Below are 57,671 nucleotides of genomic sequence, written 5' to 3' on the forward strand. Positions count from 1 at the left end.
AGCGGAGAAACCGAACTATACGGACCATCCCCACACCCGTCAACACCTTCCTGCAATATTTCCTCTTCTTCTGCATCAAATCCCTGATTCAAAAGCAATCTTTTGTGACAGAAAAATGTCCGGACAGATTTTCCCGCTTTTAACCCCCGTGTTTACACCCTTTTAGCGCCCTCTGGCCGATGGCTTGCACCACATTGGCACATCTCTCTAGCCGCCCTGGCGCTATATATCTATCTGAATGCACATGATCAGCCACGACTGATGACCTGATGTCCTGGCTGGAACGGCGTTTGCTTTTACAAGATTCATCCAACGGGCGAGGAGCCAGTCATGGCCGGGCAATATTCGTGGGAATCTATCGACGTGCATTTGCTGCGTGTACTGCACGCATTGCTGACCGAGTGCAGCGTGTCAAATGCTGCACGCCGGCTTAATCAATCCCAGCCCGCGGTGAGCACTGCCTTGCGGCGCCTGCGCGACATGCTGGGTGATCAGTTACTGGTGCGTAGCCGCAATGGCATGACGCCGACCGAGCGGGGCAAAGCATTACTGGAGCCGGTGAAGATAGCCCTGCAGCAGATCGAGACGATTGCCATGCAGCAGGTGAATTTTGATGCAGCGCTCTCCCGCCGCATCTTTAATATTGCGACGCCGGATTATCTGAACGCCACGCTCATTGGTGAAATCGTGGCCCGCTTGCGCAAGCTGGCACCGCAATCGCAAGTGGCCTTCCATTCACTGGGGCAGGATTACGATTATGTGCGCGCTCTGGAGAACGGCGATCTGGATGCGGTTATTGGCAACTGGCCCCAACCGCCAGAACACCTGCGCATGCTGCCTTTGTTTGAAGATGAAGTGGTTTGTCTGATGCGAGAGGGCCACCCACTGGCAGGCCGCAAGCTCACCATCGCCGAATATGCCGAAGCCGAGCATCTGGTGCCCAACCCGTATTCGGTGGGTCAACGGGGGGTGATTGATCTGCACCTTGCGCGTGAACGGCTCAAGCGCAACGTGGTCGCCTACGTGCCTTACTTCAATCTGGTGCCTTATCTATTAATGCAAACGGAGATGATTTTCTCCGGGCCACGCATGTTCGCAGAATACTTCTGTAATCACATGCCGCTGGCCATGTCGCAAGCCCCCATCGAATTCCCCCGCATGCAGTTCTATATGTTGTGGCACGACCGTAGTCACCATGGCGACGAGTGCCGCTGGTTCCGTGAGCAGGTTGCCACCGTGGCGCGCAACTATGGCGCCACCATGCTTGAGGCGCGGGCAAAGCAATTGGCCGCGTAATTCATCTATTCACCGGAAAGGCGCTGAGCCAGACGCAAAGCTGCAATGCGGTCAATCTGGTTCAGTGCCTCTGCCTGTTCTGTCGGTGCATCGTGCGTCAGTCGTTCCTGCATGCGGGAAATGATGGCCGTACGGTCAAGTCCGCGTACAGCGATCACGAACGGAAAACCAAATTTCTGCTGCCACGCCGTATTGAGCAACTGGATCTGCGCAAACTCTTGCGGCGAGCACTGATCCAGTCCGGCGCCGGTTTGTTCTGATCTGGAGTCTTGCGTTAGCTCACCTCGCACTGCAGCCCGACCGGCCAGTTCCGGATGGGCGCGGATCAGTGCCAGTTGTTGATCTACACCGGCCGAACGCATGCAATAACTCATCGCTGCCAAAAGGGCATCCGTGGTTGCAAATGGCCGCGCTGACCATGCGCCTTGGGCCACCCAGGGTGAGTGTTCGTATAAATCCCCCAATGCGGCCACAAAGTCTGACTGCGACATGGCAGATAACGCTGTCAGTGAGTAAATGACTGCCATACAAACTCCGGGTGTGCGGGGTGCTTCAACTGTATGTGCCGGCCAGCCCCGACAACAAGGCGATGTGCTTTATATAGCTCTTGCGCCTGGCCATATGAACGCGCCCGGCCGTGGCTCCCACAGCTATCTGGGGTACGGCATAGTCGTTATGCCGCACAGCCTGTCGGGCACCGGCCCATGTGGCTTCTATAATCGACTACGTCTTCCCACAATCTGGCAGGCATATGGGCAAGCTCTCGGTTCATGTTCTGGATACAGCACACGGGCAGCCTGCGGGTGGCATGCGCTTGCGATTATTGCGCATCACATCCGCCGGCCCGCAAAGCGTGTTTGAGGGTCACACCAACACAGATGGCCGCCTTGATCAGCCACTGCTAAGCGGAGATCTGCTCACCGCCGGCGTGTATGAACTGCAGTTTGATGTTGCCGCCTATTTCCGGCACCGGCAGGTATCCTTGCCTGACCCACCGTTTCTGGATGTTGTAGTCCTGCGCTTTGGCATTGCCAATCCGGCGGAGAGCTACCACGTACCGCTGTTGGTCTCGCCGTGGAGTTACTCCACCTACCGGGGGAGCTAGGCGCCAATGGATGCCAGTTACCTGATCGAATGCGCCTCTTTGCTGCTGCGCTGGATGCACGTGATCTTTGCCATTGCCTGGGTGGGGTCTTCTTTTTATTTCATCTGGCTGGATAACAGCCTCAAGCCACCGGTTGACCCTGCGCTCATCGAGAAAGGGGTGGGTGGCGAATTGTGGGCCGTCCATGGCGGCGGCTTTTACAACCCGCAGAAATATCTGCTGGCACCGAAAAAACTGCCCGATGAATTGCACTGGTTCAAGTGGGAATCTTATTCCACCTGGCTCTCGGGCTTTTTTTTGATGGGCGTACTGTATTACTCGCAAGCCGCGGTTTACATGATCGATGCCGGCAGCGTGATCCAGACACCCGGTGCGGCAGTCATGACGGGGATCGCCACGCTGGTCATCGGCTGGCTGGTGTACGACGGGTTGTGCCGTTTGTTGTTCAATCGTAGCCCCTTGTTGTTTGGCGCGATCTACTACGGCTTTGTGGTCATCGTGGGGTTGGTGCTGTGCCATCTGTTATCGGGTCGCGCCGCTTTTTTGCACGTCGGCGCGATGATCGCTACGACAATGAGCGCCAACGTGTTTTTCTGGATTATTCCTGGCCAGAAGAAAATGGTGGCGGCCATGCGCGCCGGCCAGACGCCGGAACCGATCCATGGCAAACGCGGCAAGCAGCGCAGTGTCCATAACAACTATCTGGTGTTGCCGGTCATCTTTTGCATGCTGAGCAATCACTACGCTTTTATATATAGCGGCCCACAAGCCGGCCTCACTCTGGCGGTGATTTTGCTGGCCGCAGCGTTAACCCGGCATTTCTTCAATCTGCGGCACAAAGGGATATATAAGTGGCAATACCCGGCAGCCGGGCTGGTTTTGCTCATGATCGTGTTTGTGGCCCACGCCCCCAGCGCGCCACAAGCCGCCGCTCAAGTGCCGCATACCACGACGCTGGGCGACATCCGCCCGATCATCACCAACCGTTGCCTGGCCTGTCATTCAGAGAAACCGACCAAAATGCCTGCGGCACCCAACGGCATCAAATTTGATACTGACGAAGCGGTACTGGCCAATGCACCCAAAATCTATCAACAAGTCGTTCAGATGAGAGCCATGCCGCTTGGCAATTTAACTGGCATGACCGATGACGAACGTGTGCAAATTGGCCGGTGGTTTAAGGATGGGGCGAAATAATCGTCCAGATCAAAACAGTGCGCCCAGAATCATGACCAGCCCCAACATCGAAACGACCCACGCCAGCGAACGTACCCAGCGCACGCCAAAGGCATACAACGGCAGATAGATCACGCGGGACCAGAAATAAAGCTGGCACCCCAATGCGGTCTGCGCAGACTCCCGCGCCATCACATGCGCCAGCAAAACGGCTACCGCAAAGAATGGCCAGGTTTCCATATAGTTACGCTGCGCACGCGCCAACCGTCCGGCAAGCCCGTATTGCGGCTGACCTTCGTCACGCGGGCCGGCAGTCCACATCACGCCCTCTGTTTTGAGGATCACGCAGGCATAGGCCATCAGGTGAACGAGCCCCAACGCGATACTCCAGACGAGCCACTGCAATTCCAGATTCATGTGAGTTCCTTGTTCATTGGCGCACCGTCAGACATCTCTGGCAGGGCAACCATCGTTGCGCCGGGCCGCAAAACATGGATCGACGCGCCATACTGCACTTTAGCGCGGCGCCTGCCGCATCCTGAAAAGGAATGCACCATGTTGCTTGAAGGTTCCTGCCAGTGTGGCGCGGTCAGTTTTACTGTCGAATGCCCTCACCCCTTACCCTATCAACGGTGTTATTGCAGTATTTGCCGCAAAACCCAAGGGGGTGGCGGCTATGCCATTAACCTGGGCGCGCTGGCCGATACACTCAATATTCATGGGCGCGAACACATCCGGATGTACCACGCCCGCGTGAAAAATCCGGAAGACGCGCACGCCCATATCAGCAGCGGTGAACGTCATTTTTGCGGCGAATGCGGCACAGCGCTGTGGGTGTATGACGCGGAATGGCCTGAGCTGATCCACCCGTTTGCTTCCGCCATTGATACGCCATTACCCAAAACGCCAGAAACCGTGCACATGATGCTGGAGTTCAAACCGGGCTGGGTAGACGTGAACTTCAAACAACAAGACCAGAAGTTCCAGCGTTATTCCAGAGAGTCGATTGCCGAATTCCACGAGCGCGTGGGCGGCGTATCGCCACCATCAGGCGAGGCCGAACGTGGTGACTGAGCGGGTTATTTGCGAATCCAGCCCACAGACAATACATAGCGACTGCCACCCTCGACGCGCGTAACACTGTGCTCGCAAGCGTCCGGGCGAAACAACTTGATGCGGCGCGTCGCGTAAATCGGCGTGGCACATACGAACTCGCCGCCAGCCTGGGGTGACTTGAGAATGATGTTCAAGCGGTAATGGCGCCCGTCCTGAACAGGATCGGTATGTGGCGGAATATACGCGCCGTCCGGATAGCGGATCAGGTAGCTATCAAACGGAATGGGCCAGCGCGCTGTGAACAACAACATCTTGTCATAGCCAGAACCCTGGCGGCCGCGCTGCCAGCGAAACGCAGTGGACAGATAACCACGCCAGCGCGCGGTACGCGTTGTAGCGAAGCTCAATGCGCGCGTTGTCCCAAGATGTAGGTCGCTACTACGCAGCGCTCATCGCCCAGCGTGGTCATCGCAAACAAACGTTCGGCCAGGGTGTGGGCACGTTCCATCCGGAAAGCCAGTTCTGGTGTGGCATCCAGCTTGAGGACGATAAAGTCCCCCTCCCGCCCCGAGGCGAAATTACCGATGAATTGATCCAGATACAGCGCCCGCGCGCCACCCAGTGTTGCCAGATACCAGCCACGCATGGGCGAAAGCGGATGATGCCGCGCCTGCGACACTTTGTAGGCCTCTGCCAGCGTGCGGATCATGCTCAAAGACGTACCGCCGCCGACATCCGTCGCCAACCCGACGCGCACCCCAGCGCCAGCGACACTTTGGTAGTCGAACATGCCACTACCCAGAAACAGGTTGGACGTCGGACAGAATGCGGCAGCCGTCCCGGTTGCTGCCATGGCGGCCTGTTCACGCCCGGTCAGATGAATACAGTGGCCATAGATAGTGCGCGGGCCGGTCAGGCCGAAGTGCTCGTAGACGTCGAGATAATCACGCTGTTGCGGGAACAACTCGGCCACCCAAGCGACTTCTTTGTCGTTTTCCGCCAGATGCGACTGCACATGCAAATCCGGCTTTGAACGATACAACTCACCGGCAATGGTGAGCTGTTCTGGCGTCGACGTGGGTGCAAAACGCGGCGTGACGGTATAGCGCAACCGACCCTTCCCGTGCCACCGGCTGATCAGGTCAGCACTGTCACGACCGGATTGCTCTGCGGTGTCACGCACTTCGGGCGGGCAGTATCTATCCATCATGGCCTTGCCGCAGAGCATGCGCAGACCACGGCGATCTGCTTCGGCCATAAAAGCATCAACGGATTGCGGATGCACACTACCAAACACAGACGCCGTGGTAGTGCCGTGAGCCAGCAGGCGATCAATCACAAATTTTGCCGTTACCCGGGCGACCTCCGGATCTGCAAACGCGGCTTCGGCGGGGAAGGTGTAATCGTTCAGCCAGTCCAGCAGGCGGCAGCCAAAAGAGCCGATCATGCCAGCCTGAACGTAATGCATATGGGTATCGATCAGGCCAGGCAGAATCAGGTGGCCGCTGTGATCCGCCCAGGTGGCATGGTCCCGCGCAGCGGCCGGAATATCCCCCAGTTGCTGCCAGTGCCCCGTGCCTTGCACAAAGCCGTCTGCCAGCCAGAGATAGCCATCATCCAGATACTCGAATGCCTCCGCATCCGGGTACTGCGCGGGGTCCTGCAAGAAATGCAGGATGCTGCCACGGACGATGAAATGAGCGGGAGATGCCATATAGATATGATAAATGGATTCAAGTCACAGTGGGCGCAATCCAGGCCGCAAGATGGCTGGACATGCTCAGAGGCGCTCTGGGGAAAGGCTCGAGGGCGGATCGACCAGTGAGTGATCGTTAGAAGTGTGCGCCAGCCGGCGGCCCAGCACCTGCCGCCGCTCCCGGACTTGCAACAGTTGCGCAGCCACGGCGATGGCAATGGCGGCGGGTTCTTTGGCGGTAATGCCGGACACACCGATCGGACAGATCATGTCTTTGAAACGTTCCGGCGACACGCCGCGATCCCGCAGGCGGTGTTCGAAGGTGGCGCGTTTGCTATGCGAACCAATCATGCCAAAGTAATCAAAGTCATCGCGCTTGAGGATGGCCTGGCACAGCTCAAAATCCAGCGAGTGGTTATGCGTCATCAGCAGAAAACAACTGCCGGGCGCGGCTGCGGCGATCTCGGACTCAGGCGTGTCAGTCGCCATGCACTGCACATTATCCGGCCAGGCACTCTGGTCGCCAAACAGGTCTTCCCGCTCATCAATCCAGAACAGTTTGATGCCCAATGGTGCCAGCACATGAACCAGCGCGGCACCCACATGCCCGGCGCCGACCAACATCACGGTGAAAGGGAATGGCAGCCAGGTTTGCGTCAGCGACCACATTTTGAGATCGCCCTCCAGTTGTGTGGTGGCAACGTGCCCGGCAGCGGGCGCGCATTGCCAATCTGAACCGTGACTGGGGCTTTGTAACTGCCGCGTGACGACAAGACCCTCACGCAGCGCCAGTGCCCGTTGTTGCCACGCCGGGGCGTCAGCAACGAGGATGCGTTCCAGCACCAGCCAGACCACACCGCCGCAGCACTGACCCAGTTTCGCGCCCAGGCTAAACCGCAGCAACGCTTGTGGCGAGCCACCCGCCAGCAACACACGCGCCATGGCAATGGCTTCCCATTCCAGATGACCACCGCCAATGGTGTCATGCGTGTCGTCCACCCCAACCAGCATCACCGTGCCGGCATCACGCGGGGTAGAGCCCTCGGCGCGGGCCACCGTCACCAGCACCTGATCCTTTCCCTCGGCCAATCGCTGCGCAAGTTGCTGCATCCAGTGGCTCATGCGGCCTCCCGCCCTTGTTTCAGGGCGCGCAAGATGCTCTCCGGCGTGGCAGGCGCAATCAATGGTGGCCGGCTGCCCGAGCCACACCCGGCGGCGATGGCATCACGCACAGCAAAGAAAACAGACAACGCCAGCATCAGTGGCGGCTCACCGACGGCTTTGGAACGATAGATGGATTCCTCCACGTTCTCGCCGTCGTACAAGGCGACGTTAAAGACGTCCGGGACATCGAAACCCGTAGGGATCTTATAAGTGGAGGGCGCATGACTATTCAGCCTCCCGCGATGCGCGCCCGCCTGTTGCCAACATAACTCCTCAGACGTCAGCCAGCCCATGCCCTGAATGAAGCCCCCCTCGATCTGGCCGGTATCCAGCGCCGGATTAATGGAGCGTCCCACATCGTGCAGGATATCCGCGCGCAGTAGCTTCATTTCACCGGTCAGCGTATCTATCGCCACTTCGCTCACTGCCGCACCATAAGCAAAGTAATAAAACGGCCGCCCCGTACGGGTGGCGGCATCCCAATGAATTTTTGGGGTCCGGTAATAGCCATCGCTCCACAACTGGACGCGCGCGGCATAGGCACGGCGGGCGATATCGGCAAAGTCTTCTGAGAACCCGGGCGCGTAAACGCAGCCATCAGCAAAGCGGACTTCATCCGCCTGGCAATTGCACATTTGTGCCACCAACGCCGCAAGGCGGCCACGAACGGTCACGGCGGCAGCATAGACCGCTTGACCATTGATATCCGTGCCACTTGATGCAGCAGTGGCCGAGGTGTTGGGCACACGGGATGTATCTGTCGCGGTAAAACGGATATCTGTCGGCGGCAACCCGAACACTTCTGCCACGATCTGGCGGATTTTGGTGTACAGCCCCTGTCCCATTTCGGTCCCGCCGTGCGTCACCAGGACGGTGCCATCGGCATACACCATGACGACGGCGCCGGCTTGATTGAACAGCGTGGCATTGAATGAGATACCAAACTTCACCGGCGTCAGCGCCAGCCCGCGTTTAATAACCGGGCTATTGGTGTTGAACGTCGTAATGGCTTTGCGTCGCGCGTGGTAATCACTGGATTCAATCAATTGCGCGAGCAACTGCGGCAGAATGTTGTCTTCCACTTTCATGCCGTAGTGGGTCAGGTTGCGCTCGCTCCCCGTGCTCGGGCCATAGAGATTGCGCTGACGGACCACGACCGGGTCAAGCCCAAGGTGGCGAGCCACATCGTCCATGATGCTTTCAATCATGAACATGCCCTGAGGACCACCGAAACCTCTGAATGCCGTGGCAGAGACGGTGTTCGTTTTGCAACGCAGACTACGGATGGCCACTGCGTCCAGGTAATACGCGTTATCCAGGTGACACAAGGCACGATCGTTCACGGGGCCTGACAAATCCGCCGAGAACCCGCAGTTGGAGGCCAGTTCAATTTTGACGCCCAACAGCATGCCGTCATCTTCAAAACCCGCCTCCCAGTGGCACAGGAAAGGATGGCGCTTGCCGGTGATGGAGATGTCATCATCCCGATCCAGCCGCAGTTTGACCGGATGCCCCGTCTGCCAGGCCAGGAGCGCCGCCAGACAAGCCCACTGGCCCGATTGCGACTCTTTGCCGCCAAAGCCGCCACCCAGTCGCCGGCACTCCACGCTCACCTGATGCGAACGCCAGCCCAATGCATGTGCCACCAGGTGCTGCATCTCCGTCGGATGCTGAGTCGAACAATAGACGTGCAGGGTGTCATCGGGCCTGGGCACGGCAAACGCCACCTGCCCTTCCAGATAAAAATGCTCCTGGCCGCCCACTTTGGCAGACCCTGTCAGCCGGTGGGTTGCCGTGGCCAGCGCGTTGGTCACGTCACCACGTGCCATATCAGCGGGCGGCAGTACCCAGGATTGCGCGGCGATGGCTTCATCCATGTCCAGAATGGCGGGCAGCGACTCATATTCAATCTTCGCCAGCCGCGCCGCGCGGCGGGCAATATCGTGCGAGCGCGCCGCAACCGCAAACAGCGGCTGACCATAAAACTGGATATCGTGATCCGCCAGGATAGGCTCATCATGAACGACCACACCGCAATTATTGGCCCCAGGAATATCACTGGCCATGATGACTGCCTGCACGCCTGGATACGCCCGCACCGCATCCAGTTCCATCCGGATTACCCGGCCATGGGCAATGGTTGAGAGGCCCAGCGCGGCGTGCAATGTGCCGGTCAGTTCTGGCAGATCATCGGTGTAAGTGGCCGTGCCGGTGACATGAAGCGCAGCGCTCTCATGCGGCAATGATTTACCCACGCTTTGTTGGGTGGCCACAGGCGGGCCGGGATCGCGCTGGATGTTCATGCGCTAACCTCATGAATCTGGCCAATCCGGGTCATTGCCACACCAGCACCGGTTTCCAGCCAGAAACGCCGCAACAGATTAGCGGCAACCTCTTTACGGTAGTCCGCGCTGGCGCGTAGATCGCTCAGAGGCTGATAGTCATCAGCCAGCGCAAGGACGGCCGCTTCGGCAGTGTCGATGTTCCAGCGCTGGCCAATCAGCGCCATCTCGGCATTGGGCGCTCGCTTGGGCGTGGCGGCCATCCCGCCAAACGCAATGCGGGCATCCATGATTTGCCCATGCAGATCAACTTGCAGCATGAAGGCACCACATACAGCAGAGATATCCTGCTCGAAGCGTTTGGAGACTTTCCATGTGCGGAACAACCGTCCACGTGACGGGGCATCGGGGACGCAGATTTTTTCGAGTATCTCGCCGGGTGCCAGCGCATTCTGTTGATACCCCAGATAAAACGCCTCGATCGGCATCTCCCGGCGGTAGTCTCCGCCCCACAACACCAGCCGGGCACCCAGCACCATCAGCGCCGGCATGCTGTCGCCGATCGGCGAGCCATTCACAATATTGCCGCCCAGCGTACCCGCGTTACGTACCGGCACGGAGGCAAAGCGCCGCGCCAGTTCCAGCCATTGCGGCTCCTGCTGGATCAATGCAGTGAAGGCATCGGCCAACGCCACACCGGCGCCAATCTCCAGTCCTTTATCGACGGTTTCGATGCGCTTGAGTTCGGGAATCTGCCCGAGATAAATCACGTCGCCCAGGTCACGCAATTGTTTGGTTACCCACAAACCGACATCGGTTGATCCAGCCAGCAACCGGGCTTGCGGGTGTTCCGCGCGGATCAGCAGGAGCTCACTCAGGCGACGTGGGGCAAAAAAGTGATACCCGTGCGATTGATAGTGCAAGGGGGGCAGCAGCGCCAGCCGGGCCAATGCCGCCAGCACAGGCGTGGTGTCGAGCGCTTTGCGCGGCAGCGCGTAGGCCGCTGTGGCCGCCTCCAGAATCGGACGGTATCCGGTGCATCGACACAAATTGCCAGAAATCGCATCAATGACAGCCTCACGCCCCGGACAGGTCGGTGCGTTCTGATACATGGCCCACAGGCTCATCACAAAACCAGGCGTGCAGAACCCGCATTGCGAACCATGACACGTCACCATGGCTTGTTGCACCGGATGCATATGCGCGGGTGTACCGACGTCTTCGACGGTAAACAGCGCTTTACCATCCAGGGTTGGCAAGAACTGAATGCAACTGTTCACCGCACGCAACCGCAATTCGCCATCCACCGTTTCACCCAGCACGACGGTGCAGGCGCCGCAATCACCCTCTGCACATCCCTCTTTGGTGCCTGAGCAATGCATGTCCTCCCGCAGGTGCTGCAGCACTGTACGTGTGGGCGTGGCGTTGTCCACTTTGTGGATCTGGCCGCGATACCAGAACTGGATGGCGCGAGTGCTCATGAAACGGGCTCCGCCCTTTGGTTGAGGGAAAGGATGATTTCAATCTATCACTTCACAACACAATGGCTGCCCCGCCTGGGCGTATAACCGTTATTCGGTTGCGACCATGTCCCGACTGGGCATGGCATTCCCGACGAGAGTATCGGCATCGGACCAGGCCTGGATCGATGCGGGAAATCACAGCGCGGGCGGCCTGACCGGGGCGTGACCTGCGCATTGGTCCGCCGCGAAAGCGCTCGCCGTTTTGTTCATTGCACGACACACGTCGGTGCCAACAGGACGATTTTTGCACACGCGTCAATCCGCCGTTGCCACAATGACGCATGCATAACCATTACATAAAATATACGTTGACCAATCAGGCCGGCAGCTAAAGCCGGAACAAAGCATGACGAGCCCCGCCTTTCTGATCGCTGTAACGGCATTGCTCAATTTCATGATGCTGCTGGTGCTGCTGTCGCTGCGTCGCAGCGGCCTGCCCGGCGTCCGTGAATGGTTGTGGGCTAACGTCCTGGAGCTGGCTGCACTGGGTTGCTACCTGGCCACACCGCTCGGTATGCCTGTTATTCCCATCATTCTGGGCAACGCACTGCTGGGCGCAGCGATCTGCGGTTTTTATGCGGGTTGCCGCCGCTTCTTGCAGTTGAGTGTGCCCGTTCGCCCATTGTTGATCAGTCTCGTTGTTTACATGATCATCCTGGGCTTCCTGCGCTTTTATGTCGACTACCTCCATCTGCGGGTGGTGCTGACTTCCATTTACCACGGCACGCTGGATGCGCTGATCGGCTACACCATTCTGCGTCATCATCCTAAAACCCGCGCCACCCACGGACATGACTTCACCGGGGGGTTCGCGGTATTGCTGGCGTTTGGCTATCTGGTGCGCGGCATACTCTACCTGCAGCACCCGGAGTTGAAATACTGGTTCAACGATAGCTCCGCCCTTAATTTGACTTTCCTGGCACTGGGGGCTGTGGTGATCCCGGGGCTGACCATGGGCGCGGTCGTCATGGCGCACGACGCCATTCTGACGGCATCTGAAGAAGTCGCCAGCCGGGATTTTCTGACCAATGCGCTCTCACGCAAGGCGTTTATTGAGCAAGCAACACGCCAGATGGCGACGGCAGCGCGCACCGGGCGACCGGTCTCTTTGTTGTTGCTGGACATTGATCACTTCAAATCCATTAATGATCGCTTCGGGCATGCCGTGGGTGATGAAGTCCTGCGTGATTTCACCCTGATCATGCACAGCGCTTTGCGCGCGGCAGACTGCCTGGGCCGACTAGGCGGTGAAGAGTTCGGTCTGTTGCTTTATGGGGCCAGCCCCGCCGAAGCCCGCTCGATCTCCGAGCGCCTGCGCGCGCTGGTTGAGGCCAACACGGTCCGCATTGGCGACAATCTGACGGCTTACACCATGAGTGGCGGACTGGCACACTGGTCGGCGGAAGAAAGTCTGCAAGAACTCACCCTGCGGGCAGACACCGCGCTGTATCAAGCCAAAGACGCCGGCCGCAACTGTATTGTGATCTCGCAACCCATGTCTCCAACGTCTCCGCCCGAGCACGCGCACTAAGCCGGCCTGTCTAGACAACCGCATGCTATATTGCGGCGTCACCCCGTCTGAGTCTGCCATGCCTGTCCAACGCCCCGCGCCTGCCTATGCCCGCATCAAGGACTACGTGCGGCGGCAGATCGAAACCGGTACCTGGCCCGCCGGCAGCGTGATCCCTTCCGAGCATGATCTGGTCAGGCAATTTGGCGTTTCCCGCATGACCGTGCACCGGGCATTGCGTGAACTGACCGCAGACCATGTGCTTCATCGCGTGCAGGGCGCGGGCACGTTTGTGAACCCCAAACGTTACCAATCAACTCTGATCGAAATCCGTAGCATTGCAGCAGAGATTGAAAGCCGCGGCGACATCCACACCAGCCAGGTTTTGCTGCTGGAACGTACCACAGACGTGACCGCCCTGACCGCCTTGGGCCTCGCTGCCACAGACTACGCCTACCACTCCTGTATGGTGCATTTCGAGAACAACGAGCCCATCCAGGTCGAAGATCGCTACGTCAACCCGCACCTGTACCCGCGTTATCTGGAGCAAGATTTCGAGCATCTCACGCCCAGTGACTACATGACGCGGGAGGCGCCGCTGCAACGCGCCGAATACGTCATCACCGCGCGCCTGCCCGATGCCGTCATCCGCCAGCACCTGCGCATGCCAGCGGGTGATCCGTGTCTTGTCTTGCAGCGGCGCACCTGGGCGCATGAGCAAATCGCTACCGATGTCACCCTGTGGCACCCCGGTGCACGGTTTCAGTTCTCTGGTTCTTTCTAGCGCAGCAACACCATTTACCAGATCGCCGCGACCGTCTTGGGCAACCCCGGTAAAATGCCTCACTCCGCCCGCAATACCCTGATTATCAAAGCCCATGAATCTTGACCACCTGAACCCGCCGCAACGCGCCGCAGTGAAATACCTGGACGGCCCCTGCCTTGTGCTGGCGGGCGCGGGATCGGGCAAGACGCGGGTGATTACGCAAAAAATCGCCTACCTGATTACCGCCGCGCAGATGGACGCGCGCAATATCGCCGCCATCACGTTTACCAACAAAGCCGCGCGCGAAATGAACGAACGCGTCGCCACCTTGTTGCCGCCGGACAAACTACGCGGGCTGACGGTGAGCACGTTTCACTCGCTGGGCATGCGGATCTTGCGGGAAGAAGCAAAGCATCTGGGCTACAAACCCCAGTTCTCGATCCTGGATAGTGGCGATCAGTGGAAAATCATTTCTGACATTCTCACCACCACCGACAAACAACTGATCCGCACCACGGTCTCGCGCATTTCGATGCTCAAAGCAGACCGGGTATCGCCAGATAAAGCCTTGCTGGGCGCAGATTCTGAGGGCGAGTTGCATCTGGCCAAGGTCTACCGCCAGTATCAAGACACCTTGCAAGCCTACCAGGCCGTGGACTTTGATGACCTGATCCGCTTGCCGGTGGACTTGTTTGCCCAGGAAGCAGAGGTCTGCGCCAAGTGGCAACAGCGCCTGCGTTATCTGTTGATTGATGAATACCAGGACACCAACAACACCCAATACGAGCTGCTCAAGCAGTTGACGGGGGCCGCCGGCAAATTTACTGCGGTGGGCGATGACGACCAGTCGATTTATGCCTGGCGAGGTGCCAATGTAGAAAACCTGGCGCTGCTCAAGACGGACTTTCCGAGTCTGGAACTGATCAAGCTGGAGCAAAACTACCGTTCTGTCGCACGCATTCTGAAGTGTGCCAACGCCGTGATCAGCAACAACCCCAAGCTATTTGAGAAAACACTCTGGTCTGATCTGGGGATTGGCGACCCCATTCAGGTGATCGAGGCCAAGAGCGAAGAAGCCGAGGCTGAGATGGTTGCCATGAACATGCTCAACCACAAGTTTCTGAACAACACCAAGTTCAGTGACTACGCCGTGCTGTACCGCGGCAACCACCAGGCGCGGATTATCGAAACGCAACTGCGTGAACACCGCATTCCCTACGTCATGGCGGGCGGCCAGTCATTTTTTGATCGCGCCGAAATCAAGGATGTCTTGTCTTACCTGCGCCTGATTGCCAACGAGGACGATGATCCGGCGTTCATCCGCGCCATTACCACGCCCAAACGCGGCGTCGGCAATGTCACGCTGGAACGCTTGGGCGCCTACGCCAACCAGCGCCAGATCTCGTTATTCACGGCGGCATTTGAGGAAGGCTTTGTTCATCAGGTACAGCCGCAGCAATACGAGCCGCTGCACACCTTCTGCGACTTCATCAACCGCATGCAGCCGCGCGCCGCGCGCGAAGACGCTGGCTCGGTATTGGCAGAGCTCTTACAGTCTATTGATTACGAAACCTGGCTTTACGACAGTGATGACCCCAAACCTGCCGAGGCGAAGTGGAAGAACGTGCAGGACTTTGTTGGCTGGGTCAAAAAACACGGCGAAGACAAGGGCAAGAACCTCATTGAGGTGACACAGACCATTGCCCTGATCACCATGCTGGAAGGCCGTAACGAAGAAGAAGTCGATGCCGTACGCATGTCTACGCTGCATGCGTCCAAGGGTCTGGAATACCCGCATGTGTTCTTGATTGGCTGCGAGGAAGACATCTTGCCGCACGCCAACTCCATTGAGTCCGGCATGGTGGAGGAAGAACGCCGCTTGATGTACGTGGGCATCACCCGTGCGCAGCGCTCACTGACGATCAGTTATTGCGGTAAACGCCGCCGTGCGGGTGAGTGGCAGATCGTGGAACCATCACGCTTTTTGCGCGAACTACCGCCAGATGAAATCCGCGTTATTGGCCGATTGGCGCCCGACAAAGGCCAGAATCAGGTCACCAAAACCGAAGGCCGCGCCACGCTAGCCGGATTGATGAACAAGCTGGGCAGCATGTAAAACCACCGGCAAATGTGCAAGAATATCGCAACAGCATAAGTGTTGATTCAGATACAAAGCTGTAAAAGCGCTACTTAGCTGTTACATTAAAAGCATAGATGCAGCCTATTTGAAGCCGTCAGCGGACCCGCCCATGAACTCTATTGTTTCCAGCGCCCTTGTCGCCTACGCACCCAGTCTTGTGACGAGCGTAGGTTCACTGCCTGTGCGGGCAGTCGCAGAAACCGTCGGCGCTGCCGCCACGGTGGTGGGCACGGCGGTGTCGGCGATTGGCAGCGGCGTTTCTGCCGTGGGTAGTGGTATCAGCACGATCGGGCGGGCGATTGATACCTACGTTTGAACCTTGGCGACAAGGGATATAAAAAAACCGGCTATTGCCGGTTTTTTTATATCCCTGCCGCACATCCTCACAAACATGAATGCAGTGCAGACACTCGAAATGAACAAGAAATCTCTCACCGGCTTTTATCTCTTTGCGGCGCTCTTCATGGTGTTCTCTTTGCCTGGGCCAGACATCACATTGCGAGTGCCTCCGCTGATTTCGCTTTTGCTATTCCTGACCTTTTTTTTGATCCCTGCAAATACCCTGATATTCATCATCAAAAAGTCTGCCAGGGAGCACACGGGCGCTCTGGCCATCCTGTTTGGACGGGATATAGTCCAGTTTCTATTACGGTTTCTGACACTGTGCCTTGTCGCCCTATTTGGTGTCGCTTTTTATGCCGTGATCTCTACCGGACACGCAGTTCATCCAGCAAATACGGATTACAGACTCTTTGACCTGCTGCGAATGTCCGTTTTCGCCGTTGCCATGTGTGGGGCGCTCATTTACCAGCTGTTTTTCTGGAAAACACCTGCGGCGCAACAGGTTGGATAGCTGCCGCATGGGTGTTGCAAACCCGATACCCGATTGATCAAAAACAGGAAGGGAAATGGGGCAAACGTTAGGTAGTCAGGCGTTCGGTGTCTGGTATGACATCATTGGGTGGTTCATTGGCGCGGCATTTTTCTTTTATTACGCGGTAGCCGTCAAGAACATGCCGCCAGCGAGAAAAGAGAAACTGCCCAACTTTCTTCACAAGCCCGGTGTGTGTGTCGCACTCGGGCTGTTTCTGGCTGCGCTCGGCGCAGGAAAATGGCTTGGCTGGTTTTGAAGTTCCATGCAAAAAATGCCCCGTTTCTTTCGCAACGGGGCATTTTTTGATACTGACTTCAAATAGGGACTGCGGGGCCCTTAATCCTTCTCAAACAGCGCCATCGACTCCACATGCCCCGTATGCGGGAACATGTTCACCACGCCAGCGGATTTGAGCTTGTAGCCCTTCACGTTGACCAGCACGTTGGCATCACGCGCCAGGGTAGACGGGCTACAGGACACATACACAATGCGCTTGGGGCCGTGCTCGGCGCTGATGGATTTAACCAGCTCCATGGCGCCATCGCGCGGCGGGTCGATCAACATTTTGTCGAAATGACCGAGTTTATCCAGCCATTCTTCGGTCATTTCAAACAGATTGGCCACCTTGAAATCGGTCAGGTGTTCCAGCTTGTTGAAACGAGCGCCTTCAAAGGCGCGATCGACCAATTGTTGCAGGCCTTCCATGCCCAGCACTTTGGCACCACGGCGGGCGATCGGCAGCGTGAAATTGCCAAGACCACAGAACATGTCGGCGATGACTTCACCGGGTTGCGGGTCAAGCAAACGCATGGCGCGATCCACCATCACGCGGTTGACCGCGTGGTTGACCTGGGTGAACTCGGTCGGCTTGAATGGCATGGTGATGCCGTACTCTGGCAGCTCGTAAGTCAGCGCGGGAGCGTCTTTAGGGTACAGCGGGTACGCGGTATCCGGGCCCTTGGGTTGCAGCCAGATCTGGACATTCCATTGATCGGCGTAGGCTTTGAAGTGGGCTTCGTCAGCCTCGGTGATCGCATCCATATTGCGGAACACGAAAACGGTCACGTTCTCGCCGATGGCCAGTTCAATCTGCGGCATCCGGTTAAAGATAGAAAGCTTGCCAACCAGTTCACGCAGCGGCACCAGCTGATCCGAGATGAACTTGGGCAGCACATGGCATTCGGTCATGTCCGCAATGAAAGACGAGCGCTTTTCGTGAAAGCCGACCAGCACGCCACCTTTTTTGGCGACGTCACGCACAGAGAGTCGCGCGCGATGGCGGTACCCCCACTGCGGGCCGTAAATGGCCGGCAAGAGGGTTTCGGTCTTCACGTTGCCGATGCGTTCGAGATTATCTTCCAGCACGCGTTGCTTGGCCGCGACCTGTGCGGTGAACTCCATATGCTGCAAGGAACAGCCACCACACACTCCAAAGTGCGGGCACTTGGGCCTGGTGCGCATAAAGCTTTCAGTGTGAATCTGCATCGCCTGCGCGTTTTCGAAGTTAGGCTTTTTGCGATACGTGTTGTAGGTGACGGTCTCAAACGGCAACGCGCCATCGACAAAAATGGTCTTGCCTTCAACACGGGCAACACCGTGACCTTCGTGGTCCAGCGATTCAATTCGGGCTTGCGGCATGGTGGTATCTGGAAACAGCCTGACAAAACAGACGATTATACCGTGACCGGCCGCCTTGTCTTTACAGAACATGCCCTGCCGCGCGTATAAAAAAACCGGCGCCGCAGCGCCGGTTTTTTTTCGGTGTCCGTCCCTGCGCCTCAGAAGCGCAGGTTTTTGGGCAACCAGTCGTCACGCGGGGGCATATCGCCAGACTTGCTGAATGCAATGCCATCGGGCTTCACCGGCAGATAAATCCGCCCGGTCAGCTTGTAGGTCGGTGCCTCATCGCCCTTGAGTGCGCGCAGTTGTTTGACCAGTTGCGCAATATTGCTCACCACTTCGATATGGAGCGTCACTTCACCCAGCGCCGGAATGGTGACTTGTTCGTTGGAAACCCCCTGCGCCATTTCAATGCCATTGACCGACAAACGCGCGTCAAGACCCGACACAGCGACAGAGATATTGTTGGGGTTTTGCACCGTCAGAGCCAATACAAAGCGCTGCTGGAAGAACGTGGCATCTTTGAGCGTGAAACCCGCCAGGGAAATCCGCGGTTTTTCCCAGCTCATGGGCAAACCGCTGCAACCGGCCAGCGTGAACATCAACAGCGCCAGCACAACGGAGATCACACGGCGCATGTTGGTCACTCCCCGGCCAACAATTTGAAGCGTTCAGCGATATCGCCTTCCATGGGCAGTGCGCCTTGCACATCCGCATGAATCACCGCGACGGTGACATCTGCCTCCGCCACGACCTTGCCGTTATCTGCGCGGACAATGCGCTGTTCCACAATCACGTGGCGCTCACCCATCGGACCTGAGCGGGTTTCAACGACCAGCAGATCACCCATGCTGGCCGGGCGCTTGTAGCGGATATCAATGCGGCTGACGACCAGCGCATACTGGCGCTGCATGAACCATTCCAGATCGCCGTGAGACTCCATCATTGCCCACCGTGCTTCTTCCAGAAACTCAAGGTATCGCGCGTTGTTCACGTGGCCATACAGGTCGAGGTGATACCCACGGACCTTGATCTCGGTACGAAACGGCATTGCAACTCCGGACAAAATTGTTATGTGTTGGATGTGAACGTCAGCACATCTGAGCGCGGGAACCAATCCATAGAGCATCTGCTCTTTGCTTAATCCTGGCCTGTTAGGGATAATCCCAAGACCATCGGCAACCCATACTTACACAAAAACCAGCATCGCTCCAGATGGACCTGCGTCACTCCCGACCTTTCCGACTAGTGCTTTTGCTGATTGCGGCATTGATTGCCGTGATTGGCATTGTCCCCTGGTTCGTCCAGGCAGACTTCGCCCAGGCGGCCCTGGCAGCACAAATGTCGCATGATACCCAGCGTGCACTTTCTGTGCAGGGGCGGACGCGTCTTGTGATTTTGCCACGCCCGGCACTGCTGCTGGACAAGGTCACCCTGAGTGAACCACGCCACCCGGACCAGATTTTTGCCCAGGCCGACCACGTGCGGGTTGAACTCTCGATGTGGCCACTTGTGCGTTCGCGCTCCGTCGTCGTACACCGGCTTGATCTGGATCATCCACAAGTCCGTATCGAGCGTCAGCCGGATGGCACCTACAACTTTGATGATCTGCTGCAAAAGCGCGATACCGGCGCCGGTATCCATTTCGATATCGATCGGGTGGCCTTTAACGATGGCGATCTGGTCTATCGTGACAACGGTCTTAATGAGTACTTCCGCCTTGCCCGCTTGCAATGGCACATGGATAAGCTGGGTGATCCGAAAAACGGCGAATTATCCCTTGAAGGTGACTTGCAGATCGGGCCTTCGCAAGCCATGCAATGGCGTGGTCGCATCAAGGGCACCGCTGCCATGCGTTACCACGCGCAAGAGCGGCGCCTGCTGGTGGCGGACCTCAAGCTGAATCTGATGCAACAGGGCGAAAGCGCACCGGCATTACGGATCTCTGATGCTGAAGTCAGCGTCGCTGGTAACCTGGTCTACGGTTGGCAGCCGCTGCGGCTCAATGGCGGGGATCTGCACGTGTCGGCTTCCGGCAAGCGTGCAGACCAGCACTGGACAGGCGAGCTTGATCTGCCGGAGATCGGGGTCGCACGCAATGTATTGTCGCTGGACAAGCTCAAGCTTCAAGTCGACATGAAAAGCCCTGGCAATCATCTTTTAGCCAGCATGAAGGTACCGCGACTAGCTGGCCTGCAAGGTGGTTTGTTACGTGCAGACAATGCAAGCATTGATGTGGCCGTCGACAGCCCTGGCCAGAAATTCACCGCCCAGTTTGTCAGCCCGCTGGAAATGCAGGGTGGCGCGCGGTTCTCTCTTCCCGCCTACAAACTGACTGGTAGCTATAGCAACGCCGCCCTGCCGCGCGGCGAGATCGGGCTGCAACTGACCGGCACCAGCACACTGGATTTGCGTTCTGAATTTTTGCATCTGGCCAGTCATGGGCAGCTGGACCACGAGCCGGTGTCGATGAGCCTGGGTGTGAACGATTTTGTACAGCCGGAATATCAATTCGATTTCAATATCAGCCGGCTTGACCTGACCCCGTACCTGCCCGTGGTCAGCGAAGGCGCACGCCAGGTTGATCAAAGCAAGGACATTGATTTCACCTGGCTGCAGCATGCCCGTGCACAAGGTCAGGTACGGATTGGCGAACTGGTCGTCAAGAACCTGCATGTCGATGACATCGCCATGAACTTCAGTGCCCGTGATCGCAAGCTGACAATGGACCCGCTGCAAGCCACGCTGTACGAAGGCCACCTTTCGGGCAACATGCAGATCGATACGACGGGTGATATCCCGCTGTTCCATGCCCGCCAGCGCCTGAGCGACACCAATATCAATACCTTGCTGGTTGATGTGCTGGACACCAGCCGCTTTGAAGGGCGTGGTCAGGTTGACCTGGATATTTCCGCCAAGGGTACTTCACTGGAAGACTTGCGTCGCACCACGAACGGTAGCGCCCATTTGCAGCTGAAAGAAGGGGCCATCCGCGGCATTGATGTGGAAGCACTGCTTCGCAATACCAGCAAGCAACTGGCGCTCCTGGGTACCGAAGTCACCCAACCGTCAGACAGCGATGCGCGTACCCGTTTCACGCAATTGCAGGCCAGCCTGCAGATCAAAGACGGTGTAGCACGCAATAACGATCTGGCCGTTGGCACGGGTGTGGTCAAACTGACTGGTAGCGGCGCCATTAACCTGGGTCAGGGGTATATCGACTATCAAATGCAGGCCTCCACCAGTTCGCGTCTACCAGAACTGGCCAGCCTGGCGGGGCTGACGCTGCCCATTACGTTGTCCGGTCCGCTGGCCTCACCGGACTATCATGTCGACTATGCCAGCGTGAAAGAGCAATTTATTGCCCGCCAGAAGGCGGCCGCAGAAAAAGCCGCCGCAGCCAGGGCCGCAGCCGCGAAAGCGGCTCAGAAGCAGAAAGGCAAGCCCGCCGCCACCGCGCCCACGCCCACGCCACTCAAAAAGAAATAATCCGTGACTGATTCGTTTGCCGAACGCCTGCTTGCCTGGCATGCCAGCCATGGTCGCCATGATCTCCCCTGGCAAGTCAGCGATCCCTATCGTGTGTGGCTATCGGAAATCATGCTGCAGCAAACGCAAGTCACCACGGTCATTCCGTATTACGCACGTTTTCTGGCGCGCTGCCCCACCGTGGCTGACCTGGCCGCGGCACCGCACGATGACGTCATGGCATTGTGGGCCGGCCTGGGTTATTACACTCGCGCCCGCAACTTGCACGCGGCCGCAAAAAAAGTGATGTCAGACTTTGGAGGGGTATTCCCGCAACCCCCCGAAGACATCGTTACCCTGCCCGGCGTGGGGCGCTCCACTGCTGCGGCGATTGCCGCATTCAGTTTCAACACGCGTTCTGCCATTCTGGATGGCAATGTCAAACGCGTACTGGCACGTTGGGCGGGCATCGACGGCAATATCGCCAGCAAAGCCATCGAAACCCGCATGTGGGATCTGGCGCAATCGCTCTTGCCGGCCAGCCAGGAGATGCCTGCCTACACACAGGCCATCATGGATCTTGGTGCCACGGTCTGTACGCCCAAAAAATCCGCCTGTCTCACTTGCCCCATGCAAGAAGACTGCGTGGCACGCCGTGAAGGCCGACAGCTGGAACTACCCGCTCCCAAGCCCAAAAAGAAAATCCCGGAACGCCAGACCGTCATGCTGATGGTGCGGGACGGTGAACGCATTTTGCTGGAGCAACGCCCGCCCACCGGTATCTGGGGTGGCTTATGGGCTCTGCCGGAAACCCCGTCCACGCTTGAAGCCGAGGCCGACTTTGCCCGGCGCTACGGGATGAACATTGCGCTGGAACCCGTTTTGCCGGAGCTGGTTCACGTGTTCACCCACTTCAGATTGACCATCACGCCGCAGCCTGCGCACGTGGTCGGCGCCAATGCGCTCAAGTCAGATCAGACACGCTGGTTTACCCGCCATGAGGCCCTCGCCGCAGGCATTCCCACCCCGTTGCGCAAGCTCTTGTTGCTACCGTCTGTATAAGCAATTTCCAATTTGCTTAACAAAGCCGATAAACTTACAAGATAAGCTGACGAACCGTCGTGCTGGTGTCGCAAATAGCCGTTATGCTGCGCTCCAGACTGAACGGTCGAATGAATGGGCAGCGGTCTTCAAACAACCAAAAACCTCAATTGCAACAATGATGTAGAAATCCCTCAAGGATGGGATATGCGTGAACAAGCCTGGGATATCGTGATCGTTGGCAGTGGCCTGGCCGGGCTTTCCCGGGCCTGGGTTGCCCACCAGCGAGGCCTGAGCGTGGCGCTGCTGGAAAGCGGCGCCGGTGATCGCGCGCCGGCAGAAGCCGGCCTTATCCTGCAAAAGGGTCTGCCGCCGCAATTGCTGCCGCTAGGTCGTCCTGCACAAGAGCGCTGGCAACGGGTGCCTGGTGGTCAGGAAGAGGCTGCTGGCGTGTCGCTCTTGCAGCGTGATGAACTGGAAGCGCGCGTACTGCGTGATTGCCTGAGCGGTGCCGCAAGGCTGGCCAATAGCCCGCTTCCGGGTTTTCCGCCATGCAGCGATGCAGAACAGATCGACCTGGGCGCAGCGCTACGCACACTCAAATGCTGGCTGTCCCAGCGTATTGATTACTTCCCTGGCCGCACCATTCTGGCCGTGGAAAAAGGCTGCGTTTATACCTTGAATGGCATCATGCGGGCTGACCGTGTGGTGATCACGGCGGATGCCTGCACACACTGGTTGCCGCAGTCCTGGCCGGTCAATACCGAGGCTACCAGCACTACGCCGGTCGAGATCATCGACCTGGAGCGGACCATGGCATCCATCATGAACGCCGCCACACCGGGTCTTGCAGCCCAGCACTAGGCGAGTCTGGAACTGATTTCCCCGAATGCCCGGTTCTACCGGGCATTTTTGCGTGCGCTCCACCATGCCGATTATCACGCGAATCCGGTATGCTTGCGGGTTTGATTCGCACTTCATTACTTGAAAAGGACACGCGCCATGCCGGTTAACCTGCCTGCACTCGATCCGTCCAGCCTGCACCCTGTTGCCGGGGTAGAACTGGGTATTGCTTCTGCTGGTGTCAAAACACCGGGCCGCAAGGACGTATTGGTCATGCGACTGGCTGAAGGTAGCCGCGCCGCGGGCGTGTTTACGTTGAACAAGTTCTGTGCCGCCCCGGTGCGTCTGTGTCGCGAGCATCTGGCCGCCCGCGGTGATATCCGCGCGCTCGTGGTGAATACCGGCAACGCCAACGCCGGTACCGGCGTGAATGGCATGGAACGCGCCAAGGCCATCTGCGTGGCGCTGGCGGGCCAGATGAATATTGCACCGGAACAGGTCCTGCCGTTCTCCACTGGCGTCATTCTGGAACCGCTGCCACACGAAAAAATCATGGGTGCCCTGCCCGCTGCGCAAGCTGATCTGGCACCAGCCAACTGGGCACAAGCGGCACAAGCAATCATGACGACCGATGTCGCTCCCAAGGCGGCTAGCCGTCAGGTGCAAATTGGCGGCAAAACGGTCACCATTACCGGTATCAGCAAGGGCGCCGGCATGATTCATCCGAACATGGCGACCATGCTGGGCTATGTGGCGACTGATGCAGCCGTGTCGCAAGCACTACTGCAAAAACTGGTGTCGTTCACTGCGGATCGCTCATTCAACAGCATTACGGTCGATGGAGATACCTCAACCAACGACAGTTATATTCTGATCGCTACTGGCAAATCCGGTGTCCCTGAGATCACCGATGAAGCCAGCGCCGAGTTCGCCACACTGCGTGATGCTGTGCTTGATATCGCCCAGACGCTGGCCAAAGCCATCATCCGCGACGGCGAAGGCGCCACCAAGTTCATGACCATCGAAGTGGAAGGCGGTAGCAGTCGCGAGGAATGTAAAGCCGTCGGCTATGCCATTGGCCGTTCGCCTCTGATCAAGACAGCCTTCTTTGCCAGCGACCCCAACCTGGGCCGTATCCTCTGTGCGATTGGTTACTCAGCCGTGCCCGATCTGGATGTCGACAAACTGGAAGTCTGGCTGGGCGATGTCCTGGTCGCCAAAGACGGGGGCCGTGCAGCCAGCTACACTGAAGAGCAAGGCAAGCGCGTGATGAAAGAAGCGGAGATCACCATCACCGTAAAACTGGGCCGTGGCACAGAAAAGGCGACTGTCTGGACCTGCGATTTCTCGTATGACTACGTGAAGATCAACGCCGATTACCGCAGCTGATCCATCGTTTGACCGCCCCAAAAAAACGGCCCGGACTTGTCTGGGCCGTTTTTGTTATAAGCATGTGCATTCATCACTCGGCCCCTTGTTTGCATATTCATAAATATTATATTTAAAACAATTTAAATTTCCTTTAGTTATATTTATCCTGCCTGGAGACGTGCGGCCCGTCACTGGCCGCAACGGCCTTTGTCTGACCTCTCGCCACGGATAAATGATGACTACGCAACCCAATTTTCTGGTAATCCTTGCCGACGATCTCGGTTTTTCCGATATCGGCGCCTTCGGCAGTGAAATCTCGACGCCACATCTAGATGAACTGGCCTACGCGGGCCTGCGTTTCACCGACTTTCACACTGCCTCTGCATGCTCACCCACGCGCGCCATGCTGCTTTCGGGCACGGATCACCATCTGGCCGGGTTGGGCACCTTTGCCGAAATCCTCACTCCTGCCCACGCGGGCAAACCGGGTTATGAGGGTTACTTGAATGATCAGGTCGCAGCGCTGCCCGAAATCCTGCAAGACGCGGGTTATCACACCATCATGTCGGGCAAGTGGCACTTGGGTCTGACGCCAGAACGCAGCCCGCATGCGCGCGGGTTTGACCAGTCGTTTGCCCTGCTGCCCGGCGCGGCCAATCATTATGGATTTGAAGCGGATATCTCGCCGGACCAAACCCCGCGCTTGTTAAAGGGCACCCGAGGTTTATATGCAGAAGACGGCGAATATGTGAAAGCCCTGCCGGATGATTACTACTCAAGCGACTACTTCACTGATCGCTTGTTGGGTTATCTGGCCGATATCCCAGAAGGCAAACCGTTCTTTGCCTACCTGCCCTTCTCCGCACCGCACTGGCCGCTGCAAGCACCCGATGAACTGATCGCCAAATACGCGCATCGCTATCACAGCGGACCAGACGCGTTGCGACTTGAACGCCTGGCGCGTTTGAAAGACCTCGGCCTGATTGATGCCAACGTCGAAGCGCATCCAGTTATTGCGACCAATGCTGAGTGGGCTGCGCTGACCGATGACCAGAAAGCTTTCTCTGCCCGCACCATGGCCGTCTACGCCGCCATGGTCGAGCGCATGGACTGGAACATTGGCCGGGTCATTGAACAACTCAAAGCCAACGACCAGTTCGACAACACGGTCATCCTGTTTTTGTCCGACAACGGTGCAGAAGGTGCATTGCTGGAAGCGTTGCCAGCGTTTGGCCCGAATCTGCAACAGGTGATCGACACCCATTACGATAACAGTCTGGCCAATCTGGGCCGGGGCAACTCGTATATCTGGTACGGCCCACGCTGGGCGCAAGCAGGTACGGCACCAGCACGTTTGTACAAGGCATTCACGACTGAAGGCGGGATCCGCGTGCCAGCACTGTTGCACTACGGCAAACTGGCGCGCCAGAACACCATCAGCCACGATTTCGCCACAGTAATGGATATCGCCCCAACAGTGCTGGAACTGGCAGGCGTGCAGCATCCGGCTCCCCGCTTCCGGGATCGTGAGGTTTTGCCGGTCCGTGGACGCTCGCTGCTGCCGTGGCTGCAGGCACGCTCAGAGCACACGCATCCACAGGACCACGTGACCGGTTGGGAGTTGTTTGGCCGCAAGGCCATCCGCCAGGGAGACTGGAAAGCCGTGTTCATTCCTGAACCGGCCGGCCCCTCCCGCTGGCAACTGTATGACCTCTCACAAGACCCCGGCGAAATTCACGACCAGGCCGAAGCCCGGCCGGATATCCTCAGCGGCTTGCTGAACGCCTGGCAGCAATATGTGCGCGAAACCGGCGTCCTGGAGGATATCCCCGCGCCGTCACTGCTCTAGTCGTTTCATAAACCCAAAATGGCCGGCAGGGTTTCTTCCAGTTGCCGGTACAAAGCGGGAGACACTGGCGTCATGGGCAAGCGCAGTTCGTTACGCATCACGCCCATGATCTCCAGTGCAGCCTTGAGGGGTCCGGGGTTGGGCTCACTGAACAACAGCTTGATCAACGGCGACAACGCACTGGCCAGTTGTCGGGCTGCCGGCAAATTACCGGCAGCCACGTACGCCAGCATGCGCCGGTACAGGTCAGGACGGATGTGAGCCGCTGCGGCAATCCCGCCGTGCCCGCCCATGCACGCACTCACAAACAGTAGATGATCCTCGCCGCTCAGAACGCGTAAAGGCGTTTCTTCAATCAGCCCGGACAACTGCACCAGGTTGCCGCCCCCGCTTTCCTTGATCGCCACAAACTGCGGATTGGCCGCCAATGCCTTGATCGTGGCCAACTCCATGTTCACGCCGGTACGGTACGGAATGTTGTACAGCACGATGGGCAAACTGGTGGCCGCAGCCAGCGCCTCGTAGTGCAAGCGAATACCTTCTTGAGATGGCCGTACATATTGGGGAGGGCTGATCAACAAGCCACTGGCGCCGTGCGCTTCGATGCGCTCGATCCAGCGGCACATGCTGTGAGTGTCAGCGCCGCTCACACCCATGATCACCGGCACATTGCCAGCCAGTGCCCGGACCAGACGCAGTTGCGTCAACTGCTCGGACTCACTTTGCGTCGCAGCTTCGCCTGTGGTGCCACACACCACAAAACCATCAACGCCCTGGCGCAGCAGCATCAAGACCAGCTTTTCCAGCCCGGCGACATCCAGCGCGCCATCACGAAATGGCGTAACCAGTGGCACCCAGACACCGGTAAATGCGCGGCGCGGGTCGACACTTTGAGATTGCACTTCAAGCGCAGCTTGCGGGGAAGATGGAGCGATTACGGTAGATACAGTCATCATTGCCTCTCTGGTTTCAAACACGGTTTGCAAAGCGGTCCCTGGAGGCGGTCCCGGCGGTCTGCAAATCGGTGTTTCAGGCAAGTTGATGCTGGCAGTCCCGTCGGTACGCGCCCGACGGGACAGATGGCCCGTCAGCGGCGCATCTGTTTTTTGGATTTATTGGAGACGGCAGAAAACGCCACGTTCACACGTGCGACACCCTCAGCGTGATGCTGACTGGTCATGCAGGAGTGAGAACTGGAAACGGCGTTCACGACGACTTCCGAAAAAATTTATGACGCTCAAATGTAGCGGACGACGTGGACCGGTGTAAAGTACCCCTTCCGCAAGCCCCCGGATCGCCCTACACGGGCACCACACATCTGCGGCGTGTATCCACCGCCCGACTTGCGCCGGCAGCGCTCACCCGCTACTGCCTGCACACACGCTTTCTGCGGCAAGAACAACCTCTTGCGCAATTGATTCCATTTGAAATAATGGTTGGGGTCGAACCGCCAGATATGAGCGTGTACGCTTGTATCCAGCCGATTTTCCATTGTCCAACGTCAAGAGCACACACATGGCCCACCCACTGGACCCGCATTTCGAGAAACTCTCGCAACAGCTTGAAGCCCTGGTCAACCGCCTTGAAGCCGCTCTGCCCCCTGCCCCGCCGACCACGGATTGGTCTGCGGTGGCGTATCGCTGGCGCGTGCAGAATGGTCATCGCTATCTGCAAGCGGTCAAGCACGTGCACAAGGTCAGCCTGACTGACCTGCAAAATATTGATCTGCAAAAGCAGCGTCTGGTGGAAAACACCCGCCAGTTTGTGAACGGCAAACTGGCCAACAATGTATTGCTGACCGGCTCACGGGGTTGCGGCAAATCCTCCCTCGTGAAAGCAGCATGGAACGAGTTCCGTGACACCGGCTTGCGTCTGATTGAGGTCGATAAGGCACACCTGACTGATCTGCCCGATATCGTCGCGCTGATTGCTGACCGCCCGGAAAACTATCTGGTGTTTTGCGACGACTTGTCATTTGAAGAAGGCGACTATGGCTATCAAGCACTCAAAACTGCGCTGGATGGTTCCATCGCCGCACCCAGCGCCAATGTGCTGATCTACGCGACATCCAACCGCCGTCACCTGGTTCCGGAATACTTCAGCGAGAACGAACAAACCAAACACGTCGGCGATGAAATCCACTTTGCCGAAGCGATTGAAGAAAAGATCGCATTGTCTGAACGCTTTGGGTTGTGGTTGTCGTTCTACGGGTTTAGCCAGGAGGAGTACCTGACCGCAGTACAACACTGGCTGGCGCAATTTGGCCAGACCGCATGGAATGAATCCGTGGAGCGTGAAGCACTGAACTGGGCGCTAGGTCGTGGCGCGCGCAGCGGCCGGATTGCGTGGCAGTTTGCACGGGACTGGGCGGGTAGCCACTGATCGTGCATGACGCAATCGGCGGGTTATTCCGCCGGCTGTAACAGCGGTTCTACAAAACGCACGGTCTCACCCATCGAAGGTGTGAACAGTTTGTAGAACTGCTGCAAGGTGGCTTCAGACATGAGCCGCGGCGGCACATGGATCAAATGCCGCGCGGCTTCCTCCATAGACTCGGATGTCAACGGACGCACCTTGCCGGTAACAAAAAAAGCCGGCCGGCCACTCTGGCGCAAACCTTCCACCAGGTCTTGCAGCGATGTCGGGGCTGCGCCACGCAGCAAATACCAGCCGTCCTCTTGCACAATCAGTACCTGAATCGACAGCCCCCAGGCATGCTCCCCCACCACACGCTCCGGCGCGGCCGCCACAATGCTGCAGACCGTACCTGGCGCGCGGGCAAGCGTGTTGATCAGTCGCCAGCTTTGGGCGACGGTAACAGGCTGGATTTCGGTGATTTGCTGTGACACGATGAGCGCCGGTTGTGAACGGTTGAGCCATTACTTACTAGTGACTAAAGCAAAGATGATCTTAGATGTTTTCTTTCCGGTTGCCTACATAGACCTCGCCAACGGAGTCATCCAGTGACAGATCAAATACGTATTGTGGATGTCGCAGTTGGCATTCTTGTGAAGCCGGACGGTCAGTTTTTGTTGGGGAGCCGCCCGGCAGGCAAACCATTTGCCGGGTTCTGGGAGTTTCCCGGTGGCAAACTGGAAACGGGTGAAACCGCGCTGGACGCACTCTCACGTGAACTGCACGAAGAGATGGGTATTACGGTCACCGCCGCTCACCCATGGCTGACCCAGACCTTCACGTACCCACATGCCACAGTGAGGTTGCATTTCTTTCGCGTGACTGGCTGGCTCGGAGAGATCCAGCCCCGTGAGGGCCAACAATTTGCATGGCAAGCCAATCGCGCGCTGACCGTGTCTCCCATCCTGCCTGCCAATGGCCCGATCATGCGCGGCCTGCAACTACCCGCCACGCTGGCGCTTTCTGCCGTAGCGCAACTGGGTAAAGAGCATTGGCTGGCGCGTCTTGATGCCGCGCTCGCGCACGGGCTGAAATGGCTCATTTTGCGTGAGCCCTCACTCAATAAAGCTGAATATGCCGATCTGGCACAAACCGTGTTGGTGCGTGCCCGCTCGCACGGGGCGCACGTGTTACTGCATGATCGTATTGATCTGGCGCTGGCGTTGGGCGCCGATGGCGTACACCTGTCTGCGCGTGCCGCCGCGGCACAGCACCACCGCCCGCGCGGGCTGGATTGGGTAGGTGCATCAGTCCACAACCAGGTAGAACTGACACAAGCACAGCAGATCGGTGTCGACTACGCTCTGGCCGGACATATCAAAGACACCGCCAGCCACCCCGGCGCCGCGCCGATGGGTTGGACCGGTTTCAATACATTGACCCACGCAGGCTGGCCGTTTCCGATCTACGCCATCGGCGGATTGTCGGCTACCGATGTCGCTGAGTCACAAACCTACGGCGCACACGGCGTAGCCTTGCTGTCTGGAGCCTGGCAGTGAACTGGCGCGCGTGGGCCAGTGCTGCGTTCGCGCTGCTGGCAACGGGGTTTTATTTCGGCTGGAGCCAGGGCTGGCTCCAGCCGGGGCAACGCACCGGTACAGAAGAAGCCCTCAGCATACCCTGCGCTGATCTCGCCCAAAGCTGCCTTTTTCATAGTGATGGCCATGAATATCGCGTTCAGAGTGACCAGCCCATCAGCCCGTCACGCCCGTTCACACTGACTCTGGACGGCGCCCCGATCGCTGCAGCCACAGCCAGCTGGAAAATGGCAGGCATGGACATGGGCCCCAATCGTTTTCACTTTACGCCCAATGCCAAAGGTCAATGGCAAACCCGCTCGGCCCTGCCTTTTTGCACGCAGTCACGCGACGATTGGTTGCTGACAATAAACGTCAACAAAAACAAGGTGATATTGGCCGTCCGGCTCCGCTGAATGCGTAGTTTTACCCCTGACCGATGCCACCCGCATAAGGCATAATCAGGGGATGAAAAACAGACTTCTTGCTTTGGTTCTGACCTGCCTCCTGGCAAGTGGCTGGCCTGCGCAAGCCGCTTCGGTTTACCAGTGGCGTGATGACAACGGCAACCTGCATTACAGTGATCGCCCCATTTTCCCGCAAGCCACCCTGCGCGCCATCAAAGCCAATGTCACCGACGGGCGTAGCGCCAGCGCAGCCGCGGCTGCCAAGTCCGGCATTCGTTTGTACGTTGTCGATAACTGCCCACCTTGCAACGCCGCGCGTGAACTGCTGGATGGCAACAAAGTGCCCTACGAGCTGCACTCCATCTCAGGCTCCCAGCAGGAAGTCCTCAGTTTCTACAAGCTGACGGGCGACACCAATAGCCCCCTGCCAGTTCTGGCTGTGGGGGGCGATGTCTATAAAGGCTGGGATCTGTCACTCTGGCAAGCCGTTCTGGACAAGGCCGGTTATCATGTAGCGCCACCCGCGCACTAAGCGGTTGCGCCAGATGGCGCACCCGCCCCGATTTCAACCGATGCGCCGCCTTTTGCGGCGTTTTGTTTTTCCGGACCTACACCATGCAATTTGTCACCTGGAATGTGAACAGTCTGAAAATCCGCCTGCCCCAGGTACTGGAATGGCTGGCCGCCAACCCTGGCATTACCGCGTTGGGCATTCAGGAAACCAAACTGGAAGATGCCGCGTTTCCACAGGCCGAGATTGAAGCCGCTGGTTTTCACGTGGCATTTGCCGGCCAGAAGACCTACAACGGCGTGGCGATCATTGCACGCGCGCCAATTACCGATGTCAGTATCAATATCCCGGGGTTTGCTGATGAGCAAAAGCGTGTGATCGCCGCCACCGTCAATGGTATCCGGTTCGTCTGCGCGTACATCCCCAATGGTCAGAGCCTGGATTCAGACAAGTACGTCTACAAGCTGTCCTGGCTCAAGGCTTTTACCGACTGGTTGCAAGGTGAGCTGGCAATCCACCCCGCGCTGATCCTGGCCGGCGATTACAACATCGCCCCGGAAGATCGTGATGTGCATGATCCGGCCAAATGGGAAGGTGAAGTGCTGGTATCCGGCCCGGAACGCTCTGCCTTCCGCCAATTGCTGGCATTGGGTTTGACCGACTCGTTCCGCCTGTTTGACCAGCCGGAAAAATCCTTCAGCTGGTGGGATTACCGTATGTATGGGTTCAAGCGTAATGCCGGTCTGCGCATTGACCATCTTCTGGTATCGCAAGCCCTCAAGCCGTTGGTGACCGCATGCGTCATCGACAAGGAACCGCGTCGCGCGGAACGGCCATCCGATCACACACCGGTCATTGTGACGCTGGCTGACTAATCATCCTCCCCGGCACTTCAGCGTCAATAATGACAATGGCACAGCACGCAAGATAAGCGACAGCGGCGCAGTGTTGGTGCACAATGAGCGCGTTCCAACAAAACCCGCCTGAATTCATATGGATAAAGCAAAACTCCTGTCCGGCAGCAGCCTGTTTTGCGAGCTGACGCCCGACGAACTGGAAGGCCTGGCGCAGCATGCGGAATTGCGTACCGTGCGCGCCAAGCAAGCCGTGATTTCCCAAGGCACAGCCGGGGACGAAATGTATGCCGTCCTGCACGGCCGCCTGAAAGTGGTCCGCAGCACGGATGACGGCCGTGAGGCTACTTTGAGTCTGCTTGAAGCAGGCGAAGTGTTTGGCGAACTGGCCATGCTCGACGGTGGTCTGCGCTCAGCCGGCGTCGAATCGCTGGAGCCATGTGAGTTGCTGGTCCTGCGTCGCGAATCGGTCATGGAATATCTGGAGTCGCACCCCAAGGTGATGCGCCAGTTGATCGCCGCCCTGTGCCAGCGTCTACGCTCCGCCGATGATCTGCTGCAAGACACCCTGTTCCTGAATCTCCCGCAACGTCTGGGCAAGATGCTGCGCCAGTTGGGCGAGCAGCATGGTGATCAGACTGATCGCGGTGTGCTGATTGATCTGAAACTGACGCAGCAAGAGATCGCCAATCTGGTGGGCTCCAGCCGCGAATCGGTCAACAAGCAACTAAACGTGTGGGTTGATGATGGCCTGGTGGATTTGTCTGGCGGTTATCTGCGCCTGCTCAAACCGGACGAACTGCCACACTGAGCTCGCGCAGTTTGACCAATAAAAAACCCGGCCTGTGCCGGGTTTTTTATTTCATTCTCTGGTGACATCTGCACATTACTTGCTGGCGATATTGCCGCCAATGTCTTTCCACGCAAACAGATTCTTCCAGGACCCATAGACCATGTTGGGATATTCCGGTCGCCCCAGGCTACCGTTGTAGCGGCCCAGTGCGCGGAACAGATCACCATTTTCCACATCCAGGTAATAACGCAGGATCGTGCAGCCGTAACGCAGATTGGTATTCATGTCGAACAGGTTCTGGTCAGCACTGCCAATCTGACGCACCCAGAATGGCATTACCTGCATCAAGCCCCGCGCGCCCACACTGGAGAGCGCATAACGATTAAACCCGCTCTCCACATTGATCAGGCCCAGCACCATTTGCGGGTCCAGCCCGGCCCGGGTGGCTTCGTACTGCACGGCCGTCAACAACTTGCGGCGCATGAATTCGTCTGGAATCTTCTTGACCAGACGATTCGACATTTCATTCAGCCACGCCTCTCCCTCGGCCCTGTTATCAAAGACCAGCCGGGGCTGAATGCCATCGCCCACCGAACGCGCCATGGCGCTTTGCACAGAGGTGGACAATGCCTCTTCTTTCTGGGCACCGGCACATGCCAGAGCAGAGGCAGCTAACAGGCAGATAAATAACGCTTTTTTCACGGTCACACATCAACACAGCACAATGGCGCGACTGTAAGCCGAGCACGGTTCAGGGTCAATGCCATATGGCCGATCAGCCACACCGCTGACCCGGCCAAACTGTTTCAGCCTACTTTTGAAAGCGGAAACACTGGTGAATCCGCTTGTTGCGGAAATCCTCAGGCACAGATTGCTCACTGATGTCCTGACACAAAGGCACCAAGGCTTCATCCATCTTGAAGCTACGCAGGTTATTGGAGAAATACAGCACGCCGCCCGGATGCAACATATCCAGACAGCTTTCCACCATCCAGCGATGGTCGCGCTGAACATCCAGCACACCCTGCATTTTCTTTGAGTTTGAGAACGACGGTGGATCAAGAATGATCAGGTCATACAACCAGCCGCCATCCAGCGTTTCTTCCAGATATTGCAGTACGTCCGTCCGAACGCGGCGATGCTGCGGCCCGTCAAAACCGTTGAGCGCCATATTGCGCGCAGTCCAGTCCAGATAGGTGTTAGAGAGATCCACTGACGTGGTGCTCTTCGCACCACCCGCTGCGGCATACACGCTGAACGAGCCGGTATAGCAAAAGAGATTCAGCACACGTTTGCCCGCGGCCTCTTCTCGCACCCGCTGCCGGGTATTGCGGTGATCCAGGAAAAGACCGGTATCCAGATAGGCATCCAGGTTCACCAGAAACTTAAGACCACGCTCGGTGACAACAAACTGCTCGCCTTCGGCGTCGTTCTTTTCATATTGCGTAGTGCCGCGCTGGCGCGCGCGCGTCTTGATGGCGACCAGGTCTTCATCAATGCCCAGCGCATCGGCCGTGGCATACCAGATGTCCGATAGCCATTCTTCATGCGCGCCTTCGGTCTGCACCCAGCCCGTGTCGTACTCTTGCAACTGCACGTGGCCGTCATACCAATCCACGATGACCGGAAACTCAGGAACATCTCGGTCATAAAGGCGGTAGCAAGTCAGGTCTTCACGCCGCGCCCATTTGGAAAGGCGCTTGAAATTTTTGGCGAGCCGGTTGCTGTAACTGGCGATATCAGGCATTCAAAGTACTATCCATTTGTCATGCCACTCATCGATCGGCATGTTCTTTGACACAAAAAATTAACCGGCAGCCAGGAGGGTTTTCTCCATAACCGCCGGTCGGTTGTTGCAGCCAGGCAACAGCCCTAGCCACGCTGCCGGCCTGACATGGCCAGTAAGCGCTTGAACACAGGCTCGGGGACGTACTGGCCAACGACATCCTCCCATCCGGCAGGGCCGACCAGGCCCTTCACCATGGTAGAACTGACCTCCGCGATCTCCCGCGGGGGCATCAGAAAGATGGTGTCGATATGCGGCGCCAGATCCGCGTTTACATAGCGCATTTTGCGCTCAAACTCATAATCGGCGGCCTCGCGAATGCCACGGATGATGTAGTCCGCATTCAGCTCACGGGCGTAATCGACAAGAAAACGGTTCTCAAAACACTCTACGCGCAGATTGGGCAAATGTTGCGTGGCTTCACGCAACATGGCCAGCCGTTCATCCACGCTGAAGGTGTACCGTTTGTCAGGATTCTCACCAATAGCGACCACCATCTCGTCAAACAGACGGACGCCATGTTCAATCATCCAGAGGTGACCGTTAGTCACCGGATCGAAGCTACCGGCATAAACGCCACGCCGCATGTCATTTCCTTTCCAGACGCGAGTCGCCACTATAACATCACCCAATGTTAAATCAGGATGACGCGGAAAAAATCCGGCAACTGGTTTGGCGTGAAGTCCACACAAAAAATAGAGTTGGGGGAGATCCATGATTCTGCGCAATGTCCTGCTTACGCTGGCATTGATGGCCACGGCTACCTCACAGGCCGACATCAATATCGGTGAGTCTGTTCCCACTTCAGGGCTGGCCGGCGACACCGGCAAAGCACTGGCCTTGGGGGCTTCTATCTATTTTGGTCGCGTTAATGCCCAAGGCGGCATCAACGGCGAACCGATCAACCTGATCACCCGCGACGATGGCTACGACGCTACCCGCACGTTAGCCAACACGCACGACCTGCTTGAAAAAGAAAACGCTGTCGCCCTGATTGGCTACTACGGCACCACGCCGATGCAAGAGCTGATCAAATCCAGAATGCTGGATAACGCCGGTGTAGCACTGGTTGGCGCCTATTCCGGAGCCGACAGCATCCGCAATCCGGGCAGCCCGTATTTTTTCCAGACCCGTGCCAGCTATACCGACGAGATTGAACGCATTGTCTCGTTGCTCAATGACCACCTCGGGGTGACCCGCATTGCGGTCGTGGCACAGAAGGATGGTTTTGGCGAAGCAGGGTACACGGCGCTCAAGAACGAACTGGCCAAACGCAAGCTGACGCTGGCGGGTGAAGCCTGGTACGACAAAAACACAGGCGATACCAACGGTGCGGCGCAAACATTGGCCAAAATCAATCCGGAAGCGATTGTGCTGGTGGCGATCTCCAAACCGGCTGCGACCTTCACCAAGCAATACAAAGCGCTGGGTGGCACTTCGCAGCTGTATGGTTTGTCGCCCATCCAGTATGACGAGGTCACCAAAGCCGTCGGCGTGGGTACCGCGCATGGTATTGGCTTGTCTCAGGTTTTCCCGGCACCCACCAATGCTCAGCTCAAGTTGATCCGGGACTTCCAGAAAGACGCCGAGCCGTTCCTGAAAACGGGTGACTACCCGAGCTACGCCTTGCTGGAAGGGTACATTTCTGCGCGCCTGTTGACTGAGGCCATCAAGCGCGCCGGCAAGAACCCAACCCGGGCCAGCGTGTACACCGCGCTATCCAATATGCGCAAATTCGATCTGGGTGGTTTTACGGTAGATTTCTCCGACAAACGCCGACTGGGTTCGAACTTTGTTGAACTGACCATGATCTCGCCTACGGGTACGCTCACGCGCTGATCAATAAAGACGCATCAAGGGTTCGCAAGCAAAACCGGCCTCAGGGCCGGTTTTTTTATATTTTGTGGGCCACATCCCACAATACGTTGCGGCAAACAGGATGCAACCGTCGCGTTTTCTTCTCGTCCAACCTGTAGGGTCATTGGCCCTTTGCGACAAGGAGAAAACACCATGACACGCATCCAGTCCCTATTGGCGCTGTGCGCCCTGCCGCTGGCCATTTACACCGGGCAAGTCCTGGCCGAAGACATGGCGCAAGCACTGCAGCCCCAGCAAACCGAAAATGGCGGCACATTTATCACCGGTGGCATCGGTGATGAAGAAATGGCGCAGCTCAAATCAACACGCAGTGACTACAACGTTCATCTGCTATTCACTGGCAAAACCGGCGAATTCCAGTCCGGCGTGAAGGTACAGATCGCCAACGGCAAGGGTGATGTAGTGCTTGAGACCACCACCACCGGCCCGTATCTGTACGCCAAATTGCCAGCGGGCAAATACAAGATCAACGCCACGCTGGAAGATCGCACGCAAAGCCGCAGTATCCAGGTGGCCAGCCGTAGCGGTGGTGACACCCAGATCACGTTCTAGACAGCAGGCTGCATATACCAACAGAAGCGGGCCGGCAGGGCCCGTTTCTGTCTTCTACTACATCATCTCTTGTATCCAGACTTACCGTGTTCAATCTGCAACACTCAGCCAGCCAGAAAAACATGAAAGCCTGACTTTTGCCGTGATCCCTCTGCTTCTTTCCACGACCGTTTGATTTTTGCCGCCCTGGATCTTTTCTGCGCTGGGATTAGTCCATATCACACCTCCAGAATGTTTCGTCCTGTATCAACTGATTGATCAATCTCAGGATGAAGAAAGCCCAATAAAAACAGGAGGATCGATATGCATGACTCTCAAGCGCAGTTCCGTCGGACAACAATCCACATTTCAATCCTGGTCGCCGCGCTGACTCTGGGTGCATGTGGCGGTGGCAGCGATAGCGGTTTTGACGCTGTAAATCTCTCGACACAGCCCGCATCAACCACGCAGCCCAGCACCACGCCAACACCGGCCCCCTCGCCCACAACAACACCAACTCCCGCGCCTACACCAACTTCGACGCCGACGCCGACGCCAACATCAACCCCGAGCGCGACCGAATTCACGCAGAGCTCGGTTGCCATGGCAAACCCGGCGCCCACCAGCAGCCTCTCGCTGTTCAACCTGGAAGGCTACGCCCAAAGTGCCAACGTCACGGGTGGTGGCGTGATTGCCGAAACCAGCACCAATTACTGCAAGGTCAGTAATGCCACCGAGTTCACCGCGGCGATCAACAACATCAAATCCACCGCCAAGACGCCGTGCAAGGTCATCGAAATTACCGCGGATCTGAACCTGGGCTGGAATGAAATCGGCGCAGCAAACCAGACCGGCAACATGACAACAAACAACCCCTCCAACCTGCCGGCCACCACGCTAACAACCATGCGGGCGGCAGGAACATCGCTGATCAACATCCAGGCGTTTAGTGGTCTGACGATCTTTTCAAAAAATGGCGCGACCATCAGACACGCCGAATTCAACATCAAGAACGGCGGCAATATCATTTTGCGTAATCTGAAGTTTGCCGAGATGTGGGAATGGGATGAACTCACCAAAGGCAACTACGACAAGAACGACTGGGACTTCATCACCACCGGTGATGGCGGCGGCGTGGTGAACGGCGTGTGGATCGACCATTGCACGTTTACCAAAGCTTATGACGGCATCACCGACATCAAGGGCGCATCCAGCGTAACCGGTGGCACCACCGGCGTGACCGTCTCCTGGAGCGAAATCGTGCCGGAAGACCCGGTCTTCATGCAGCATGAATTCGATGCGATTGAGGCAGACCGGGCCAACAACCCGATGTACGACTACCTGCGTAAAGCCGGTTTCAGTGAGGACGACATCATCCGCGTTGCCACACCACAAAAGAAAAATTCACTTGTTGGTGCGCTTGATCTGAAAGAGTCCAGCGTTTACACCGTCACCTTGCATCACGACTATTTCAAGAACCTGCAAGACCGGATGCCCCGACTACGCAGCGGAGACGTGCATATCTACAACCTGTATGCAGATAGTTCAGACAATCTGCTGACCAAGGTATGGCGTGACAACATCGTCACCCAGAATGCACAGTTGTCCAAAGACCTGGATGGCAATGGCGGTACGCAGAAGTACCACTTCGAGATCATCTCCAATGGCTCGATCTCTACCGAGGGCGGTTCGATGGAGATCGCCAAGAGCGCGTATATTGGCGTGCTGACCCCGTTGCGGAACAACCAGTCGGACCCGTCCAACCCGGCATACACCGGTGCAATCCGGGCGTTTGATGTCATGCATTCGCTGCTGGCATCGCAAATGCCGGTCGCGTCACAACAATCGACCTATACCGATACGCTGGGCAATGTCTGGGCGACGTGGGAAGGGAACAGCCATGGGGCTAACTCGACCCTGGGACCAAACCAGGCACCGGAGATCGCCTTTGCATGGCACAACGGGACACCCACCTATACCGCGCACATGCATGAAGTCAGCCAGCTGAAGGATTTGTTGAGCGGCCCCAACAGCAAGGCCGGTGCAGGCAGGATCACCATGACCACCGCACAGTGGCTCAGCCCGACCAACTGAGGTTGGTGTCACGCAGAAATAAAAAAACGGCATCGCAAGATGCCGTTTTTCTTTACGCCAAACCAGCAACACCTTAGCGCGGCAGGAGCGTAGAACCCATCAAGAACGCATCGACTTCACGCGCGGCCTGACGGCCTTCACGGATCGCCCACACCACCAGAGACTGGCCACGACGCACGTCACCGGCGGCGAAGACTTTCTCGACGTTGGTGGCGTAGCAACCGGCGCCATCCGTGGTGGCTTTGGCGTTGCCGCGACCATCACGCTCGACACCGAAGCCTTCCAGAATGCTGGCGATCGGGTTGGTAAAGCCCATGGCCAGGAACACGAGGTCAGCCTTGATCTCGAATTCGCTGCCCGGCACTTCCACCGGCTTGCCCGCTTGCCATTCCAGACGCACGCACTTGATCGCGGTGAGCTTGCCGTTTTCGCCGATGAACTCTTTGGTCATCACTGAGAAGTCACGTTCTACGCCTTCGTCATGGCTCGACGAAGTGCGCAGCTTCACCGGCCAGTACGGCCAGGTGATGGACTTGTTCTCTTGCTCCGGCGGCATCGGCATCACTTCCAGCTGCGTCACGGCGACAGCGCCATGACGGTTGGAGGTGCCCACGCAGTCAGAACCGGTATCGCCACCACCAATCACCACGACATGCTTGCCTTCAGCACTGATCGGATTCGGCGCGTCACCGGCAACCGTCTTGTTCTGCGGAATCAGGAATTCCAGCGCGAAATGCACGCCCGTGAGTTCACGACCCGGTACCGGCAGATCACGCGGTACTTCAGAACCGCCAGTCAGGATCACAGCATCGAACTCGGCCTTGAGCTGATCCGGGCTGATGACGGTGGTGGCATCGTTGACGATACCGGCCGGCAATTTGCCGTCCACAGCCACCAGTGTGCGGGTGCGGAACACCACGCCTTCGGCTTCCATTTGCGTCATGCGACGATCGATAACGCTCTTTTCCAGCTTGAAGTCCGGAATACCGTAACGCAGCAAGCCACCGACGCGGTCGTTCTTTTCGAACACGGTCACGCTGTGACCGGCGCGCGCCAGTTGCTGGGCCGCAGCCATACCGGCCGGGCCGGAACCGACGATGGCGACGGTCTTGCCGGTTTTCACCGGGGCGATTTGCGGCGCAATCCAGTTGTTTTCCCAACCCTTGTCGACGATGTAACGCTCAATGGACTTGATGCCCACCGGGTCAGCATTGATGCCAAGGGTACAGGCGGCTTCACACGGTGCCGGACAGATGCGGCCGGTGAACTCCGGGAAGTTGTTGGTCGAGTGCAGTACGGTCAGCGCTTCTTGCCAGTTGCCGCGATAAACCAGATCGTTCCAGTCCGGAATGATGTTGTTCACCGGGCAACCGTTATTGCAGAACGGAATGCCGCAATCCATACAACGCGCGCCTTGTGTCTTGGCGGCGTCATCGGCCAGACGCAGTACGAACTCTTTGTAGTGCGTTACACGTTCGGCAACCGGCGCGTAGCTCTCGGATACGCGCTCAAACTCGAGGAAACCTGTCGGCTTACCCATTATGCGATCTCCTTTTGCGGGGCGCTGGCAGTAGCGGCCATGTCTTTCAGGGCACGGCGGTATTCGTTCGGGAACACTTTGACAAAGCGGGCACGGGCGGCTGGCCAGTCGGCCAGAATCGCCTTGGCACGGGCGCTGCCCGTGGCGGCCAGATGCTGTTCAACCAGCGCCTTGAGCAAGGTTTCGTCTGCCTGACCGCGATGCTTGGGTTCATCACCCTGTTCCGCTGCCGGTGCAACCGATTCCAGCGCCACTTGCGCCATGTTGCAGTGATCCGCGAAATCGCCATCTACGTCGTAGACGTAAGCGATACCGCCGGACATCCCCGCCGCAAAGTTGCGGCCGGTCTTGCCCAGTACCACCACAGTGCCACCGGTCATGTATTCACAACCGTGATCGCCGGTGCCTTCCACCACGGCGGTTGCGCCGGAGTTACGCACGGCAAAACGCTCGCCACCGACACCTGCCAGGAAGGCCTCGCCTTCGGTCGCGCCGTACAGCACGGTGTTGCCACAGATGATGTTGTCAGCGGTGTAACCGGCAAAGTTGGCGTTCGGGCGGATGATGATGCGGCCGCCAGACAAACCCTTACCCACGTAGTCGTTACCTTCGCCCACCAGATCAAACGTCACGCCCTTGGCGAGGAACGCGGCAAAGCTCTGACCGGCGGTGCCGTTCAGGGTGACGTGGATGGTGTCGTCCGGCAGACCCTTGTGGCCGTAACGGGCCGCCACTGCGCCAGAGAGCATCGAACCCGCAGTGCGGTTGATGTTCTTGATGCTGGTGGTGATGCTGACCTTCTCGCCTTTTTCCAGTGCCGGGGCGGCTTGCGCCAGCAACTGGTTGTCCAGTGCTTTTTCCAGGGCGTGATCCTGGTTTTCCACATGCAGACGCGCCACGCTAGCGGGCACATCCGGCTGATGGAATACACGGCTGAAGTCCAGACCCTGAGCCTTCCAGTGTTCGATACCGGCGCGCTTGTCCAGCAGGTCAGCACGGCCAACCAGCTCGTCAAACTTGCGTACGCCCAACTTCGCCATGATTTCACGCACTTCTTCAGCAACAAAGAAGAAGTAATTCACCACGTGTTCCGGCTGGCCGGAGAAGCGCTTGCGCAGTTCCGGATCTTGCGTCGCCACGCCCACCGGGCAGGTGTTCAGGTGGCACTTGCGCATCATGATGCAGCCTTCGACGACCAGCGGTGCGGTAGCAAAGCCAAATTCATCTGCACCCAGGAGCGCGCCAATCACGACGTCACGACCGGTCTTCATCTGACCGTCAACCTGCACACGCACACGGCCACGCAACTGGTTCAGCACCAGCGTTTGCTGGGTTTCAGCCAGGCCCAGTTCCCACGAGGTGCCGGCATGCTTGATGGACGACAGCGGCGAAGCGCCGGTACCACCATCATGACCTGCCACCACAATGTGGTCAGCCTTGGCCTTGGCCACGCCCGCAGCCACGGTACCGATACCTACTTCGGAGACCAGCTTGACGGAGATCGACGCCTTGCGGTTCACGTTCTTCAGATCGTGGATCAGCTGAGCCAGATCCTCAATCGAGTAGATGTCGTGGTGCGGCGGCGGCGAGATCAAACCCACGCCCGGTACCGAGTGACGCAGGAAGCCGATGTACTCGGACACCTTGTGACCCGGCAACTGGCCGCCTTCACCCGGCTTGGCACCTTGTGCCATCTTGATCTGGATCTGGTCAGCGTTAACCAGGTATTCAGTAGTCACACCAAAGCGGCCGGAAGCGACTTGTTTGATGGCCGAACGCAGGCTGTCGCCTTCCTGGAAGGTGTAGTCGCGCTCAATCCGGCCCTTGCCGATCACTTCAGACAGCTTTTCACCCGCCTTGAGCGGAATGAAACGACGCGCATCTTCACCACCCTCACCCGTGTTCGACTTGCCGCCGATACGGTTCATGGCAATGGCCAGCGTGGTGTGTGCTTCGGTCGAGATCGAACCCAGCGACATGGCACCGGTGGCGAAACGCTTGACGATTTCCTTGGCTGGCTCGACTTCGTCCAGCGGGATGGCATCGCCAATTGCGCTGAATTCAAACAAGCCGCGCAGGGTCAGGTGACGCTTGGTCTGATCATTGATCAGCGCGGCGTATTCCTTGTACGTCTCGGTCTTGCCGGTACGGGTAGCGTGTTGCAGCTTGGCGATCGAATCCGGTGTCCACAGGTGTTCTTCACCGCGGATACGGAAGGCGTAATCACCGCCGGCATCCAGCGCGTTAGCCAGTACCGGGTCAGCCGAGAACGCAGCCTGATGCAGCTTGAACGCTTCTTCAGCGACTTCAAACAGACCCAGACCTTCGATGTTGGACGGTGTACCGGTGAAATACTTGTTCACCAGCGACTTCTTCAGGCCAACCGCTTCAAAGATTTGTGCGCCGGTATAGGACATGTAGGTGGAAATGCCCATCTTGGACATCACCTTCATCAGGCCCTTGCCGATCGCCTTGATGTAATGCTTCTGGTACTTGGCAACTGTTTCTGCATCGCCACCGGCCATATCGGCCAAGGTAGCCATCGCCAGGTACGGGTGAACGGCTTCTGCGCCGAAACCACCCAACAAGGCGAAGTGATGGGTTTCGCGCGCGGAACCAGTCTCAACCACCAGACCGGTGCTGGTACGCAGGCCTTCGTTCACCAGATGCAGGTGAATGCTGGAAGTGGCCAGCAGCGCCGGGATCGCGACATTGTTGCGATCCATCTTGCGGTCAGACACGATCAGGATGTTGGCACCGCTCTTGACGGCATCTTCAGCTTCAGCAGCCAGCGACGCGAGACGTGCCTCGATACCTGCCGGGCCCCATGCGGCCGGATAACAGATGTCCAGTTCGTGCGAGCGGAACTTGCCACCGGTGTACTTGCCGATGTGGCGAATCTTCTCGATATCGCCAGCCGACAGCACCGGCTGAGAGACTTCCAGACGGATCGGCGGGTTGATGTCAGACGGGTCCAGCAGATTGGGCTTGGGACCAATGAACGACACCAGCGACATCACCAGATCTTCACGGATCGGGTCGATCGGCGGGTTGGTGACCTGCGCAAACAGTTGCTTGAAGTAGGCGTAAAGCGGCTTGGCCTTGTTCGACAGCACGGTCAGCGCGGCGTCGTTACCCATCGAACCGGTGCCTTCTTCGCCCAGCTTGGCCATCGGTTCCAGAATGAACTTGATGTCTTCCTGGGTGTAGCCGAAGGCTTGCTGGCAATCGAGCACAGTAGAACAGGGCGCGCCCGGCAGTTCGGTAGCGTCTTGCACTTCATCGAGCTTGATGCGGATCTTGCCAATCCATTCCTTGTACGGACGGGCATTGGCCAGCGAACCCTTGATCTCGCCGTCATCAATAATGCGGCCTTGTTCCAGATCGATCAGGAACATCTTGCCCGGTTGCAGGCGCCACTTCTTGTTGATGCGGCTGTCTTCAATCGGCAACACGCCGGATTCAGACGCCATCACCACCAGATCGTCATTGGTCACCAGATAACGGGCCGGACGCAGACCGTTACGGTCCAGCGTGGCGCCAATCTGACGGCCATCAGTAAACGCCACGGCGGCGGGGCCGTCCCACGGCTCCATCATCGCGGCATGGTATTCATAGAAGGCACGACGATTGTCGTCCATCAGCGTGTGCTTTTCCCACGCTTCCGGGATCATCATCATCACAGCCTGGGCCAGCGTATAGCCGCCCATGACCAACAATTCCAGCGCGTTATCAAACGAGGCGGAGTCAGACTGGCCCGGGTAAATCAGCGGCCAGACTTTTTCCAGGCTCTTGCCCAGCACCGGCGAGCTGATGGCTTTTTCACGCGCGGTAATCCAGTTCACGTTGCCGCGCACGGTGTTGATTTCACCGTTGTGGGCAATCATGCGGAACGGGTGCGCCAGATCCCAGGTCGGGAACGTGTTGGTCGAGAAACGCTGGTGAACCAGAGCCAGTGCGGACACGCAACGGGCGTCGGCCAGATCGTGGTAGTACTCACCCACTTGATCAGCCAGCAACAGGCCCTTGTAGTTCACGGTACGGGCCGAGAACGACGGGACATAGAATTCATGACCGTGAGTCAGCTTCAGGCGACGGATCGCATGGCTGGCGGACTTGCGGATAATGTAGAGCTTGCGTTCGAGCGCATCGGTCACCAGCACGTCCGGGCCGCGACCAACGAAGATCTGGCGAATCACCGGCTCTTTGGCGCGCACGGTCGGCGACATCGGCATGGCGCGGTCAACCGGCACATCACGCCAGCCCAGCACCACCTGGCCTTCCACACGGACGGCGCGCTCGATTTCTTCCTGACAGGCTTCGCGCGAGGCGGCTTCTTGCGGCAGGAACACCATGCCCACACCGTATTCACCATACGGGGGCAAGGTCACGCCCTGGCGTGCCATTTCTTCGCGATAGAGTGCATCCGGAATCTGGATCAGAATACCGGCACCGTCGCCCTGGAGCGGGTCAGCGCCCACGGCGCCACGGTGATCCAGATTTTTCAGGATCAACAACCCTTGTTCGACGATCGAATGAGACTTCTGGCCCTTCATGTGGGCGACGAAACCAACGCCACAGGCGTCGTGTTCGTGTGCGGGATCGTACAACCCCTGCTGCTGGGGCATCACGTGATCCATCACGGTCTTTCCTTCTGGCTAAGCGCACCCGTACCCAGTTCATCTCGGCGGGCGACGCACAGGTCAAAAAAGGCCGACATTGCGTCAGCCTGGTTCCGATAATTCGATAATCCAGAGCCTGTTTACAATCTTTGCTCGCCAGCGTTCGGCATGCCAGTGGCTGTATACAAGGCGACAGTTGCGCCGCGGTACTAGGTACCGCAAGTGACTGGCAACGCCGTAGAGAGCCACTGGCATGCCGAACCCGAAGGGCCGGGCCATGAACAGGCCATCCACTGCGTTGTACTCCTTGCCAATAGCGGGCTATTGGCTGCGTCGCACGTCTTGTGCCTGACCAGTACATGGCCCGGCGCCGGTATGCAAAGACTGTAAACAGGCTCTTACAGGGTCGAGCGGCTAGTCCGGATCTCACGGAGCTGGCGTCGACGAGGCTGGCGGGGTAGCCAGCGCACGGTGCGCGAGCGCGTTGGTATAACGCAGCGCACAAAATGGCAATCATATTGCCAGAAATTCTGCCCTGATCAGAGGCATTTTTTCCAAAAAATGACAGAAAACGGTGCGAATGCCGTTCGTTCGTCGGGAAACCGTTGTATGTTTGTCAGATCATCATGACTACATAATTTCACGTATGTTTTATGTCAGTCACAAATCAGCAAACTACATCTGTTATGCGCCTGTTATTTTTACCTCTGCAATGAAGTGCTTGATAGGTATCAATACACAGAATTCATGCGGTCATCATGCTTCAATAATGAGAATGATTCTTGAAAGCGAGATGCAGCATGTGCCCTCTGTTCGAGCTGTCGTTAGAAACGCCCGCCCGTGTATTAAAACTACATACCCCCGCCGAACTCACCCAACGCCTTTGTGCATTGGGTCTGCGACCAGGACGCGAGGTCACGGTGCTGCGACGCGGCTGGTTGGGTGGCCCGCTTCAGTTGCGGATCGGCAGCACAGAACTCATGCTGCGACGCGAGCATGCTCGTGCCATTGAGGTTGAGACCCTGCCTGTGCGGGAGGGTTGATCATGCAACGAATCGCGCTGGTTGGCATGCCCAACACGGGTAAATCCACGCTGTTCAATCGCATTACCGGGGGTAATGCCCGCGTTGCCAACTGGCCGGGTTTGACGGTTGATCTGGCCACACACCGGGTTTTGCTCGGCGCCAAAATGGTGCAGATGATCGATCTACCCGGCATCTATGATCTCTCGGGCGGTGCAGAAGATGAACGCATCGCCCAGTCGTTTCTGGCCAACACCGCATTGACCGGCGTGATTGTCTTGCTGAATGCAACGCAGCTTGATCGCCAGTTGGGTCTTGCCCTGCAACTGAAGGCGCTGGGTGCCCCCATGGTTGTGGCGCTCAATATGGCGGATGAGGCCCGCAGCGCGGGTATCACGGTTGATACCGCCGCATTGGGCCAGAAACTGGGCTGCCCGGTGTTGCTGATCTCTGCCAAGCGCGGCGACGGTATTGCTGATTTGAAACAAGCGTTGATCGATCTGACGAGCCGCAATCAGCAAGTCAATCTGGACTTCACGTGCTTGCGAGCAGCAGCGGCCTTTCACGACGAGGAGGCGCACCTCCATCATCATCACGTGAGCCGTCCACCCACGATGCCAGCCAGCATCACAGCCAGAATCGACCGCTGGATTCTGCATCCGGCACTCGGCCTGCCGCTGTTTGTGCTGACCATGTTTGTCCTGTTCCAGCTCACCTTTGCCATTGGCACACCGTTGCAAGACGCGCTGGGCAGTGGCATTGACTGGATCAAGTCTTCCTGGCTGGAGCCCGCACTGGCCGGCGCGCCGGAGATCGTCCGCGGGGCCTTGCTTGATGGCTTGTATGACGGCGTCGGCACCGTACTCACCTTTGCGCCGCTGATCTTCCTGTTTTTCTCGCTGATGGCCGTCATTGAAGACTCGGGCTACTTCGCCCGTGCCGCTTTCATGATGGATGGGCTCATGGCGCGGCTCGGTCTGGATGGCCGTGGCTTTGTCATGCTGATGATGGGGTTTGGCTGCAATGTGCCCGCGCTGATGGGCACCCGGGTGATCCGTGACCCGAAAGCCCGCCGCCTGACCATGCTGACCATTCCGTTCGCACTGTGTTCAGCGCGTTTGCAGATTTTCCTGTTCCTGTGCGCAGCTTTGTTCACACCGGCGCAAGCGCCGTGGGTGCTGTTGGGCTTATATCTGGCGAGCATCGTGATCGCACTGGGCACCGCATGGTTGTTGCGCAAGCGCTTTACGTCTTCCGAACCCTTTGCGCTGGAACTGCCTCCGTTTCGCCTGCCGCTGTTCAAACAGATTCGTCTACGCGGATGGGGTGAGACCCGCGCCTTTTTGCGCACGGCCTCGACCATGATTGTTGCCGGTGTCTTGCTGGTCTGGTTCCTGACCCATTATCCGAACGAGCATCACAGCTACGCTGCCATGGTAGCGGACGTGCTGGAACCGGTACTCACGCCGATTGGCATTCATTCAGAGATGTCGATTGCACTGATCTTCGGGTTTGTCGCCAAGGAAGTCGTATTGGGCGCGCTTTCGGTGATCACCGGCGTGCAAGGTAACGCCCTCTCGGCCCACCTGGCCAGCAGCATGGACCCGGTCTCCGCCATCTCTTTCATGTTGTTCACGCTGATCTATGTACCGTGCGTGGCCACCGTGGCGACCATGCACAAAGAGTCAAAGAGCGCCTGGTTTACGGCTGGCTCGGTGGCGTGGTCATTGGGGCTGGCGTGGGTGTTGTGTTTTGTGTTTTATCAGGGCACCCGTCTGATTGGGGGCTGGTTCTAAAGCCGGGGACTTAGTCCGCTTCCCAATCTCCGGGGCCGGGTAGCTTGCTCCACATCTGCAAGCGTTTCGTATCAGCCAGTCGCATGGTCGGCTGGCTGAGCAGCCATTGCTCCAATGCCATGCGGCGATAGGTCAACTCTTCAATACTCACGCCTGCCAGCGCGCGTAGCAGCGCGGCCTGGTCCAGCAAGATTTCGCCATCAAAGATGGTCGCAGTGGCCAGATAAAGCTGGTCTTCAATGACCGCCACCCAATACACGCTATCGGTTTCCTCCACGAGCGCCAGCGTGCCGCGCGGCATGGCTGCCAGTTCTTTGGCCACCAGTTGCCCTACCATTTGCAGCCATTGCCAGGCGCTTTCGGTGCGGGTGTCGATGCCATAAGGCGGAATGTCAGTATCGACGGGGAAATCATTAAATGGCGCAGCAGGCATGATGGGCAGGCGGGAAATTCAATTTCAAGGTGAGATCAACAACGTGGCAGCGAGTTTTAGCTACTACCACGCAAGCGCAATTCAAAGCCCAGATCCAGTTGTTTTTGCGCTGGCGTCTGGCCTTCCATAAGCCCGAGCAACAAACTGGCTGCCTCAAAGCCAACCTTGTAACGCGGCGTGCGCACGCTGGTCAGCGTCGGCATGGCCCAGGCAGCGCCTTCCAGATCGTTAAAGCCAGCGACCGCCAGTTGTTCGGGCACCTTGATGCCTGTGCGATGACACCCAGTCAGCACACCCAGTGCCAAGTCATCGTTACAACAGAACACAGCATCACAATCCGGATGTTCCTGGCGCAGCACTTCCAGCATTTCTACGCCCATACCAATGCGGGACGGGCGCGGGTTCAGGTATTCCAGTTCAGGCGCATAACAGCCGGCGGCCTGCAGTGCTTTGCGGTAACCATCCAGCCGCTGCATCACCCGGGGGTCAAGCCGCGCGCCGAAAAAGGCAATGCGCTTGTAGCCGCGGTCCAGCAAGTGACGGGTGATCTGCCGTCCCGCTTCATCTTGCGAGAACCCCACACAAAAACGCTCGTTGGATGGATCGAGTTCCATCATGTGCACAGCCGGGATGCCCAGTCTGGCCAGACGCTGACGCATTTCCGGGCGCTGGCGGGTACCGGTCAGCAGCACGCCATCGGGCGCGTGCGAGAGATACGCCCGCAACAGGCGCTCTTCCTTTTCATCGTCATACGCCGTATTGCCAATGAGTATCTGATAGCCCTTGGGGTCCAGCACTTCATTGATACCGGCCAGCGTATCGATAAACACCGTATTGGAGAGCGAGGGGATCAGCACCGCCACGGTGTGCGAGCGCGACGACACCAGCGTGCGAGCCGAACGATTGGGCACATAACCCAGTTCATCCACTGCGGCGAGAATTTGCTCCCGCAGTTTTTCAGAGACCAGATCAGGTGAATTGAGCGCACGCGAAACCGTAATCGCACTCACCCCGACCTTGCCCGCTACATCGTGCAAGGTGGCTGCGCGAGACGCATTCTGGTTGGCTTTACGCGGCATAAAATCTTGGTGTGCTGACGGCAACAAAATTGAAACGGAAATCAGGATACCGGATTTTCCCGATACATCGGACAACCCGGCCCATCATCAGGGTATTCATTTATTGTTGGTCGCTCCACTGTTAACGTTAACATTACCATCAATGTAGTCGACAAAATCCGACAACATTTCAGCGCCCATGACACGCACACGACCAGCGGACTGCGCACTCACGCCCTGCCGGCATCGCCTCGCAGGCACACGAAATATTGGAGATCGATCATGCTGAAAGTACGACTGACCCTGTGCGCTGCCGCGCTGTTGAGTCTGGCTGCCACCGCGCAAGCGGCTGAAGTGGAAGTGCTGCATTACTGGACCAGCGGCGGCGAAGCCAAAGCAGCAGGCGAACTCAAAACCATGCTGGAAGCCAAGGGCGACAAGTGGAAAGACTTCGCCGTGGCCGGCGGCGCTGGTGAAAACGCCATGACCGCACTGAAAACCCGCGTGGTTTCTGGCAACCCGCCCGCTGCAGCCCAACTGAAGGGCCCGGCCATTCAGGAATGGGGTGACCAGGGCGTGCTGGTTTCGATTGATGATGTGGCCAAAACCGAAGGCTGGGACAAACTCCTCCCGCCTGTGGTGGCCAATGTCATGAAATACAAAGGCCAGTATGTCGCGGCCCCGGTGAATGTGCATCGTGTGAACTGGCTGTGGATCAACGCGGACCTCCTGAAAAAAGCCAACGCCAAAGCCCCGACCACCTGGGATGAATTCTTCAAAACGGCCGATGCCATGCAAAAAGCCGGCATTTTGCCAGTCGCCATTGGTGGTCAGTCCTGGCAAGAAGCCGAGCTGCTGGAAAGCGTGGCATTGGGCGTTGGCGGTGCCAACTTCTACAAGAAAGCATTCGTACAGCTAGATCAAACCGCGCTGAAAAGCCCAACCATGATCAAGGTGCTGGAAACCTACAAACGCATCAAACCGTACACCGATAAAGCCGCCAATGGCCGCGACTGGAACCTGGCTACCGCCATGGTCATTAACGGCAAAGCAGGTATGCAGTTCATGGGGGACTGGGCCAAGGGTGAATTTGCTGTCGCGGGCAAACAGGCAGGCAAAGACTTCCTGTGTGTCGCTGCCCCGGGTAGCACGGATGCCTATACCTTCAACGTCGACTCTTTTGCCTTCTTCAAGCTGAAAGACAAAGACGCACAAAAAGGCCAGAAAGACCTGGCTCAACTGTTGATGAGCACGCAATTCCAGGAAATATTCAACCTGTACAAGGGCTCTATCCCGGCACGTCAGGGCATGGACTTGTCCAAGTTTGACGACTGCGCCAAAAAGTCCTCCGCCGACTTCAAAAATGCCGCCGCCAAGGGCACGCTGGTCCCGTCCTGGGCGCATGACATGGCCATCCCTCCAGCCGCTGAAGGCGCGATCTATGACGTCGCCGCACAGTTCTGGAACGATGATGGCATGACAGCGCAAGCCGCTGCGCAGAAGATCGCCGCTGCGGCACGCGCGCAGTAAACCGCTTCTCTCCGAAGGCTGCAGCCCCCGTCTGGTCTTTTATGGCCGGTGGGGGCTGTGTTTTTCTGGCCGTCATTTAACGCATGGAGGGCGAGGTGAGAGGTTCTTGCCTGCGCAAGGCCACCTGCCTGGTCCGGGCTGGATCCCGGCTCAAGGCCGGAATGAGGAAGAAGTGAAGAGGTACGCCCTGTTGCCCAAGTCAAACTGCAACCGGGCCCCGCAACCAGGCGCCATCTTTCCCTAAAAACTTCAACCCTTTGATCCATCAGCCATTCAGCATTCCCTTCAGCCAGGCCCTCCACAATCACGGTATACTAATGCGTTTTGAATTCTCCCCGCAGCGATGAACCTGTTCGTACTCGGCGTCAACCACGAAACCGCCCCCTTGTCGGTGCGGGAGCGGCTTGCGTTTTCGCCTACCGAACTGCAGTCCGCGCTGCCTGGCCTCGTGGCACAGCCTGGCGTCATTGAGGCCGCCATCATCTCCACCTGTAATCGCACAGAACTCTATTGCAACGCCCGTGATCCGTCCGCCCTGCTGGACTGGTACGCCGCCAGCCGCGGCCGCAAGACAGAAGAGCTCAACAGCTATCTGTACGTGCATGAGGGGGTCAACGCCGCTCGCCATACCTTCCGCGTCGCCGCCGGGCTCGACTCCATGGTGCTGGGTGAAACGCAGATCCTGGGCCAACTCAAAGATGCCGAACGCCAGGCGCGTGAGTCCGGCAGCATGGGCGTGTTGCTCAACGGTTTGTTCCAGCGCGCGTTCCAGGTGGCCAAAGACGTCCGCACGCAAACACGGATCGGTTCGGCATCGGTTTCCATGGCCGCGGCTGGCGTCAAACTGGCTGAACGCATTTTTCCGTCCGTATCTGAATGCAATGTGCTGTTCGTGGGTGCGGGCGAGATGATCGAGCTCTGCGCCACGTACTTCTGTGCGCAAAAACCCAAAAAGATGGCGGTGGCCAACCGCACGCTGGAGCGTGGCGAGTTGCTCGCCCGGGAGCATGGTGGCGAAGCCATCCTGTTGACCGACATTGCCGAGCGCCTGCATGAGTTTGACATCGTGGTGAGTTCCACGGCGTCGCCGTTGCCCGTTATTGGCAAAGGCATGATCGAGCGCGCGCTCAAACTGCGCAAACGCCGGCCGCTGTTTATTGTTGATCTGGCCGTCCCGCGTGATGTCGAGCCTGAAGCCGCTGAACTGGACGACATTTATCTGTATACGGTGGATGACTTGTCAGAAGTCGTTCGCCAGGGCGTGCATGCGCGCCAGGGCGAGGTCGTCGCTGCCGAAGCGTTGATCACCGATCACGTCAGCGAATTCAATCACTGGCTGGCCAGCCGCGAACTGGTACCGACCATTCGCGATTTGCGCGATCATGCCGACCGTGCCGCCCGCGCCGAACTGGCCAAAGCCAAGAAGCGCCTGGCTGCCGGAGACAACCCCGAAGAAGTACTGGAAAAGCTCACCGCACAGCTTTCCGCCAAGTTTCTGCACGCCCCGCTGGCTTCTCTCAACGCGGCTGACGGCGAAGAACAAACCGCCCTCGTCACCGCGACCCGCCGCCTTTTCCGCCTCCACGACGAGGAATAGCTTTGATGTCACTGTTCCAGACCGCCCGCTGGCAACGCCAGTTTGATACGGGCGCGTTTGAGGTCGACACCGACCCTGCGCGCCTGCCAATCGATACCGCGTACGACTTTATCGGCCGCCGCTCTTATTGGGGCAAAGGTATGCCGGAAGGCGTATTTCGCCGGTCGGTTGCCGGTGCGTTGTGCTTTGGCATTTACCATGACGATGCCCTGGTCGGCTTTGCCCGCGTAATTACCGATGGCGCCACCATCGCCTATCTGGGCGATGTATTTATCGATGAAGCGTATCGCGGACGTGGTTTATCCAAGTGGCTGATGGAATGCATACACAGTCATCCAGACCTGACCGGCTTGCGCCGCTGGATGCTCTTCACCGCCGATGCCCATGCGCTTTACCGCCAGTTTGGCTGGACCGAAGCCGCGCGCCCAGAGCGTTATATGGAACGGCTTAATCAGAACGTTTACCAACAAGAACAATGAAACCATCGATTCTGGCCCGACTGGCCCAACTTTCCGACCGCCTCGAAGAAGTGGGCGCCCTGCTTGCCTCCGAAGGCGCAACCAACGATATGAACCAGTATCGCAAGCTCACCCGTGAGCATGCCGAACTGGAGCCCGTGGTGGCATTGTATAAAGCGTTCCGCCAGGCCGAGGCGGACATCGCCACTGCGCAAGAGATGCTGTCAGACCCGGATATGAAAGAACTGGCCGAGGAAGAACTGGCCGAGGGCAAGGCACGCATCGAAGCACTGGAACTGGATCTGCAAAAGGCTCTGCTGCCCAAAGACCCGAACGACGAGCGCAACATTTTCCTGGAAATTCGCGCGGGTACGGGGGGCGATGAATCCGCCCTGTTTGCTGCCGATTTGTTCCGCATGTATAGCCGTTACGCCGAACGCAACCGCTGGCAGGTGGAAATCATGTCGGCCAACGAGTCTGACCTGGGCGGTTTCAAAGAAGTGATCGCCCGCATTGTCGGTTTTGGCGCGTATTCACGCCTGAAATTTGAAAGCGGTGGTCACCGCGTGCAGCGTGTCCCGGCGACGGAAACACAAGGCCGGATTCATACCTCTGCGTGCACCGTGGCGGTGATGCCGGAGGCGGACGAAGCGGAAGAGATCAACATCAACCCGGCCGAGCTGCGTATCGATACCTTCCGCGCCTCCGGGGCCGGCGGGCAGCATATCAACAAGACCGACTCGGCAGTGCGCGTGACACATATCCCGACGGGGATCGTGGTGGAGTGTCAGGACGACCGCAGCCAGCACAAGAACAAAGCTCGCGCGCTGGCAGTACTGGCAGCGCGGATCAAAGACGTGCAAGACCGTGAGCGCCAGGCCAAGGAAGCCGCTACCCGCAAGAGCTTGATTGGCAGCGGTGATCGCAGTGAGCGTATCCGCACCTACAACTATCCGCAGGGGCGCATGACCGATCACCGGATCAACCTGACGCTCTACAAGCTGGACGCGATTATGGATGGCGACCTGGAAGAGCTGACCCAGTCACTGGTCAACGAACAACAGGCCGAGTTGCTGGCCCAATTGGGCGAGTAAGTACAGCAGTGATCAAGCGTGCCTTCAATGGCACCTTATCAATTGATTTGACAATGAATTACGCGAAAGCACGCAATCCGATTGGTATATAATCGCGTGCTTTCCAGAAAGGGTTGTTATGCACGTTTTTTACGAAGAGGATGGTAGCTTCAAGGTCGCTACGGTCAAGGAATCGCAACCGGCGAGCCTGATGGTAGAAGACGTGAGAGGCAAGCGCAGCAAGGTCAAGAACGGCAACGTGCTGCTCAAGTTTGAGCGTCCTGGCCTGGATGAAGTGCTACCGCAGGCCGATACACTGGCCGCCGAGATTGATCTGGACCTCTTGTGGGAAACGTGCGGCGAGCACGAATTTGGCTTTGAAGAACTGGCAGCCGAGTACTTTGGCGCCAATCCGTCGGCCGCATCGCAGATCGCCGTCGTCCTGCGCCTGTCTGCCGCTCCCATGTACTTCTACAAAAAGGGCAAGGGCCGCTACAAGGCTGCACCGGAAGAAAACCTGAAGGCCGCGCTGGCAGGCCTTGAGCGCAAACAGCGTGAAGCCGAGCAGATGGCAGTCTGGCAAGCAGAGCTGGTCGCCGGCAAGCTGCCGGAGGCATTTCAGCCCATCATCAACCGTCTGTTGCATCGTCCGGACAAAAACGGCATTGAATACAAAGCGCTGGCGCAAGCCGCCGACGCAGCCCACACCAGCCCTACCCGCCTGCTGCAAAGCGTGGGTGCGATCCCGGATGTGGCCGATTACTTCCTGCAGGGCTTCTTGCTGGAAACCTTCCCCAAAGGCCGCGAGGCGGTGGTCAGCCAGACCGTCACCTTGCCTACCGATTTGCCGGTGGCTGATGTTCAGGCGTTCTCCATCGATGATGTCACCACGACTGAAATCGATGACGCACTCAGCCTGAAGAAACTGCCCAACGGCAACTGGCAAGTGGGCATTCATATTGCCGCGCCGGCTTTGGGCATCGCACCGGATACCGAACTGGACAAGCTGGTGTTCGACCGCCTTTCGACCGTGTATTTCCCGGGCGACAAAATCACCATGCTGCCTGACTCGGCAGTCCAGGTTTTCACATTGCAAGAAGGCGCCTCGCGCCCGGCGGTGTCGATGTACCTGGAAGTCTCACCCGGGTTTGACATCCTCAATCATCGCACCGTGGTCGAACAGGTACCCATTGCGGCCAACCTGCGCCACGACCAGATCGAAGCCCTGTTTAACGAATTGACCGCCGGCAAGGAAGAGGGTCCGGACTTCCCCTGGAAGGCCGAACTGACCACATTGTGGCGCTTTGCCGGCAACCTGGAAGGCCGCCGTGGTCGCGCAGATGACCCGAATGCGCCGGTACGCATTGATTACAGCTTCTACGTCGACACGCTGGATAACGGCGAGAAACGCGTGCGCATTCTGCCACGCAAACGTGGCTCGCCCATGGACAAGCTGGTCGCCGAAATGATGATTCTGGTGAACAGTCAGTGGGGCAAGGATTTGAAAGATGCCGAGATCGCCGGCATCTATAGAGTGCAAAACAACGGCCGCGTGCGCATGACCACACAGCCGGGCCCGCACATTGGCCTGGGCGTTGAGTTCTATGCCTGGTCGTCTTCGCCGCTACGGCGTGCGGTGGACTTTGTGAACCAGCAGCAAATCATCGCCATGGTGAGCGGTACGAAGCCACGTTTCCAGAAAAACGATGCGGAATTGTTTGCAGCGATTGGCGCGTTCGACACCGCCTACGCCGCCTACGCCGACTTCCAGGACAAGATGGAGCGCTACTGGTGTCTGCGCTACATGGAACAGGAAAACATGCGCGAGTTCTCTGGCTCGATCATCAAAGAGAACCTGGTGCGTGTAGATGGCATGCCGTTGGTGATGCGCGTGCCAGGATTGCCGGAATTACCGGCCGGTTCAACAGTCGTACTACAACGACTGAAAACCGACTGGCTGGAACTGAATCTGGATTGCCGCCTGGCAACGATGTAAGGGATGGCTGGCAACGGCCACCTGGACTCGTGAAATCGGGAAGATTTTTATGCAGCAGAAACGCCCTCTGAACTACTACCTGCCGATGCGCTTTGCCAATGGCGAGCAAATCCGGCAGTTTTCCAAACCTTGCGTGCGCTGCGGTCACATGCTGGGCGCCAAAGACATGTTTGGCATCGCCCGCTTGCTTGATGACAGCCTGGCCATCGCCGCCAAAGCGCAATGCCCCAAGTGCGGCGAGCAATTTGGCGTAGCTTGCCGCGTAGATAATCACAAGCGTGTCACACGGGTCATCATGCCGGCGTTCCTGTTTGGCTGGTTCCTGCGCAACCTGCCGGTGCAACCACGCGAGCGCGAGGCTGAAATTGCCCGTGCTGCGGCCATGCTGGCCCAAGCCACAGAAGCCGCCGCACCGCCTGCCCCGATCAGCCCGCAAGAAATCATCCGCGCAGCCGAAAGCGTAGGCAGTTACCAAGGCAAAGTGATCCCGGCCTGGGTCAAAGTGGATGGTCAGCAGATGGCTTTTGACCGTGTGCTGCTGAACGCGCGGCCAGGCCCAGGTGAGTTCTTGCTGGATGATTGTCTGGTCTACCGCGCCTGATCGATCATTCATTGATCAAACGGCTGGATGGCTGAAAGTGCCAGTACACCGGCGATATTTGCGATTTATAATCGCGCCCTTACAAGTGATGTCGGAGCTTTACCATGAACCGCAGCATGCTCAAATCCAAGATCCATCGTGTCACGGCCACCCATGCCGAACTGCACTACGAAGGGTCTTGCGCTATCGATGAAGATCTCCTCGAGGCAGCGAACATCCGCGAATTTGAAGAAGTCACCATCTGGAACATCAACAACGGTGCACGCTTTTCCACCTACGCCATCAAGGGCGCGCGTGGCTCGGGCATCATCTCGCTGAACGGCTCGGCAGCCCGTCAGGCGCAAGTGGGTGATCTGTTGATCATTGCCACCTTTGCCCA

The 57,671-nt window shown here is 57.9% G+C and carries 52 protein-coding genes (1 of these 52 running past the window's edge); 33 read left to right on the top strand and 19 right to left on the bottom strand.

The window, feature by feature from the left end:
- Positions 1–330 precede the first annotated feature (330 nt).
- The gene (locus IEX44_RS19050) at positions 331–1,296 is read left to right on the top strand and encodes a LysR substrate-binding domain-containing protein (protein ID WP_188697954.1); all 966 of its coding nucleotides are present in this window, start codon (positions 331–333) and stop codon (positions 1,294–1,296) included.
- Positions 1,297–1,301: 5 nt separating this feature from the next.
- Here IEX44_RS19050 and uraD read toward each other — a convergent pair whose 3' ends face one another.
- Complete coding sequence (gene uraD, locus IEX44_RS19055; protein WP_188697955.1) at positions 1,302–1,823, bottom strand: 2-oxo-4-hydroxy-4-carboxy-5-ureidoimidazoline decarboxylase; 522 nt, start codon at positions 1,821–1,823, stop codon at positions 1,302–1,304.
- Between the two features lie 224 nt (positions 1,824–2,047).
- Here uraD and uraH point away from each other — a divergent pair, with 224 nt between their 5' ends.
- Both uraH and IEX44_RS19065 read left to right on the top strand, forming a co-directional pair.
- Positions 2,048–2,401, top strand: a complete 354-nt coding sequence (gene uraH, locus IEX44_RS19060; RefSeq protein ID WP_188697956.1) for a hydroxyisourate hydrolase — start codon at positions 2,048–2,050, stop codon at positions 2,399–2,401.
- A gap of 6 nt (positions 2,402–2,407) precedes the next feature.
- Complete coding sequence (locus tag IEX44_RS19065) at positions 2,408–3,598, top strand: urate hydroxylase PuuD (protein ID WP_188697957.1); 1,191 nt, start codon at positions 2,408–2,410, stop codon at positions 3,596–3,598.
- A 9-nt stretch (positions 3,599–3,607) separates the two neighbouring features.
- On the opposite strand, the gene IEX44_RS19070 is transcribed toward IEX44_RS19065, so the two are convergent.
- Positions 3,608–3,994, bottom strand: a complete 387-nt coding sequence (locus IEX44_RS19070; RefSeq protein WP_188697958.1) for an MAPEG family protein — start codon at positions 3,992–3,994, stop codon at positions 3,608–3,610.
- A 138-nt stretch (positions 3,995–4,132) separates the two neighbouring features.
- Here IEX44_RS19070 and IEX44_RS19075 point away from each other — a divergent pair, with 138 nt between their 5' ends.
- Positions 4,133–4,651, top strand: coding sequence for a GFA family protein (locus IEX44_RS19075; protein ID WP_188697959.1), 519 nt, complete (start codon positions 4,133–4,135; stop codon positions 4,649–4,651).
- Between the two features lie 5 nt (positions 4,652–4,656).
- Here the strand turns inward: IEX44_RS19075 and IEX44_RS19080 are convergent, their stop codons facing one another.
- The 5 genes from IEX44_RS19080 to xdhA all read right to left on the bottom strand — a co-directional run bounded on the left by IEX44_RS19080 (position 4,657) and on the right by xdhA (position 11,256).
- A complete protein-coding gene (locus IEX44_RS19080) occupies positions 4,657–5,040 on the bottom strand; it encodes a 2OG-Fe(II) oxygenase (RefSeq protein WP_229679336.1) in 384 nt (127 codons plus the stop codon).
- Entirely contained in the window at positions 5,037–6,347 is a 1,311-nt protein-coding gene (gene guaD / locus IEX44_RS19085) for a guanine deaminase (RefSeq protein ID WP_188697961.1), read from the bottom strand. The genes IEX44_RS19080 and guaD overlap by 4 nt, the downstream gene beginning before the upstream one ends.
- Before the next feature lie 66 nt (positions 6,348–6,413).
- Positions 6,414–7,451 (bottom strand): xanthine dehydrogenase accessory protein XdhC, encoded by a 1,038-nt coding sequence (gene xdhC / locus IEX44_RS19090; protein WP_188697963.1) that lies wholly within the window; start codon positions 7,449–7,451, stop codon positions 6,414–6,416.
- A complete protein-coding gene (gene xdhB, locus IEX44_RS19095) occupies positions 7,448–9,796 on the bottom strand; it encodes a xanthine dehydrogenase molybdopterin binding subunit (protein WP_188697966.1) in 2,349 nt (782 codons plus the stop codon). The genes xdhC and xdhB overlap by 4 nt, the downstream gene beginning before the upstream one ends.
- Entirely contained in the window at positions 9,793–11,256 is a 1,464-nt protein-coding gene (xdhA, locus tag IEX44_RS19100) for a xanthine dehydrogenase small subunit (protein ID WP_188697968.1), read from the bottom strand. The genes xdhB and xdhA overlap by 4 nt, the downstream gene beginning before the upstream one ends.
- Before the next feature lie 388 nt (positions 11,257–11,644).
- Between xdhA and IEX44_RS19105 the strand changes: the two genes are divergently transcribed.
- From IEX44_RS19105 to IEX44_RS19130, 6 genes are all read left to right on the top strand, one after another.
- On the top strand, positions 11,645–12,829 hold the full coding sequence (locus tag IEX44_RS19105; RefSeq protein WP_188697971.1) for a GGDEF domain-containing protein: 1,185 nt from the start codon (positions 11,645–11,647) through the stop codon (positions 12,827–12,829).
- A 58-nt stretch (positions 12,830–12,887) separates the two neighbouring features.
- On the top strand, positions 12,888–13,592 hold the full coding sequence (gene hutC, locus IEX44_RS19110) for a histidine utilization transcriptional repressor HutC (protein WP_188697974.1): 705 nt from the start codon (positions 12,888–12,890) through the stop codon (positions 13,590–13,592).
- Positions 13,593–13,686: 94 nt separating this feature from the next.
- Positions 13,687–15,690: a UvrD-helicase domain-containing protein gene (locus IEX44_RS19115; protein WP_188697976.1), complete on the top strand. Its 2,004-nt coding sequence runs from the start codon at positions 13,687–13,689 to the stop codon at positions 15,688–15,690.
- A gap of 133 nt (positions 15,691–15,823) precedes the next feature.
- Positions 15,824–16,030: a hypothetical protein gene (locus tag IEX44_RS19120; protein ID WP_188697980.1), complete on the top strand. Its 207-nt coding sequence runs from the start codon at positions 15,824–15,826 to the stop codon at positions 16,028–16,030.
- Between the two features lie 99 nt (positions 16,031–16,129).
- Positions 16,130–16,567 carry a hypothetical protein gene (locus IEX44_RS19125; protein ID WP_188697983.1) on the top strand — a complete coding sequence of 146 codons (438 nt, stop codon included), beginning with the start codon at positions 16,130–16,132 and terminating at the stop codon, positions 16,565–16,567.
- A gap of 55 nt (positions 16,568–16,622) precedes the next feature.
- Positions 16,623–16,844: a hypothetical protein gene (locus tag IEX44_RS19130; RefSeq protein ID WP_188697986.1), complete on the top strand. Its 222-nt coding sequence runs from the start codon at positions 16,623–16,625 to the stop codon at positions 16,842–16,844.
- Positions 16,845–16,924: 80 nt separating this feature from the next.
- On the opposite strand, the gene rlmD is transcribed toward IEX44_RS19130, so the two are convergent.
- From rlmD to IEX44_RS19145, 3 genes are all read right to left on the bottom strand, one after another.
- A complete protein-coding gene (gene rlmD, locus IEX44_RS19135; RefSeq protein ID WP_188697989.1) occupies positions 16,925–18,226 on the bottom strand; it encodes a 23S rRNA (uracil(1939)-C(5))-methyltransferase RlmD in 1,302 nt (433 codons plus the stop codon).
- A 140-nt stretch (positions 18,227–18,366) separates the two neighbouring features.
- Positions 18,367–18,846 carry an LEA/WHy family protein gene (locus IEX44_RS19140; RefSeq protein ID WP_188697992.1) on the bottom strand — a complete coding sequence of 160 codons (480 nt, stop codon included), beginning with the start codon at positions 18,844–18,846 and terminating at the stop codon, positions 18,367–18,369.
- 5 nt (positions 18,847–18,851) lie between these two features.
- On the bottom strand, positions 18,852–19,259 hold the full coding sequence (locus IEX44_RS19145; protein WP_188697995.1) for an acyl-CoA thioesterase: 408 nt from the start codon (positions 19,257–19,259) through the stop codon (positions 18,852–18,854).
- A 164-nt stretch (positions 19,260–19,423) separates the two neighbouring features.
- Here IEX44_RS19145 and IEX44_RS19150 point away from each other — a divergent pair, with 164 nt between their 5' ends.
- The 5 genes from IEX44_RS19150 to IEX44_RS19170 all read left to right on the top strand — a co-directional run bounded on the left by IEX44_RS19150 (position 19,424) and on the right by IEX44_RS19170 (position 26,780).
- Positions 19,424–21,697, top strand: a complete 2,274-nt coding sequence (locus IEX44_RS19150) for an AsmA family protein (protein ID WP_188697998.1) — start codon at positions 19,424–19,426, stop codon at positions 21,695–21,697.
- Positions 21,698–21,700: 3 nt separating this feature from the next.
- Complete coding sequence (mutY, locus tag IEX44_RS19155; RefSeq protein WP_188698001.1) at positions 21,701–22,738, top strand: A/G-specific adenine glycosylase; 1,038 nt, start codon at positions 21,701–21,703, stop codon at positions 22,736–22,738.
- A 186-nt stretch (positions 22,739–22,924) separates the two neighbouring features.
- The gene (locus IEX44_RS19160) at positions 22,925–23,581 is read left to right on the top strand and encodes an FAD-dependent oxidoreductase (protein WP_188698004.1); all 657 of its coding nucleotides are present in this window, start codon (positions 22,925–22,927) and stop codon (positions 23,579–23,581) included.
- A 138-nt stretch (positions 23,582–23,719) separates the two neighbouring features.
- The gene (argJ, locus tag IEX44_RS19165) at positions 23,720–24,949 is read left to right on the top strand and encodes a bifunctional glutamate N-acetyltransferase/amino-acid acetyltransferase ArgJ (protein WP_188698008.1); all 1,230 of its coding nucleotides are present in this window, start codon (positions 23,720–23,722) and stop codon (positions 24,947–24,949) included.
- Positions 24,950–25,166: 217 nt separating this feature from the next.
- Positions 25,167–26,780 (top strand): arylsulfatase, encoded by a 1,614-nt coding sequence (locus IEX44_RS19170; protein ID WP_188698009.1) that lies wholly within the window; start codon positions 25,167–25,169, stop codon positions 26,778–26,780.
- Positions 26,781–26,785: 5 nt separating this feature from the next.
- On the opposite strand, the gene dapA is transcribed toward IEX44_RS19170, so the two are convergent.
- A complete protein-coding gene (gene dapA, locus IEX44_RS19175) occupies positions 26,786–27,733 on the bottom strand; it encodes a 4-hydroxy-tetrahydrodipicolinate synthase (protein WP_188698214.1) in 948 nt (315 codons plus the stop codon).
- Between the two features lie 562 nt (positions 27,734–28,295).
- Here dapA and IEX44_RS19180 point away from each other — a divergent pair.
- Positions 28,296–29,162 carry an ATP-binding protein gene (locus IEX44_RS19180; RefSeq protein WP_188698012.1) on the top strand — a complete coding sequence of 289 codons (867 nt, stop codon included), beginning with the start codon at positions 28,296–28,298 and terminating at the stop codon, positions 29,160–29,162.
- A gap of 23 nt (positions 29,163–29,185) precedes the next feature.
- Here IEX44_RS19180 and IEX44_RS19185 read toward each other — a convergent pair whose 3' ends face one another.
- Positions 29,186–29,629: a hypothetical protein gene (locus tag IEX44_RS19185; RefSeq protein WP_188698015.1), complete on the bottom strand. Its 444-nt coding sequence runs from the start codon at positions 29,627–29,629 to the stop codon at positions 29,186–29,188.
- Positions 29,630–29,743: 114 nt separating this feature from the next.
- On the opposite strand from IEX44_RS19185, the gene IEX44_RS19190 reads away from it, so the two are divergent.
- From IEX44_RS19190 to IEX44_RS19210, 5 genes are all read left to right on the top strand, one after another.
- The gene (locus tag IEX44_RS19190; RefSeq protein ID WP_188698018.1) at positions 29,744–30,694 is read left to right on the top strand and encodes a Nudix family hydrolase; all 951 of its coding nucleotides are present in this window, start codon (positions 29,744–29,746) and stop codon (positions 30,692–30,694) included.
- A complete protein-coding gene (locus IEX44_RS19195; RefSeq protein WP_188698020.1) occupies positions 30,691–31,128 on the top strand; it encodes a hypothetical protein in 438 nt (145 codons plus the stop codon). The genes IEX44_RS19190 and IEX44_RS19195 overlap by 4 nt, the downstream gene beginning before the upstream one ends.
- A 52-nt stretch (positions 31,129–31,180) precedes the next feature.
- On the top strand, positions 31,181–31,651 hold the full coding sequence (locus IEX44_RS19200) for a glutaredoxin family protein (protein WP_188698023.1): 471 nt from the start codon (positions 31,181–31,183) through the stop codon (positions 31,649–31,651).
- A gap of 83 nt (positions 31,652–31,734) precedes the next feature.
- Positions 31,735–32,505: an exodeoxyribonuclease III gene (gene xth / locus IEX44_RS19205; RefSeq protein ID WP_188698026.1), complete on the top strand. Its 771-nt coding sequence runs from the start codon at positions 31,735–31,737 to the stop codon at positions 32,503–32,505.
- A gap of 118 nt (positions 32,506–32,623) precedes the next feature.
- Positions 32,624–33,295, top strand: coding sequence for a Crp/Fnr family transcriptional regulator (locus tag IEX44_RS19210; protein ID WP_188698028.1), 672 nt, complete (start codon positions 32,624–32,626; stop codon positions 33,293–33,295).
- Positions 33,296–33,370: 75 nt separating this feature from the next.
- On the opposite strand, the gene IEX44_RS19215 is transcribed toward IEX44_RS19210, so the two are convergent.
- From IEX44_RS19215 to coaD, 3 genes are all read right to left on the bottom strand, one after another.
- Entirely contained in the window at positions 33,371–33,985 is a 615-nt protein-coding gene (locus tag IEX44_RS19215) for a lytic transglycosylase domain-containing protein (protein WP_373287808.1), read from the bottom strand.
- Positions 33,986–34,088: 103 nt separating this feature from the next.
- Positions 34,089–35,024, bottom strand: a complete 936-nt coding sequence (locus tag IEX44_RS19220; RefSeq protein WP_188698030.1) for a class I SAM-dependent methyltransferase — start codon at positions 35,022–35,024, stop codon at positions 34,089–34,091.
- A 125-nt stretch (positions 35,025–35,149) separates the two neighbouring features.
- On the bottom strand, positions 35,150–35,650 hold the full coding sequence (gene coaD, locus IEX44_RS19225) for a pantetheine-phosphate adenylyltransferase (protein ID WP_188698032.1): 501 nt from the start codon (positions 35,648–35,650) through the stop codon (positions 35,150–35,152).
- A gap of 127 nt (positions 35,651–35,777) precedes the next feature.
- Between coaD and IEX44_RS19230 the strand changes: the two genes are divergently transcribed.
- The 3 genes from IEX44_RS19230 (at position 35,778) to IEX44_RS19240 (ending at position 39,566) form a co-directional block, all read left to right on the top strand.
- On the top strand, positions 35,778–36,902 hold the full coding sequence (locus IEX44_RS19230; RefSeq protein ID WP_188698035.1) for an ABC transporter substrate-binding protein: 1,125 nt from the start codon (positions 35,778–35,780) through the stop codon (positions 36,900–36,902).
- 171 nt (positions 36,903–37,073) lie between these two features.
- Positions 37,074–37,493 carry a hypothetical protein gene (locus tag IEX44_RS19235; protein WP_188698037.1) on the top strand — a complete coding sequence of 140 codons (420 nt, stop codon included), beginning with the start codon at positions 37,074–37,076 and terminating at the stop codon, positions 37,491–37,493.
- A 303-nt stretch (positions 37,494–37,796) separates the two neighbouring features.
- On the top strand, positions 37,797–39,566 hold the full coding sequence (locus tag IEX44_RS19240; RefSeq protein ID WP_188698039.1) for a pectate lyase family protein: 1,770 nt from the start codon (positions 37,797–37,799) through the stop codon (positions 39,564–39,566).
- A 73-nt stretch (positions 39,567–39,639) separates the two neighbouring features.
- Here the strand turns inward: IEX44_RS19240 and IEX44_RS19245 are convergent, their stop codons facing one another.
- The gene (locus IEX44_RS19245; protein WP_188698043.1) at positions 39,640–41,106 is read right to left on the bottom strand and encodes a glutamate synthase subunit beta; all 1,467 of its coding nucleotides are present in this window, start codon (positions 41,104–41,106) and stop codon (positions 39,640–39,642) included.
- The gene (gltB, locus tag IEX44_RS19250) at positions 41,106–45,746 is read right to left on the bottom strand and encodes a glutamate synthase large subunit (protein ID WP_188698046.1); all 4,641 of its coding nucleotides are present in this window, start codon (positions 45,744–45,746) and stop codon (positions 41,106–41,108) included. Before gltB ends, IEX44_RS19245 begins: the two co-directional genes overlap by 1 nt.
- Before the next feature lie 782 nt (positions 45,747–46,528).
- Here gltB and IEX44_RS21350 point away from each other — a divergent pair.
- Positions 46,529–46,771, top strand: coding sequence for a FeoA family protein (locus tag IEX44_RS21350; RefSeq protein ID WP_188698048.1), 243 nt, complete (start codon positions 46,529–46,531; stop codon positions 46,769–46,771).
- A 2-nt stretch (positions 46,772–46,773) separates the two neighbouring features.
- Complete coding sequence (feoB, locus tag IEX44_RS19260; RefSeq protein ID WP_188698050.1) at positions 46,774–48,546, top strand: ferrous iron transport protein B; 1,773 nt, start codon at positions 46,774–46,776, stop codon at positions 48,544–48,546.
- A 10-nt stretch (positions 48,547–48,556) separates the two neighbouring features.
- On the opposite strand, the gene IEX44_RS19265 is transcribed toward feoB, so the two are convergent.
- Positions 48,557–48,979, bottom strand: coding sequence for a hypothetical protein (locus IEX44_RS19265; RefSeq protein ID WP_188698052.1), 423 nt, complete (start codon positions 48,977–48,979; stop codon positions 48,557–48,559).
- Between the two features lie 56 nt (positions 48,980–49,035).
- The gene (gntR, locus tag IEX44_RS19270) at positions 49,036–50,058 is read right to left on the bottom strand and encodes an HTH-type transcriptional regulator GntR (RefSeq protein WP_188698054.1); all 1,023 of its coding nucleotides are present in this window, start codon (positions 50,056–50,058) and stop codon (positions 49,036–49,038) included.
- 261 nt (positions 50,059–50,319) lie between these two features.
- On the opposite strand from gntR, the gene IEX44_RS19275 reads away from it, so the two are divergent.
- The 7 genes from IEX44_RS19275 to panD form a co-directional block, all read left to right on the top strand.
- Positions 50,320–51,567 (top strand): ABC transporter substrate-binding protein, encoded by a 1,248-nt coding sequence (locus tag IEX44_RS19275; RefSeq protein WP_188698056.1) that lies wholly within the window; start codon positions 50,320–50,322, stop codon positions 51,565–51,567.
- A 343-nt stretch (positions 51,568–51,910) separates the two neighbouring features.
- Positions 51,911–53,164, top strand: coding sequence for a glutamyl-tRNA reductase (gene hemA, locus IEX44_RS19280; protein WP_188698058.1), 1,254 nt, complete (start codon positions 51,911–51,913; stop codon positions 53,162–53,164).
- Between the two features lie 5 nt (positions 53,165–53,169).
- Positions 53,170–53,643 (top strand): GNAT family N-acetyltransferase, encoded by a 474-nt coding sequence (locus IEX44_RS19285; RefSeq protein WP_188698062.1) that lies wholly within the window; start codon positions 53,170–53,172, stop codon positions 53,641–53,643.
- Positions 53,640–54,716, top strand: coding sequence for a peptide chain release factor 1 (prfA, locus tag IEX44_RS19290; RefSeq protein ID WP_188698065.1), 1,077 nt, complete (start codon positions 53,640–53,642; stop codon positions 54,714–54,716). Before IEX44_RS19285 ends, prfA begins: the two co-directional genes overlap by 4 nt.
- A gap of 118 nt (positions 54,717–54,834) precedes the next feature.
- Positions 54,835–56,691, top strand: coding sequence for a ribonuclease catalytic domain-containing protein (locus tag IEX44_RS19295; protein ID WP_188698067.1), 1,857 nt, complete (start codon positions 54,835–54,837; stop codon positions 56,689–56,691).
- 49 nt (positions 56,692–56,740) lie between these two features.
- On the top strand, positions 56,741–57,292 hold the full coding sequence (locus IEX44_RS19300) for a hypothetical protein (protein WP_188698070.1): 552 nt from the start codon (positions 56,741–56,743) through the stop codon (positions 57,290–57,292).
- A 104-nt stretch (positions 57,293–57,396) separates the two neighbouring features.
- On the top strand, positions 57,397–57,671 hold the 5' portion of the coding sequence (panD, locus tag IEX44_RS19305) for an aspartate 1-decarboxylase (RefSeq protein ID WP_184100318.1). It continues 103 nt past the right edge of the window; 275 of the gene's 378 nt are visible here — the first part of the coding sequence; its start codon is at positions 57,397–57,399; its stop codon lies beyond the right edge, outside the window.

Origin of the sequence: Silvimonas amylolytica, from assembly GCF_014645555.1 — a bacterium.
In the GTDB taxonomy this organism is placed as follows: Bacteria; Pseudomonadota; Gammaproteobacteria; order Burkholderiales; family Chitinibacteraceae; genus Silvimonas; species Silvimonas amylolytica.

Excerpts from the sequence above, each read along its gene's own strand:
- IEX44_RS19050 (WP_188697954.1), top strand. The coding sequence starts at position 331 with ATGGCCGGGCAATATTCGTGGGAATCTATCGACGTGCATTTGCTGCGT.
- uraD (WP_188697955.1), bottom strand. The coding sequence starts at position 1,823 with ATGGCAGTCATTTACTCACTGACAGCGTTATCTGCCATGTCGCAGTCA.
- uraH (WP_188697956.1), top strand. The coding sequence starts at position 2,048 with ATGGGCAAGCTCTCGGTTCATGTTCTGGATACAGCACACGGGCAGCCT.
- IEX44_RS19065 (WP_188697957.1), top strand. The coding sequence starts at position 2,408 with ATGGATGCCAGTTACCTGATCGAATGCGCCTCTTTGCTGCTGCGCTGG.
- IEX44_RS19070 (WP_188697958.1), bottom strand. The coding sequence starts at position 3,994 with ATGAATCTGGAATTGCAGTGGCTCGTCTGGAGTATCGCGTTGGGGCTC.
- IEX44_RS19075 (WP_188697959.1), top strand. The coding sequence starts at position 4,133 with ATGTTGCTTGAAGGTTCCTGCCAGTGTGGCGCGGTCAGTTTTACTGTC.
- guaD (WP_188697961.1), bottom strand. The coding sequence starts at position 6,347 with ATGGCATCTCCCGCTCATTTCATCGTCCGTGGCAGCATCCTGCATTTC.
- xdhC (WP_188697963.1), bottom strand. The coding sequence starts at position 7,451 with ATGAGCCACTGGATGCAGCAACTTGCGCAGCGATTGGCCGAGGGAAAG.
- xdhB (WP_188697966.1), bottom strand. The coding sequence starts at position 9,796 with ATGAACATCCAGCGCGATCCCGGCCCGCCTGTGGCCACCCAACAAAGC.
- xdhA (WP_188697968.1), bottom strand. The coding sequence starts at position 11,256 with ATGAGCACTCGCGCCATCCAGTTCTGGTATCGCGGCCAGATCCACAAA.
- IEX44_RS19105 (WP_188697971.1), top strand. The coding sequence starts at position 11,645 with ATGACGAGCCCCGCCTTTCTGATCGCTGTAACGGCATTGCTCAATTTC.
- hutC (WP_188697974.1), top strand. The coding sequence starts at position 12,888 with ATGCCTGTCCAACGCCCCGCGCCTGCCTATGCCCGCATCAAGGACTAC.
- IEX44_RS19115 (WP_188697976.1), top strand. The coding sequence starts at position 13,687 with ATGAATCTTGACCACCTGAACCCGCCGCAACGCGCCGCAGTGAAATAC.
- IEX44_RS19120 (WP_188697980.1), top strand. The coding sequence starts at position 15,824 with ATGAACTCTATTGTTTCCAGCGCCCTTGTCGCCTACGCACCCAGTCTT.
- IEX44_RS19125 (WP_188697983.1), top strand. The coding sequence starts at position 16,130 with ATGAACAAGAAATCTCTCACCGGCTTTTATCTCTTTGCGGCGCTCTTC.
- IEX44_RS19130 (WP_188697986.1), top strand. The coding sequence starts at position 16,623 with ATGGGGCAAACGTTAGGTAGTCAGGCGTTCGGTGTCTGGTATGACATC.
- rlmD (WP_188697989.1), bottom strand. The coding sequence starts at position 18,226 with ATGCCGCAAGCCCGAATTGAATCGCTGGACCACGAAGGTCACGGTGTT.
- IEX44_RS19140 (WP_188697992.1), bottom strand. The coding sequence starts at position 18,846 with ATGCGCCGTGTGATCTCCGTTGTGCTGGCGCTGTTGATGTTCACGCTG.
- IEX44_RS19145 (WP_188697995.1), bottom strand. The coding sequence starts at position 19,259 with ATGCCGTTTCGTACCGAGATCAAGGTCCGTGGGTATCACCTCGACCTG.
- IEX44_RS19150 (WP_188697998.1), top strand. The coding sequence starts at position 19,424 with ATGGACCTGCGTCACTCCCGACCTTTCCGACTAGTGCTTTTGCTGATT.
- IEX44_RS19160 (WP_188698004.1), top strand. The coding sequence starts at position 22,925 with ATGCGTGAACAAGCCTGGGATATCGTGATCGTTGGCAGTGGCCTGGCC.
- argJ (WP_188698008.1), top strand. The coding sequence starts at position 23,720 with ATGCCGGTTAACCTGCCTGCACTCGATCCGTCCAGCCTGCACCCTGTT.
- IEX44_RS19170 (WP_188698009.1), top strand. The coding sequence starts at position 25,167 with ATGACTACGCAACCCAATTTTCTGGTAATCCTTGCCGACGATCTCGGT.
- dapA (WP_188698214.1), bottom strand. The coding sequence starts at position 27,733 with ATGACTGTATCTACCGTAATCGCTCCATCTTCCCCGCAAGCTGCGCTT.
- IEX44_RS19180 (WP_188698012.1), top strand. The coding sequence starts at position 28,296 with ATGGCCCACCCACTGGACCCGCATTTCGAGAAACTCTCGCAACAGCTT.
- IEX44_RS19200 (WP_188698023.1), top strand. The coding sequence starts at position 31,181 with ATGAAAAACAGACTTCTTGCTTTGGTTCTGACCTGCCTCCTGGCAAGT.
- xth (WP_188698026.1), top strand. The coding sequence starts at position 31,735 with ATGCAATTTGTCACCTGGAATGTGAACAGTCTGAAAATCCGCCTGCCC.
- IEX44_RS19210 (WP_188698028.1), top strand. The coding sequence starts at position 32,624 with ATGGATAAAGCAAAACTCCTGTCCGGCAGCAGCCTGTTTTGCGAGCTG.
- IEX44_RS19220 (WP_188698030.1), bottom strand. The coding sequence starts at position 35,024 with ATGCCTGATATCGCCAGTTACAGCAACCGGCTCGCCAAAAATTTCAAG.
- coaD (WP_188698032.1), bottom strand. The coding sequence starts at position 35,650 with ATGCGGCGTGGCGTTTATGCCGGTAGCTTCGATCCGGTGACTAACGGT.
- IEX44_RS19230 (WP_188698035.1), top strand. The coding sequence starts at position 35,778 with ATGATTCTGCGCAATGTCCTGCTTACGCTGGCATTGATGGCCACGGCT.
- IEX44_RS19235 (WP_188698037.1), top strand. The coding sequence starts at position 37,074 with ATGACACGCATCCAGTCCCTATTGGCGCTGTGCGCCCTGCCGCTGGCC.
- IEX44_RS19240 (WP_188698039.1), top strand. The coding sequence starts at position 37,797 with ATGCATGACTCTCAAGCGCAGTTCCGTCGGACAACAATCCACATTTCA.
- IEX44_RS19245 (WP_188698043.1), bottom strand. The coding sequence starts at position 41,106 with ATGGGTAAGCCGACAGGTTTCCTCGAGTTTGAGCGCGTATCCGAGAGC.
- gltB (WP_188698046.1), bottom strand. The coding sequence starts at position 45,746 with ATGGATCACGTGATGCCCCAGCAGCAGGGGTTGTACGATCCCGCACAC.
- IEX44_RS21350 (WP_188698048.1), top strand. The coding sequence starts at position 46,529 with ATGTGCCCTCTGTTCGAGCTGTCGTTAGAAACGCCCGCCCGTGTATTA.
- feoB (WP_188698050.1), top strand. The coding sequence starts at position 46,774 with ATGCAACGAATCGCGCTGGTTGGCATGCCCAACACGGGTAAATCCACG.
- IEX44_RS19265 (WP_188698052.1), bottom strand. The coding sequence starts at position 48,979 with ATGCCTGCTGCGCCATTTAATGATTTCCCCGTCGATACTGACATTCCG.
- gntR (WP_188698054.1), bottom strand. The coding sequence starts at position 50,058 with ATGCCGCGTAAAGCCAACCAGAATGCGTCTCGCGCAGCCACCTTGCAC.
- IEX44_RS19275 (WP_188698056.1), top strand. The coding sequence starts at position 50,320 with ATGCTGAAAGTACGACTGACCCTGTGCGCTGCCGCGCTGTTGAGTCTG.
- hemA (WP_188698058.1), top strand. The coding sequence starts at position 51,911 with ATGAACCTGTTCGTACTCGGCGTCAACCACGAAACCGCCCCCTTGTCG.
- IEX44_RS19285 (WP_188698062.1), top strand. The coding sequence starts at position 53,170 with ATGTCACTGTTCCAGACCGCCCGCTGGCAACGCCAGTTTGATACGGGC.
- prfA (WP_188698065.1), top strand. The coding sequence starts at position 53,640 with ATGAAACCATCGATTCTGGCCCGACTGGCCCAACTTTCCGACCGCCTC.
- IEX44_RS19295 (WP_188698067.1), top strand. The coding sequence starts at position 54,835 with ATGCACGTTTTTTACGAAGAGGATGGTAGCTTCAAGGTCGCTACGGTC.
- IEX44_RS19300 (WP_188698070.1), top strand. The coding sequence starts at position 56,741 with ATGCAGCAGAAACGCCCTCTGAACTACTACCTGCCGATGCGCTTTGCC.